Genomic DNA, 52597 nt, shown 5'->3' with positions numbered 1-52597 from the left:
GGTCACGCGGCACCAGCCGCACCACGGCCGAATCGCTTCGGGGTAGCCCCGCACCTTGCACCAGCGCGGTGCAGCCGCTATCATCAGCGGCCTAGCAGTACCCCTGAAGGTGGCCTCCCCAGCGGGAGTCCAGACCCGGAAGGAGGGCCGCAACCGGCAGGCAATGCGGGTTGCAACCGGAATCCAGTCACCGGAGTCTTTCCGGAAAAAGGGGCCCAGCGGGCCCTTTGTCGTTTCCGGGGCGTCATGTTTTCACGCCGGCCAAGGCCGGCACCCAACCAAGAGATCAAGGCAGGCTGTGAGCGACAAGGCAACCGACATCGCGAATCTGCTCGCCCCGACCGTTGTGTCGCTGGGCCTGGAGCTGCTGGGCGTTGAGTATCTGCCGGCCCCCGGCGGTGCGACCCTGCGCCTTTACATCGACGTGCCGCTGGCTGAACAGCCCGAGCGCATCATCAATGTCGACGACTGCGAGCGGGTCAGCCGCGAAGTGTCGGCGCAGCTGGACGTCGAAGACCCGATCAGCGGCAATTACACGCTGGAAGTGTCCTCGCCGGGCGTGGATCGCCCGCTGTTCAACCTGGAGCAGTTCGCCCGCCACCAGGGTGAATCGGCCAAGGTCACGCTGAAGCTGCCGCAGGACAACCGTCGTCGCCTGCAGGGCCGTATCGAGGCGACCGACGAGGCCGCTGGCACCATCACCTTCATCGTCGACAAGACCGAAGTGGTGGTGTCGGCCGACAACATCGACAAGGCACGGATCATGCCCGACTGGGTGGCGCTGGGGCTGGCCCCGAGCAAGCCGACCGGTCCGGCACCGAAGCGTCCGAAGCCGAACACGAATTCTTCTTCCAACGAGCCGGCGGCAAAGAAGCCGCGCGCGGAGTGAGCCAATGAGCAAGGAACTGTTGCTGGTAGTCGACGCAGTCGCCAACGAGAAGGGCGTGCCGCGTGAAGTGATCTTCGATGCCATCGAGGCCGCCCTGGCCTCGGCAGCGAAGAAGCGCTATCCCGACGAGGAAGTGCTGACCCGCGTGGTCATCGACCACAAGGATGGCAGCTACGAAACCTACCGCCGCTGGGAAGTGGTGGCCGATGACGTGGTCATGGAATCGCCGGATCGCCAGATCCGCCTGATGGACGCGGTCGATGAAGCCGAAGGCGTGGACGTCGGCGACTACATCGAAGAGCAGATCGAGAACCCGGATTTCGGCCGCATCGCTGCCCAGGCCGCCAAGCAGGTCATCGTCCAGCGCGTGCGCGAAGCCGAGCGCCAGCAGGTCGTGGATGCATGGAAGGATCGCGTGGGTGAGCTGATCACCGGTGTGGTCAAGCGCGCCGAGCGCGGCAACATCTACGTCGACCTCGGTGGCAACGCCGAAGGCTTCATCCCGAAGGACAAGGGCATTCCGCGCGACGTGCTGCGCGCCGGCGACCGCGTGCGCGGCTACCTGGCCGAAGTCCGTTCGGAACCGCGTGGCCCGCAGCTGTTCATCAGCCGTGCCGCCCCGGAATTCATGATCGAGCTGTTCAAGCTGGAAGTGCCGGAAGTCGGCCAGGGCCTGGTGGAAATCAAGGCCTGTGCCCGCGATCCGGGCGACCGCGCCAAGATCGCCGTGCTGGCCCACGACCAGCGCACCGATCCGATCGGTGCCTGCATCGGCATGCGCGGTTCGCGCGTGCAGGCCGTGTCCAACGAGCTCAATGGCGAGCGCGTGGACATCGTGCTGTGGAACGACAACCCGGCCAACTTCGTCATCAACGCGATGGCGCCGGCCGAAGTGCAGTCGATCATCGTTGATGAAGACAAGCACTCGATGGACCTGGCTGTCGCTGAAGACCGCCTGGCCCAGGCGATCGGCAAGGGCGGGCAGAACGTGCGCCTGGCCAGCCGCCTGACCGGCTGGCAGCTCAACGTGATGACCCAGGACCAGGTCACCGCCAAGTCGGAAGCCGAGCAGGCGTCGGCCCGCCAGCTGTTCATGGACAAGCTGGAAGTGGACGAAGAGATCGCCGGCATCCTGGTCAGCGAAGGCTTCGGTACCGTCGAGGAAATCGCTTATGTCCCGGTCGGCGAACTGCTGGCCGTGGAAGGTTTCGACGAAGACATCGTCGAAGAGCTGCGCGCTCGTGCCCGCGATGCGCTGCTCAATGAGGCCCTGGCAGTCGAAGAAGGCCTTGAAGACGGCCAGCCGGCGCAGGACCTGCTGTCCCTGAAGGGCATGGACGAAGCCACCGCATATGCGCTGGCCGGCCACGGCGTGCGTACCAGCGAGGACCTGTCCGACCTGGCCGCCGACGAGGTCATGGACTTCGGTATCGAAGGACTGGATCAGGCGCGCGCCGCTGCGCTGATCCTGGCCGCCCGTGCCGAAGAGATCGCCCGACTGGAACGCGGCGAATGAGCCGGCAATGAACAGGGCCCTGAGCCGCTCAGGGCGTAGAATCCGCGCCACCTCCAGATGCGGGGGGGCGCCCACAAGATCATAGGATCCGAATGTCGCAGCAAACCACCATCCGCAAGCTTGCCGAACTGGTCAACACGCCGGTCGAAAAACTGCTGGAACAGCTGGCCGGTGCCGGCATGAAGTTCAGCGGTCCCGACCAGGTCGTGACCAGCTCCGAGAAGGTTAAGCTCCTGGGCTTCCTTCGTCGTTCGCACGGCAAGCCCGAGCAGGCCCCGGAAGAGACCGATCAGTCTGCAAAGAAGATCACGCTCAACCGCCGGAAGCAGCAGGAAGTGACGGTCAATTCCGGTCGCAGCAAGACGACCGTGAATGTCGAGGTGCGCCAGAAGCGCACCTACGTCAAGGATGGTGCGCGCGCCATGACGCCGGACGAAGAGCGCGCCGACATCCTGCGCAAGCTGGAAGAGTCGCGTGCCCGCAACCTCGCCGAACAGCAGGCCTTGGCCGAGAAGGATCGTCTGCGCGACGAAGCCATCGTCCGCGCCCGTGAGGAAGAGATTGCGGCCAAGGAACGCGCAGAGGCCGAGAAGAAGGCTGCCGAAGAGGCTGCGGCTGCCGCCAAGGCTGCCGAGGCACTGGCCGCCACCAAGCCCAAGCGCGCTCCGATCGATGAAACCGCGCCGCGGCCGCCACGCACGCCGGCCGCCGCTCCGGCTGCGCCGCGCAGTGCGCCGCCGCCGCCGCGCAACGACGACCGCAACAACCGCAGCGCGCCGCGCAACGAGCGTGGCCCGGGCGATCGTTTCGCCGGCCAGATGCACCTGTCGGCTGCCGACCGCGCGCGTCGTGGCAACAGCAACAACAGCAACACCCGTGGTCGTCCGGGCGGGCGCAACCAGGCGGGTGGCCGTCGCGACATGCCGCGCGGTGGCAACAATGCCGGTCCGCACGCCTTCGAGCGTCCGACCGCGCCGGTGGTGCGTGAAGTGGCGATCGGCGACACGATCACCGTGGCCGACCTGGCGCAGAAGCTCGCGCTGAAGGGTGGTGAGGTGGTCAAGGCGCTGTTCAAGATGGGCGTGATGGCCACCATCACCCAGTCCATCGACCATGACACCGCCGCGCTGGTGACCGAAGAACTCGGTCACAAGGCAATCCGTGCCAATGACAACGATGCCGAAGACGCACTGCTGGCCTCGACCGGTGAAAACCAGGGCGAAGCCACCCAGCGTCCGCCGGTGGTCACCATCATGGGCCACGTCGACCACGGCAAGACCTCGCTGCTGGATTACATCCGCCGTACCAAGGTCGCCACCGGCGAAGCCGGCGGCATCACCCAGCACATCGGTGCCTACCACGTGGATACGCCGAAGGGCGTGATCAGCTTCCTGGATACCCCGGGCCATGCTGCCTTCACCTCGATGCGTGCCCGCGGCGCCAAGTTGACCGATATCGTGGTGCTGGTCGTGGCCGCCGATGACGGCGTCATGCCGCAGACCAAGGAAGCGATCCAGCACGCCCGTTCGGCGGGTGTGCCGCTGATCGTGGCGATCAACAAGATCGACAAGTCCGACGCCGACCCGATGCGGGTCAAGAACGAACTGCTGTCCGAGCAGGTCGTGGCCGAAGACTTCGGTGGTGATACCCAGATGGTGGAGATCTCGGCCAAGACCGGCCTGGGCATCGACGACCTGCTGGACGCCATCTCGATCCAGGCCGAGCTGCTGGAGCTGAAGGCCGTCGACGAAGGCCGCGCCTCGGGCGTGGTGATCGAATCGTCGCTGGACAAGGGCCGCGGCCCGGTCGCGACCGTGCTGGTGCAGCAGGGCCGCCTGAAGAAGGGCGACTACCTGGTGTGCGGCATCCAGTACGGCCGCGTGCGTGCGCTGTTCGACGAAACCGGCAAGCAGCCGGAGTTCGCCGGCCCGTCCATCCCGGTGCAGGTCCTGGGCCTGTCCGGCGTGCCGGAAGCCGGTGACGACTTCGTGGTCGTCGAGGATGAGCGCCTGGCCAAGGACGTTGCCCAGCAGCGTGAGACCAAGCGCCGTGAATCGCGCCTGGTGGCCACCGCTGGCAGCCGCATGGAAGACATCATGGCGACCCTGGGCAAGGGCGAGGGCCAGCAGGTCCTCAACCTGGTCATCAAGGCCGACGTGCAGGGTTCGGTGCAGGCCTTGAGCCAGGCACTGGTCGCGCTGTCCAACGACGACATCCGCATCAACGTGATCCACTCCGGCGTGGGCGGCATCACCGAATCGGACGCCAACTCGGCGGCTGCTTCGAAGGCCACCGTCATCGGCTTCAACGTGCGTGCGGATGCTTCGGCCCGTCGCATCATCGAATCCAACGGCGTCGACTTGCGTTACTTCTCGATCATCTATGACGTGATCGATCAGGTGAAGCAGGTGGCTTCCGGCCTGCTGGGCGTGGAGATCCGCGAAGAGATCATCGGTATCGCCGAGGTCCGCGACGTGTTCCGCAGTTCCAAGCTGGGCGCCGTCGCCGGTTCGATGGTCATCGAGGGCGTGGTCAAGCGCAACAAGCCGATCCGCGTGCTGCGCGACAGCGTGGTGATCTTCGAAGGCGAACTGGAATCGCTGCGCCGCTTCAAGGAAAACGTCGAGGAAGTCCGCAACGGTACCGAATGCGGTATCGCGGTGAAGGCCTACAACGACGTCAAGCCGGGTGACCAGATCGAGTGCTTCGAGCGTATCGAAGTGCCGCGCACCCTGTAATGCTGCAAGGTGGCCCGACCAACGGTCGGGCCCTACCATGTACCTGTAGCGCGCGACCGTTGGTCGGGCGACAACTGAACCAAGAGCTCCTCGTGCCCAAGACTTTCCATCGAACCGACCGTGTCTCCGCCCAGCTGCGCCGTGAACTCGGCACCCTGGTGCACAACGCCGTGCGCGAGCACGGGTTGCCCTCGGTGAGCGTGTCCGACGTGGAAATCACCCGCGACATGGCCCATGCCAAGGTGTTCGTCACCGCGCTGATGCCGGAACGTTCGGCTGAAGCCGTGGCCGGCCTGAAGGAGCTGGGCTACCGCCTGCGCATGGACCTGGCCCGCGCGATGAAGCTGCGCCACGTGCCGGAGCTGCATTTCCACTACGACGACTCGGTCGACCGTGGTGAGCACATCGACAACATCCTGCGCGACCTGCCCGATACGCTGGCCGCGGAGAAGCGTCGCGAGAGCGACGAAGAATAAGCCAGCGCCGGGCCCATGCCCGGCGTCTTTTCATTCCGGCAACGCGACGCCTGTGCGGGCCGCGTTGCGGCAGCCGGGCATGGCTCGGCTCTACAACGTCCTGTCATGACCCGAATTCAGTTCCGCCGCCTGGATGGCATCCTGCTGCTCGACAAGTCGACCGGCATGAGTTCCAACGCCGCCCTGCAGGTGGCTCGTCGCCTGTTCCGTGCCGAAAAGGGCGGCCATACCGGCAGTCTCGACCCGCTGGCCACCGGCCTGTTGCCGCTGTGCTTCGGCGAGGCGACCAAGATTGCCGGCCTGCTGCTCGGCTCGGCCAAGGCCTACGACGCCGAGATCATGCTGGGCCAGACCACCGACACCGACGATGCCGAAGGCCAGGTGCTGCTGCAGCGCCCGGTGCCTTCGATCAGTGCCGAGACCCTGCAGGCGGCGCTGGCGCCGCTGACCGGCAGCATCCGCCAGCGCGCCCCGATCTATTCGGCGCTGAAGCAGGGCGGGGAGCCGCTGTATGTGAAGGCCCGCCGCGGTGACGTCATTGAAGCGCCGGAGCGCGAGGTGCAGGTGCACGCCATCGAGGTGCTCGAGCAGCAGCCGGAGCGGTTGCGGCTGCGTGTGACCTGCGGCTCGGGCACCTATATCCGCAGCCTGGCCCGCGATCTGGGCGAGGCGCTGGGCTGTGGCGCGCATATCAGTGCGCTGCGCCGGCTCTGGGTCGAGCCGTTCCGTGAACCGGCGATGGTCACGCTGGATCAGCTGCGGGCGATGGTCGAGGCGGGTGACGAGGCGGGCATGGACGCGCTGCTGCTGCCGCTGGCGGCCGGCCTGGCTGAATACCCGCGGGTTGACCTCGATGCCGACCAGGCCCACCGCTTCTGCGTCGGCCAGCGCCAGCGCGATCTGTCGTGGCCCCGTGGTCTGGTGGCCGTGTTCGGTCCGGACGATGCTGTCCAGGGGTTGGGGCAGGTCGATGACAGTGGCCTGCTGGCTCCGCAGCGTCGTTTCAACCTCTGACCGGGCCCGGACGGTTCAGCCCCGGACCTTGTTCCGAGGCCCCCCGACCGTTACAATTTCGCGGCCGTTTTCCGGCAGCCTGCCTCGCGCAGGTTTCATCCTCGTAGTCCACGGCGAGCCTGGCGGTGCGCGAAGCGCGTTCCTGCCGGCCACGCATCACAGAGAAAAAAGAAATGTCGATCGACACCCAGAAGGTCATTGAAGACAACAAGCGCAGCTCGGCTGACACCGGCTCCCCGGAAGTCCAGGTTGCACTGCTGACCGCCCGCATCGAACTGCTGACCGGCCACTTCAAGACCCACAAGAAGGACCACCACAGCCGCCGCGGCCTGCTGCAGATGGTCAACCGCCGTCGCAGCCTGCTCGACTACCTGAAGAAGAAGGACGTCGAGCGTTACAAGGCCCTGATCGAAAAGCTTGGCCTGCGTCGCTAAGCAACGAATCCCCCGCGGCGCAGCGATGCGCCGCGGTTTTGTTTTGTAGCACCGCAATCCCCGATTCAGGCCGGAACGATCCGGCCACCCGCTGGCGGCAAGGGTCGCCGACGGTCCAAATTCGCAGACAGCATCCCCAAGGACACCCTCCGTGGCAAAAATCACCAAAACCTTCCAGTACGGCAAGCACACCGTCACGCTCGAGACCGGCGAAGTCGCCCGTCAGGCCAGCGGTGCCGTCATCGTCAAGATGGACGACACCGTACTGCTGGTCACCGCCGTCGCCGCCAAGAGCGCGCGCGAAGGCCAGGACTTCTTCCCGCTGACCGTCGATTATCAGGAAAAGTTCTACGCCGGCGGCCGTATCCCGGGTGGTTTCTTCAAGCGTGAAGGCCGTGCGACCGAGAAGGAAACCCTGATCTCGCGTCTGATCGACCGTCCGATCCGCCCGCTGTTCCCCGAAGACTACAAGAACGAAGTGCAGATCATCGCCACGGTCATGTCGCTGAACCCGGACGTGGACGGTGACATCCCGGCCCTGATCGGCGCCTCGGCTGCCCTGGCCCTGGCCGGCACCCCGTTCATGGGTCCGATCGGCGCTGCCAAGGTCGGTTACAAGAACGGCGAGTACATCCTGAACCCGACCGTCAGCGAACTGGCTGACTCGCAGCTGGAACTGGTCGTCGCCGGCACCTCCAACGCCGTGCTGATGGTTGAATCCGAAGCCGCGCTGCTGTCCGAAGAAGTGATGCTGGGCGCCGTGACCTTCGGTCACCGCGAGATGCAGAAGGTCATCAACGCGATCAACGAGCTGACCGTCGAAGCCGGTACCAAGCCGTCGACCTGGGAAGCCCCGGCCAAGAACGACGCGCTGATCGCCGCCCTGAAGGAAGCCATCGGCCCGCGCCTGGGCGAAGCCTTCCAGGTGCGCGACAAGCTGCAGCGCCGCGACGCCATCTCGGCAATCAAGAAGGACGTGGTCGAAGCCCTGGCAGGCCGCGTGGCCGCAGAAGGCTGGAACCCGGCCGAGCTGTCGAAGGAATTCGGCGAGCTGGAATACCGCACCATGCGTGACTCGGTGCTGGACACCAAGGTGCGCATCGACGGCCGTGCGCTGGACACCGTCCGCCCGATCACCGTGAAGACCGGCGTGCTGCCGCGTACCCACGGCTCCTCGCTGTTCACCCGCGGCGAAACCCAGGCCATTGTGACCATCACCCTGGGCACCGCCCGTGACGGCCAGGTCATCGACGCCGTTGCCGGTGAGTACAAGGAAAACTTCCTGTTCCACTACAACTTCCCTCCGTTCTCGGTGGGTGAGTGCGGCCGTATGATGGGCCCGAAGCGCCGCGAAATCGGCCACGGTCGCCTGGCCAAGCGCGGCGTGCTGGCTGTCATGCCGTCGCTGGAAGCCTTCCCGTACACCATCCGCGTCGTCTCGGAAATCACCGAGTCGAACGGTTCCTCGTCGATGGCCTCGGTCTGCGGTTCCTCGCTGGCCCTGATGGACGCCGGCGTGCCGGTGAAGGCACCGGTTGCCGGTATCGCCATGGGTCTGGTCAAGGAAGGCGAGCGCTTCGTCGTCCTGTCCGACATCCTGGGTGACGAAGATCACCTGGGCGACATGGACTTCAAGGTGGCCGGTACCGCTGAGGGCATCTCCGCCCTGCAGATGGACATCAAGATCGAAGGCATCACCGAAGAGATCATGAAGCAGGCCCTGCAGCAGGCCAAGGCTGGCCGTCTGCACATCCTGGGCGAAATGGCCCACGGCCTGACCGCTCCGCGTGAAGAGCTGTCGGACTACGCGCCGCGCCTGCTGACCATCAAGATCCACCCGGACAAGATCCGCGAAGTGATCGGCAAGGGTGGTTCGACCATCCAGGCCATCACCAAGGAAACCGGCACCCAGATCGACATCCAGGACGACGGCACCATCGTCATCGCATCGGTCAACGCCATCGCTGCCCAGGCCGCCAAGGCCCGCATCGAGCAGATCACCTCGGACGTCGAGCCGGGCCGCATCTACGAAGGCAAGGTCGCCAAGATCATGGACTTCGGTGCGTTCGTCACGATCCTGCCGGGCAAGGACGGTCTGGTCCACGTGTCGCAGATCTCCAGCGATCGCGTCGAGAAGGTCGGCGACGTGCTGAAGGAAGGCGATGTGGTCAAGGTCAAGGTGCTGGAAGTCGACAAGCAGGGCCGTATCCGCCTGTCGATGAAGGCCGTGGAAGAAGGCGACGCCGTCAGCGCCGAATAATCGGCGGTGGGTGTCAACCTTGCTTGGTTGACACGCTCCTGGAATCGCTGAAATGAAAAAGCGGGCTTCGGCCCGCTTTTTCTTTGCCTCGAAGTTGCGAACAACCGCTCACCCAGGTCGCCGCATGTCCTGCTGCGGTGCATGAGAGGCGCTACGCAGCCATTGTTCTGTCACCGTTGCACGGATCGCGCCTGTCCATCGGACGACATGCCACGACATCGGTCCCACAGCCCCATCGGTTTGCTAACGTGGCGGCGCCTTCGAACCGGGAGATTCCATGTTCCGCCAGACTGTGGCCGTCCTTGCCGGACTGATTGCCGGCGCCCTGCCCATTGCCGCGCACGCTGCGCCCGCACAGCCGCCGATCTTCGGTGCCTACTACCCCGGTGGTTCCGCCGAGCGCTATCCGGTGTCGAGCATTCCGGCCGAGCGCCTGACCCACCTGTTCTACGCGTTCTCGACCATCGAGGACGGGCGCTGCACGATCGGTGCGGAAGCGCCGAAGAATTTCGCCGCACTGGCCGAACTCAAGAAGGCGCATCCGCACCTGCGCACGCTGATTTCGATCGGCGGCTGGGGCGCAGGCGGGTTCTCCGATGCGGCACTGACCGAAACCAGCCGCAAGCGCCTGGTCGACTCATGCATGACGCTGTTCTTCGAGCGCCATGCAGGCAGCTTCGATGGTGTGGACATCGACTGGGAATTCCCGGTCAGTGGTGGGCCGAAGGAACTGGCGCACCGCCCGCAGGATCGCGCCAACCTGACCCGGCTCGCGCAGGCGTTCCGCGTGGCACTTGATGCGCGCGGTCGCAAGGCGGGGCAGCCGATGCTGCTGACCGCCGCGCTGGCCGCCGGTCGCCTGCAGACGGATGGCCCCTACGATCCGGCGGCGAGCTACGACCTGCCGGCGCTGGCCAAGGTGTTCGATTTCATCAACCTGATGAGCTACGACATGGGCACCGGCTTCTCGGCGGTGTCGACCTTCAACGCACCGCTGCTTGAGGTGGCGGCCGATCCACTGGCGCCGGAGCTGCGCCGTTGGAACAACGTGGCCGGTGCCGTGCAGTTTTACCGCGACCACGGCGTACCGGCCCACAAGCTGGTGCTGGGCGTGCCGTTCTACGGGCGCGGCTTCAAGGTTACAGGTGATGCCCCGGATGGGTTGTACCAGCCCTACAGCGCACCGGCCGATGCAGGCGACTGGCGGGTGATCAAGGCGCGCTATCTCGACCAGCCGGGCTGGACGAAGCACTGGCAGCCGCAGGCGCAGAGCCCGTGGCTGTACAACGCCGAACAGAAGGTCTTCATCAGCTATGAAGACCCGCGCTCGATCGGGCTGCGTGCGCAGTTCGCCCGCGAGCAGGGCCTGGCCGGTGTATTCATGTGGGAGCTGACCGGCGACGACGAGCAGGCCAGCCTGCTCAACGCCATGCTGGGCCCCTGGCAGAAGGCGCGCATCGGCGATTGAGCTGCATCAGGCGATGCCCGGCGCAATGCCGCAACGCCATCGGCCCAACCCCGCACAGCATGTCCACGCCCGCAGCGTTACGCTGCGGGCATGATCCATCTCGAACGCCTGGACCATCTGGTCCTCACCGTCGCCGACATCGACCGCAGCTGTGATTTCTACCAGCGCGTGCTCGGCATGCAGGTCGTGCGCTTCGGCGCGGGACGTACCGCGCTGCAGTTCGGCCAGCAGAAGATCAATCTGCATCCGGCCAGTGCCCCGCTGCAGCCGCATGCGTTACGACCCACGCCGGGCAGTGCCGACCTGTGCCTGGTCACGCTTACGGCGACAATCGATGTGCTGGCACACCTGCAGGCGCAGGCCGTCGCGGTGGAGGAGGGGCCGGTGGCCCGCACCGGCGCACTGGGTCCAATCGAATCGGTGTACTTCCGCGACCCGGATGGCAACCTGATCGAAGTCAGCCGCTACCTGGACCCAGCGCACCTGCTCCGGTAGCGCCGGGCCATGCCCGGCGAAGGCTCAGTTGGCCCAGACGCTGTTCGGATCGCCGTTGCGGGCGCGGCGTTGACTGGCCACTGCCAGGCGGGCGAAGCCGAAGGCCATGGCCAGCGCGATGGCATCGACCCAGAACAGCGGCCAGTGGCCACGCGCGGCCGCACGCCACAGCCAGTCACCATTGAGTGCGCCGTGCAGGATCGGCACCAGCGCGGTACTGATTGCCGCCGCCCACAGCAGCTCGCGTGCGGCCTGTGCCGGGCGGCGCAGCGCGGCCCACAGCGCACAGGCCGCCCAGCTGCCGAAGCAGGCCCAGCGGATGCCGTGGTCGACCGCCGCCGGCGCCAGCCGTTCCAGCACCAGCGCGGTGAGGAACGCGACCGAGATCGCCACGCACAGGCCGATGCACACGCCGACCGTGGCCCGTGCCATGTTCACTCCGGCGCGCGGCTGCTGCGGCTGGCGACGCTTGCGCCGCGACTCGATCCACAGCAGGTTGCCCGAGTAGAACAGGAACGCACCGCCCAGGCCGAGCAGGAAGTACAGCCAGACCACCACCCCGTTGCCGAACTCGCCGAAGTGCAGCGCATAGGCGGCGCTGAGCGTGGCGTGGTTGGCGTCGCGCTGGCCTGGCAGCTGGGTGGCCAGTACCTGGCCGGTGGCGACATCCAGCGCCACGGCGCCGAGCGGGCCGAGGGTGCCGGTGGATTCGCCGGTGATCTCGATGGTGGCGTTGGTGTCGCCTGCGTTGGCCAGCTTCAGGTAGGCCGGCTCGAAGCTGGTCACGCTCTGTGCGCGCGCCACCTCCAGCGCCCGCGCCTGCAGCACGCGCAGGCTGCCCGGCGGCGAGGGGATGCCGGTCGCTTCACGCACCGGTGCGGTGTCCATCGCTGTTGGCACGGCCTGCAGGGCCTTGCCGTCGAAGATCAGGGGGTTGAGCAGGGCCATCTGCACGAACACCAGGCAGAGCAGGGCGCCGGTCACCGCGAACATCAGGTGGAAGGGCAGGCTCAGTACGCCGATCACGTTGTGCGCGTCCTGCCACAGCTGTTTCAGGTTGCGCCCCGGACGCAGCGCGAACAGGTCGCCGAGCAGCTTCGGCAGATGGATCACCAGGCCGCTGAGCAGCGCCATGCCGTACAGCAGGCTGACAATGCCCATCACGTAGATGCCGGCCACGGGCAGGCCCAGGCTGTAGTGCAGCTCGTTGACCAGCTCGGCCAGCCCGGTCTGCGGCGGCGTCGGGCTGCCGCCAATCTGCCCCGGCCAGGCATAACGCCAGCTGCCATCATCGGCCTGCCAGTACGCAAGTGGCTGCGGGTGGTCGGCGCCGGGGAAGGTCATGCCGACGTGGCGGCGGGCTTCCGGGTGTGTCGCCAGTACGTCTTCCAGCAGGTACTGCGCATCGTCCAGCCCGGCTGGCAGTGCGGTGGCCGCGCCCGGGGTCTGCCACAGCGGCAGGTCGTGATGGAACAGGGTCAGCGCACCGGCGTAGAAGGCCACGAACAGGCCGAACCCGGCGACCAGGCCGACCCAGGTGTGCAGGGTGGTGAACGTGCGCAGCGTCTGCGAACTGAACTTCATGGGAGAGGTCTCATTGCACCGCGCCGGTCAGGCGCAGCAGCCCGAGCACGGCGAAGCCGGCGGCGGTGCTGCCGCCCAGCACGAGCCAGGCACGCAGCGCGCTGCGGAAACTGAACGCCCACAGGGCGGCCAGCATCCACAGCGGGATGAAAGCGATCAGGGTCGGCACCAGCGCCCGCTGCCAGGGGCCGGGCGGCAGCCATGCCAGCAGGCCGGTCGCGGCCGCGGCCAGGAAGAAGCCGGCGACGATGCCGGCGAAGGCGCGCGGCCACATCAGGGCGACTCCGTGCCCGGGCGATGCCAGGCAGCCAGTGCCGGCAGCAGCATCGCCGCCAGCATCCAGGTGCACAGCATGGCCACCAGGCCGGCGGCAAAGCCGAGCTCGGCCATCCACAGCCACAGCGCGGCGGCGGCCGCGACCAGGCCGATCTGGCGGCCCAGGCGGCCGGCCCGACGCAGGCGCGGCCAGCGGCAGTGCGGCGAGGCGGCATAGAAGGCCAGCGCGGAGAACATCGCCGCCAGCATGCCCAGGCTGCAGAAGCCCAGGGTGGAAAGGCCGACGGTGATCATTGCGGGCGGCCGCCGTGGCAGCGGGCCAGCGAACGCGGGGCACGGGCGGGGCCGGCGGGAGCCGGTCGGAGCGGGTGGCGCATCACGAGGTCCTGGGGGGAAGCGGGCAGGCTGGCACGGGGCGGGCTGCGCGGACATGGTAATCATTGCGTTTTCACGCCGCCAGCGAGGGCCATTCAGCGTACCGTACGGTAGCCCTTGGGCTTTCCGGTGCGCTGGTTTAAGATCATCACACTCCCTGACTGGAACAAGGTGGCCCGCGCCCAGCGCCGGCCGAGCGTGCGACATGAGCACTACCACCGCCCACTGTTGACCTGCCCCCGAAGGCCCTGTGTCCCTGGCGCCCTCGTGGCGCTTTTTTATTGCCCGGGCGCCGCCCCCGGGAGCGCTTTCCAGCCCGCCCAGCGGGCCCCGCACGAAGCCACTCCGATGATCAACATTACCCTCCCCGACGGCAGCCGCCGCGAGTTTGAAAACCCCGTCAGCGTCATGGACGTCGCCCAGTCGATCGGTGCCGGCCTGGCCAAGGCCACCATCGCCGGTGCCGTGGATGGCGTGCTGGTCGATGCCAGCGACGTCATCGACCACGATGCCAGCCTGCGCATCATCACCGCCAAGGACGAGGAGGGCGTGGAGATCATCCGCCACTCCTGCGCCCACCTGGTCGGCCACGCGGTCAAGCAGCTGTACCCGGATGTGAAGATGGTGATCGGCCCGGTGATCGCCGAGGGCTTCTACTACGACATCTACTCCGAGCGCCCGTTCACCCCGGACGACATGGCCGCGATCGAGAAGCGCATGGGTGAACTGATCGCCCAGGACTACGACGTCATCAAGAAGATGACGCCGCGCGCCGAAGTGATCGAGATCTTCAAGGCCCGTGGTGAGGACTACAAGCTGCGCCTGATCGAGGACATGTCCGACGACATCCAGGCGATGGGCATGTACTACCATCAGGAATACGTGGACATGTGCCGCGGCCCGCACGTGCCGAACACGCGCTTCCTGAAGGCCTTCAAGCTGACCCGCATCTCCGGCGCCTACTGGCGTGGCGACGCGCAGAACGAACAGCTGCAGCGCATCTACGGCACCGCCTGGGCGGACAAGAAGCAGCTTGAGGCGTACATCAAGCGCATCGAGGAAGCCGAGATGCGCGACCACCGCCGCATCGGCAAGCAGCAGGACCTGTTCCACCTGCAGGAAGAAGCGCCGGGCCTGGTGTTCTGGCACCCGAAGGGCTGGGCGCTGTGGCAGGTGGTCGAGCAGTACATGCGCAAGGTCTACCGCAACAGCGGCTACGGCGAAGTGCGCTGCCCGCAGATCCTGGACGTGAGCCTGTGGAAGAAGTCCGGCCACTGGGACAACTACCAGGACAACATGTTCTTCACCGAATCGGAGAAGCGCACCTACGCGGTCAAGCCGATGAACTGCCCGGGCCACATCCAGGTGTTCAACCAGGGCCTGCACAGTTACCGCGACCTGCCGATCCGCTACGGTGAGTTCGGTTCCTGCCACCGCAACGAGCCGTCCGGCGCGCTGCACGGCATCCTGCGCGTGCGTGGCTTCACCCAGGACGACGGCCACGTGTTCTGCACGGAAAACCAGATCGAGTCGGAAGTGACGGCCTTCCATCAGCAGGCGCTGGCGGTCTACCAGCACTTCGGCTTCGACGACATCCAGATCAAGATCGCCCTGCGCCCGGAATCGCGCCTGGGTGACGATGCGACCTGGGACAAAGCGGAGGGCGCGCTGCGCTCGGCGCTGACCGCCTGTGGCGTGGAATGGCAGGAGCTGCCGGGCGAGGGTGCCTTCTATGGCCCGAAGATCGAGTACCACCTGAAGGACGCCATCGGCCGTACCTGGCAGCTGGGCACCATGCAGGTCGACTTCATGATGCCGGGCCGCCTGGGCGCCGAGTACGTGGACGAGAACAGCCAGAAGAAGCACCCGGTCATGCTGCACCGGGCCATCGTCGGCTCGATGGAGCGCTTCCTGGGCATCCTGATCGAGCACCATGCCGGCCAGTTCCCGGCCTGGCTGGCCCCGACCCAGGTGGTGGTGGCCAACATCACCGACGCCCAGGCCGACTACGTCTCGGGCGTGACCAAAACCCTTGCGGAGCAAGGCTTCCGCGTCAGCTCGGATTTGCGTAACGAGAAGATCGGCTATAAAATCCGCGAGCATACGTTGCAGCGCGTGCCCTACCTGCTGGTCATTGGTGACCGCGAGAAGGAAAATGGGGCTGTGGCGGTGCGTACGCGTTCTGGCGAAGATCTGGGCAGCATGAGCCTGCAGGCCTTCATCGAGCGGCTCCACGCCGAGGGCGCGTAAGCAAAGGTCCGGTCCGGGCGCACAGGCACCCGGACCGGTTCGATACCCTTGGGAGAACGTAATATCAGCACCCCTGACAACAAACAGAACCGCAAGAATCAGGAAATCCGTGTGCCGCGCGTCCGCGTGATCGGCAGTGACGGAGAAATGATCGGCGTGTTGTCGCGCGACGAAGCGCTGTCCATGGCCGAAGATGAAGGCCTGGACCTGGTCGAAATCCAGCCGCAGGCCGATCCGCCGGTCTGCAAGATCATGGACTTCGGCAAGTTCAAGTTCGAAGCGCAGAAGAAGGCCAGCGAGGCCAAGAAGAAGACCAAACAGGTCGAGATCAAGGAAGTGAAGTTCCGTCCGGTCACGGACGAGGGCGACTACCAGATCAAGCTGCGCAAGATGCGCGGGTTCCTTGAGGATGGTGACAAGATCAAGGTCAACATCCGCTTCCGTGGCCGTGAAATGAGCCACCAGGAACTGGGCCGCGAAATGGCCAACCGGATCGAGACCGATCTGGGCGAGGACATCGTCATTGAATCCCGTCCGCGCCTGGAAGGGCGTCAGATGGTCATGATGATCGCGCCGAAGAAGAAGACCTGAGGCCTGACGGGCCGCCCTCCGGGGCGCCTGGCTGAACGGTTCAGGGTGAAGGGGCGCCATCGGCGCCCCTTCGCTTTTGCGGCATGCCGGTGAATTGCCGTGAAAGGGTTGCAGGGGCTGGTGGCAGGGCGGTTTTGCCTGTATCATGCCCGGCTCGACCCACCCAGGACGGGTCGTACGCCGATCATGGCAGGACGGAAAGAGCGGCCCAGGCCGCCGCCAGATCAGTCAGAAACCAGGGTCATATCCCATCAAGGACATTGCAATGCCCAAGATCAAGACCAACCGGGCAGCGGCCAAGCGTTTCCGCAAGACCGCCTCGGGCAAGTACAAGTGCGGCCACGCCAACCGTAGCCACATCCTCACGAAGAAAGCGACCAAGCGTAAGCGTAATCTGCGTCAGACGGGCCATGTCCGTGCAGAAGACGCAGGCCGTCTGGACCGCATGCTCCCTTACCTCTGAGGAACTGAAAAATGGCACGAGTTAAGCGTGGCGTACAGGCGCATCGCCGCCACAAGAAGATTCTGGATCTCGCCAAGGGCTATTACAACGCCCGTCGCAAGGTCTTCCGCGTCGCCAAGCAGGCGGTCATCAAGGCTCAGCAGTACGCCTACATCGGCCGTAAGCAGAAGAAGCGCAACTTCCGTTCGCTGTGGATCACCCGTATCAATGCGGCTGCCCGCATCAACGGCCTGAGCTACAGCCGCTTCATGAACGGTCTGCTGAAGGCCGGCATCACCCTGGATCGCAAGGTCCTGGCTGACATCGCCGTGCACGACGCAGCCGGTTTTGCTGCGCTGGCCGAAAAGGCCAAGGGCGCGCTGGCGGCATAAGTCCTTCCCGATGCCGTAACCGTTCACTCGGAACGGTGTCAGGTCAAGGCAATGCATGGGGAAGGGCGCAAGTCCTTCCCCATTCTTTTTTGGGTCCCGGCGAGGCCACGATGGCAGCGCGGGGACGGCGGTGGCGACAGGGGTCGGCCCTTCGCGCATCGCGATGGCAGATCGACTGGAGTTCCGGCCCCCCATGAGCGACATCCAATCCCTCACCACCCAGGCGCTGGCCGATGTGGCCGCCGCACAGAGCCCCGACGTGCTGGAACAGCTGCGCGTGGCCCTGCTTGGCAAGAGTGGCAGCATCACCTCGCAGCTCAAGCAGCTCGGCGCGCTGCCGGCCGACGAGCGCAAGGCCGCCGGTGAAGCGATCAACCAGGCCCGTGACGCGCTGACCCGCGCGCTGGGTGAGCGCAAGGCGCTGCTGGAAGACGCGGCACTGGATGCGCGCCTGGCCGCCGAAGCCATCGACATCACCCTGCCGGGTCGCAACGGCGACCGTGCCGGCCTGCACCCGATCACCCGCACCCTGGAGCGCATCACCGGCATCTTCGGTCGGCTGGGCTACGAGCTGTCGGAAGGGCCGGAGATCGAGGATGACTGGCACAACTTCGAGGCGCTGAACTTCCCGCCGCACCACCCGGCGCGCGCCATGCACGACACCTTCTACTTCGGCGACGGACGCCTGCTGCGCACGCATACCTCCGGTGTGCAGGTGCGCTACATGGGCGACCACGCGCCGCCGCTGCGCATGATCGCCGCCGGCAAGGTGTACCGCAGCGACAGCGACCAGACCCACTCGCCGATGTTCCACCAGGTCGAAGGCCTGCTGGTGGACGAGCATTCGACCTTCGCCGACCTGAAGGGCACGCTGGCCGAGTTCGTGCGCGCGTTCTTCGAGCGCGACTTCGAGATGCGTTTCCGTCCCAGCTACTTCCCGTTCGTTGAACCGGGTGCGGAAGTGGACATCGCCTGGCAGCAGCCCGATGGCAGCACCCGCTGGCTGGAAGTGCTCGGCTGCGGCATGGTCCATCCGAACGTGCTGCGCAATGTCGGCATCGATCCGGAGCGCTACACCGGCTTTGCCTTCGGCATGGGCGTGGAGCGTTTCGCGATGCTGCGCTACGGCGTCAACGACCTGCGCGCGTTCTTCGAGAACGACGTGCGGTTCCTGAAGCAGTTCGCGTAAGCCGCAACCGTGTAGAGCCGAGCCATGCTCGGCTGCTTTTCTGCATGGACGCCTCCTTGCGCATGCGCTGGGCGACCACAAAAACCGCAACGGGAGGCACACCTCCCACCAGGGTGACACCATGAAATTCTCCGAAAACTGGCTGCGCAGCCACGTCCCGACCTCCGCCTCGCGCGATGAGCTCAGCGCGGTGCTGACCGCCATCGGCCTGGAAGTGGAAGAGGTGACCGCGCTTGGCAAAGGCCTCGAGCACGTGGTCGTGGCGCGCATCGTCGAAGCGGTGCGCCATCCCGAAGCCGATCGCCTGCAGGTGTGCAAGGTCGATGCCGGGCAGGGCGAGCTGCTGCAGATCGTGTGCGGCGCGCCGAACGCGCGCCCGGGCCTGGTCGCGCCGCTGGCGATGGTCGGCGCGCAGATCGGCGAGCTGAAGATCAAGCCGGCCAAGCTGCGCGGCGTCGAGTCCAACGGCATGCTGTGCTCGGCCAAGGAGCTGGGCCTGGACAACGATGCCTCCGGCCTGCTGGAACTGCCGGACGACGCACCGGTCGGCCAGTCCCTGGTCGAGTATCTGGGGCTGCCGGACGCCAGCATCGAGATCAAGCTGACCCCGAACCGTGCCGACTGCTTCAGCCTGCGCGGCATCGCCTACGACGTCGCCGCCGCCACCCGCAGTGAAGTGCTGGACTTCGCGGCCGACGCCATTGCGCCGGTCGGCAGCCGCGAACTGTCGATCCAGCTCGACGCCGGCGCCGAAGCACCGCGTTACCTGGGCCGCGTCATCGAAGGCGTCAACGCCGCTGCCAAGACCCCGCTGTGGATGGCTGAGCGCCTGCGCCGCAGCGGTGTGCGTCCGGTCTCGCTGCTGGTCGACATCACCCAGTACGTGATGCTGGAGCTGGGCCAGCCGATGCATGCCTACGACCTCGGTACCCTGCAGGGCAGCATCGCCGTTCGCCGTTCGCGCGCGGGCGAGAGCCTGAAGCTGCTGGACGGCCGCGATGCCGCACTGGACGACAGCTTCCTGGTGGTTGCCGATGCTGACCGTGCGGTCGGTCTGGCCGGCCTGATGGGCGGCTTCGATACCCGCGTCACCGACGCGACCACCGCCGTGTTCCTGGAAGCTGCGCACTTCGCGCCGGCCGCGATCATGGGCCGTGGCCGCAAGCTCGGCCTGCACACCGATGCCGGCCACCGCTTCGAGCGTGGCGTCGACCCGGCATTGCCGCGCACCGCCATCGAATACGCCACCCGCCTGGTGCTGGACCTCGCCGGCGGTACCCCGGCGCCGGTCACCGAGGCCGTGCGTGCCGATGACCTGCCGCAGCCGGCGACGATCGTACTGCGCCGTGCTCGCATCAGCCGCGTGCTGGGCATCACCATCGACGACGCCGAAGTCGAGCGCATCCTGCGCGCGCTGGGCATGGACGTGGCTGCGACGGCCGAGGGCTGGCAGGTCGCCGCGCCGAGCCGTCGCTTCGACATCGCCATCGAAGAAGACCTGATCGAAGAACTGGCCCGCATCCACGGTTACGAGCAGATCCCGACCACGCTGCCGGGCGGTGCCTCGCGCGTGGCGATGCCGAGCGAGACCCAGCTGGACGCGCTGAGCGTTCGTCGCCAGCTGATCGCCCGCGACCAGCAGGAAACCGTCAACTTTGCCTTCGTCGACGACGCGCTGCTGACCCAGTGGCAGCTGCGCGATGGCCTGGTACCGCTGGCCAACCCACTGTCGGCCGAACTGGCGGTGATGCGCCCGTCGCTGCTGCCGGGCCTGGTCGCCACGCTGGGTCGCAATGCCGCGCGCCAGTTGGGTCGCGTGCGCCTGTTCGAGCTCGGCCGGGTGTTCACCCAGCAGGCAGGAGATGGCCAGCCGGCGCCGCTGGAAACCCCGCGCGTGGCCGCTGCGGTCTGCGGTGATGCGCAGGCGGTGCAGTGGGGCCTGCCGACCCGCAAGGTCGACTTCCACGATCTGAAGGGCGACCTGGAATCGCTGGCCGCTGCCAGTGGCGCGCAGCTGGAGTTCCGCCCGTCGGCCCGTCCTTACGGCCACCCGGCGCGCTCGGCCGAGGTGTTCCGCGATGGCGTGGCGATGGGCTGGATCGGCCAGGTCCATCCGCGCCTGGTCAAGGCGATGGACATCGAATCCGACGTCTACGCCTTCGAACTGGATCTGGAACCGCTGACCGCCCGCCGCCTGCCGCGTGCCGGCGAGCTGTCGCGCTTCCCAGCGGTGCGTCGCGACCTGGCGTTCCTGGTGCCTGAACAGGTGGCCTGGGCCGATCTGGCGGCGACCGTCCGCCAGGCCGCCGGCCCGCTGCTGCGCGACCTGAACCTGTTCGACCGCTACGTCGGCCAGGGCGTCGAGCCGGGATTCAAGAGTCTCGCTATGGGCTTGATTTTGCAGGACAAGTCGCGCACTCTGACGGACCGCGACGTGGATGCGGTGGTGGCCGAGGCGGTCACTGCCATCGAGCGTGAACACCACGCCCGGATCCGCGGCTGAGCGGGCAGCACTCGGGGGTAGCAGGCAATGGCATTGACCAAGGCGGAGATGGCGGAAAAGCTGTTCGACGAAGTCGGTCTGAACAAGCGGGAAGCCAAGGAATTCGTCGACGCGTTTTTCGATGTGCTGCGTGAAGCATTGGAACAGGGACGTCAGGTGAAGCTGTCGGGCTTCGGTAATTTCGATCTGCGGCGCAAGAACCAGCGCCCGGGTCGCAACCCCAAGACCGGCGAGGAAATTCCGATTTCCGCCCGTACGGTGGTCACCTTCCGTCCGGGCCAGAAGCTCAAGGAGAGGGTGGAAGCTTATGCTGGATCCGGGCAGTAACCGCGAACTACCGCCGATCCCGGCCAAGCGCTACTTCACCATCGGTGAAGTCAGCGAGCTGTGCGACGTCAAGCCGCACGTCCTGCGCTACTGGGAAACCGAGTTTCCCAGCCTTGAGCCGGCCAAGCGCCGAGGCAACCGCCGCTACTACCAGCGCCACGACGTGCTGATGGTGCGGCAGATCCGCAGCCTGCTGTACGAACAGGGCTACACCATCGGTGGCGCACGCCTGCGTCTGGATGGGCCCGATGCCCGCGAGGAATCGGCGCTGAGCAACCAGATCATCAAGCAGGTGCGCATGGAGCTGGAAGAAGTGCTGCAGTTGTTGCGCCGCTGATCCCATTTCCATCGTAATCCGCTATACTTCACGGCCCGCCGCACTGGCGGGCACATCGCAGCATCAGTCGGGGCGTAGCGCAGCCTGGTAGCGCATCTGCCTGGGGGGCAGAGGGTCGTCGGTTCGAATCCGGCCGTCCCGACCACTGTGATGAATCAAGAAGCCTGCGCAGCAATGCGTGGGCTTTTTTGTGCGCGCTGCTGATGCCGATGATCAGTCTTCAGCGAAGCGGTAGATCAGCTCCGGGTCGCCGTCATCCAATCCGTGCACGATGCCGCTGTCGATGAAGCCCGACGCAACGAGCAGGCGCTGCATGCCGATGTTGGAGGCATTGGTCGAGGTGAACAGCTTGCCGCGACCGCGCCGTGCGATCGCGTGTCGCAGCAGTGCGGTACCAATGCCGTGGCCGCGGCGTTCGCGCGCCACCATCAGCATCTCGACGAAGGCCTCGCCGAAGAAGTGGTGATGCATGACCAGGTAGCCGACGACCCTGCCGTCCTGCTCGGCGACATACACGCCGCCGTGTGCCAGCCAGTTGCCAATCTGCATGATCCGCTCTGGATCAATGGCTGCCACGCTGTCGAGCGCGATCAAGGCATCCGCGTCCTGGGGGCTGCCGTTACGCAGGCGCGGAGAACGGGACGTCCGGCTCATCGCGGGCGGAGCTGCAGCAACAGACCGCCACCCGATACAAAACAGGCGAGCAGGACGATGATCGACAGCGGCAGGTGGAATTCATTGCGACCGAGCAGGGCAAACGCCAGGTGGATCAGCGCCGTGCCAATGCCGAGCGCGCCACAAACCAGTGCATAGCCGCGCGCCGTGGATGTACCCAGCAGGGCATGGCGATAACCCCAAAGCACGGCGCCGACTGCGAACAGGTTGAACAGCAGGAAGCCCTGGATGCCGCCGGGCACATGGAACATGGTCCATTCCTGCCAGAACGCAGCGTCGATCTGATGCAGGATCAACGCCAGCAGCGTCGCCAGATACCATCGTTCCATGTCGTGCTCCCTGCCATGCAGGCCATAGTCTATCGACTCCGCCTTGCACGCACGCCTACGCGTTGCAGCCAGCGCGTGGCAGGCAGTCAATACACCCGGAACTCGGCACGGCAGCCGTCGCTGACCCACACGCCGCGACGGTCCCAGCCCCAGTTGCGGTCCTCGATGCAGGTCGTCACCGATTTCTGCTTGACCAGCCGTACCTCGTGACGAACGCGAATCCGACACTCCTTGTCCTTGTTCTCGTAGGACTCGCAGACCAGGCGTTCACCCTCGTTGTCGCGGTCACGGCCGCGGCCACGTCCCGGCCAGCGCCCGTATCCATCGGCGACGAACTCGGCGCGGCAGCCGTCGGTCACCCATAACGTGCGGCGGCTCTGGCCCCAGTTCTGGTTCTCCACGCAGCGGGTGACCGACAGTTGCCTGGCCAGGCGCATCGGGCCCTCGATGGGGCATTGCTCGGTCTTGTTGAACTGGGATTCGCAGCGCAGCGCTGGAATGTGATCAGTGTCGTAGTCCTGGGCGGCCACGGCGGTGGCGGCCAGCAGCAGGACAAGGGCGGCGCCGGTGATCGGCAGCAGCGGGCGAAGGGTCATAGGGAGCCTCGAGCGTGGATTCGGGCGGCAAGAATGACCCAGCACGGGGCCGTCGGAACGCATCGTTCCGGATGTGGCTCAGTAAGGATTTAGTAGTGCGCACGGGCCCATGCAGAGGCTTACATCCCGTATCATCGCTGCACATCCGATCGCATCGGTTTACACCTTCTTACATGTCTTCCACGCCTGTCGGCGCAGCCTGTGGCTGCCGTCACTGGTGTGCGGGCGGCCTGTGGGGGAGGATGCGCGGACCACGACGACCACAGGGGGTTGCGTTGATCAGCAGTACCGTCATTCATCGCTCGGCCGACGCAGGCGGCGCCGAGGTGCGGGTCCTGGACACCACGTTCAAGGGCAAGCATGTGTTCATTGCCTGGGGCCTGCGCGGGCCGGAACTGACCCGCAGCGCGGACCCGGCTGCGACCGTGGCCGCACGCAAGGCGCTGCACGCGGTTGCCGGCCACAGCGAAGGGCCGCGCAGCCCGGAAGTGTTCATCGCCAACCAGTCGGCGGTGGCGATCACGGTCTATCGCCTGCTTACCGAAGCGCGCTCCGGCGATGCCATCTTCTTCCTGTGCGATTCCCAGGCGGTGGTCGAGTGGCTGATCACCGCGCTGGAAGTGCAGGGCGCGGACTGATTCCGCGCTGCACCGAAGGCAGGATCAGGCCAGTGCTGCGTCCACGGCAGCCCGCGCATGCAGGGCAGTGGTATCGAACAACGGCACTGCACTGTCCTCCGGGCGTACCAGCAGCATGATCTCGGTGCAGCCAAGAATGATCGCTTCGGCACCGCGCGCCACCAGTCGCGCGATCACGCCGGCATAGACCTGCCGTGAGTGCTCGCTGACCACGCCGGCAATCAGCTCCTGGTAGATGATGTCGTGCACGCTGCGCCGGTCATCGGCATCGGGCACCAGCACTTCCAGATCGAAGCGATCCTGCAGCCGGCCGCGGTAGAAGTCCTGCTCCATGGTGAAGGCGGTGCCGAGCAGGCCCACCTTGCGTGCGCCTGCCTGCACGATGGCCTGGGCGGTGGGGTCGACGATATGCAGCAGCGGCAGTGGGCAGGCCGCCTCGATGCGGTCGGCCAGCGTGTGCATGGTGTTGGTGCAGACCAGCAGCAGATCGGCACCACCGGCCTGCAGGCGTCGTGCGGCGTCGACCATGTGGTCGCCCAGTGCATCCCAGTCGCCGTCGTGCTGCAGCTGCTTGATCGGGGCGAAGTCCACCGACCACAGCAGCAGCTGCGCGGAGTGCGCGCCACCGAGGCGCTGCCGTACGTCCTCGTTGATGAGCCGGTAGTACTGGGCCGAGCTTTCCCAGCTCATGCCGCCGATCAGGCCAAGGGTCTTCATGCATTGCTCCAGGGAAGAGGCTGTCATTGCAGCACAGCAGATCGGAGGGTTGCATTAAACATTAGTGGACACTAATGTATTGATCATGATCGAGAACGCCCTGTTCAAGGCGCTGGCCGACCCCACCCGCCGCCATATCTTCGAAAAGCTGGCCGAGGGCGGGCAGCATGCCAGCGCGCTGCGCGAGGGCATGGCGATCAGCCAGTCTGCGATGTCCCAGCACCTGGCAGTGCTGCGCGATGCCGGACTGGTGCATGAGCAGCGCCAAGGCCGCTTCGTCCACTACGAGGTCGATCCGCGCGGGCTGGCCCACATCGGCCGCTGGTTGCAGCGCTACCGGGCCTACTGGCCGGCGCGGATGTCCGCACTGCAGAACCTGCTGGAGGAGATGGACTGATGGACGACGTTCTGAACGAAGCGGCTCCCGCCTTGGTGATGGAGCAACGGCTGCCAGCGCCACCGGGACGGGTCTGGCGCGCACTGTGCGATCCAGCGCTGCGTGAGCGCTGGTTGCCTGCAGCCGATCTTGCCGACCCGCAGCCCTGCCTGTGCGAGGAAGGACGGGAGCTGGGGTTCCACTTGCGCGATGCGCAGCCCCCACATCTGCACAGCCTGGTGTGTTTCCAGCTGCGCGCGGATGACAGTGGGGGGACGGTGCTGACCATCGTGCATCGGCTCACCGACCTGCGCACGCCGCTGCCGTTGGCCGCCAACGACGATCATCGCACCATGATGCGCGCGGCCTGAGGTGGCGCCTCAATCCCACCGGACAAGGAGCAGGCACATGCCGGACAGAATGCAGCTGGTACCGATGGTGGTGGAGCGCAGCGAGCGGGGCGAGCGCTCCTATGACATCTACTCGCGGCTCCTGCGCGAGCGCATCATCTTTCTCAACGGCGAAGTCGATGACGCCGTGTCGGCGCTGGTCTGCGCGCAGTTGTTGTTCCTGGAATCGGAAAACCCGGAGAAGCCGATCCATCTGTACATCAACTCGCCGGGTGGGGCGATCTCCAGCGGCCTGGCGATGTACGACACGATGCAATACATCTCGGCCCCGGTGCATACGCTGTGCATGGGCACCGCACGGTCGATGGGTTCGTTCCTGCTGATGGCCGGCGAGCCCGGTCACCGCGCGGCGTTGGCCAATGCCAGCCTGCACGTGCACCAGCCGCTGGGCGGGGTGCAGGGCCAAGCTTCGGACATCTTCATCCACGCCGAGGAGATGCAGCGCACCAAGCAGCGCATCACCCGACTGTATGCGCAGCATTGCGGACGCAGTGTCGAGGACGTCGAGCAGACCTTGGACCGCGATCGTTTCATGAGTGCCGAGCAGGCATGCGAATGGGGCCTGATCGACCAGGTACTGGTACGGCGCGACGCGCTCGCTGCCTGAGCCGGCCTCTGTAACCACCACATCCACGCTGTGCTGTATGTGCCGCGCGCTGCAGGCGCGTTCTATGCTGGTTGCGTCTTCTGAAGTGGATGTGCGCTATGGCCCTGCATACCTGGTGGTGGTTCCTGGCCACGGTGTTTGTTCTGTGTGGCACGCCGGGGCCGAACATGCTGCATATCCTCGGCCGCAGCGTCGGACTCGGCTTCCGCGGCAGTGTGCCGGCGATGGCCGGCTGCCTGCTGGCGATGCTGCTGGTGCTGGCCGCGTCCGCTGCTGGCCTGAGCGCATTGCTTCATTCCTCGCCGATGCTGTTCGAAGTGCTGCGCTATCTGGGTGTGGCCTACCTGGCCTGGCTGGGCCTGAAGGCATGGCGCGATAGTTGCCGTCCCGCGCCTGCGGTGACGGTGGATGCCGCACTGCCGATGACGCCGACGCTTGGTGCCTGGACCGTGTTCCGTGGTGGCCTTCTGGTGGGCCTGAGCAATCCCAAGCTGCTGCTGTTCGCGGCGGCGTTCCTGCCGCAGTTCGTCGATCCGTCACGCGGCCAGGCACTGCAGTACAGCGTGCTGGTGGCCACCTTCGCCGCCTGCGAACTGTTCTGGTACGTGATGTATGCAGCCGGTGGCCATGGCCTGCGCCGCTGGCTGGCCAAGCCGTTTGCACGACGCTGGTTCGAGCGGCTGGTGGGCAGCGTGTTCCTGGCGTTTGCCGTCGCGCTGCTGCGCTTCCGTCCGCGCTGATTCACGCCGCGCACGCGGCCTGTTCACGACTGCCGCATCGGCCACGGCCTAGCCTGATCATCCAGTACGCAGTCCCTGCGGGGAAAGGTTTGACATGATCAAGTGGGCCATCATCTTCGCCATCATCGGCGTCATTGCGGGCGTGCTCGGCTTCGGTGGCATTGCCGGTGCCGCGGTCGGCATCGCCAAGTTCCTGTTCTGGGCCGGCATCATCATCGCCGTGGTGCTGTTCCTGCTCGGCATGACCGTAGCGAAGAAGGTCAGCTAGCGTTGATCGCGCAGCAGCGTGCTCAATGTGCGCTGCTGCGCGAGAACAGATTGATCACCAGTACACCGGCGCAGATCAGGCCGATGCCGATCAACGCGGGTGCATCCAGGCGCTGCTTGAACACTACCAGCCCGATCAGCGAGATCAGCACGATGCCGACGCCGGACCAGATCGCGTAGGCGATGCCGGTCGGAATCGACTTCATGGTCATCGACAACAGGTAGAAGCACAGCCCGTAGCCGACCAGCGCGCCCAGCGTCGGCGCCAGCCGGCTCATGCCGTCGGACGCCTTCAGCAGTGATGTGGCAATCACTTCCAGCACGATGGCGGCAGCAAGGTACAGGTAGGGATTCATTGCGCGCTCCAGCTCACTGCGGGTCGCACAGTTTCAGGGCCTGCTCGGCCATGGCCAATGCGTTGGCACGTTCCTCCTCGTCCAGTGGACGCCCATAGGCCGTGGCCCAGTAGCCATCGGCAGCGCAGCGCGCCGCGTACAGCCGGGGATCGTTGGCTTCGCCGGCGAATTCGGCCAGCATCGCACGCTTCCAGGTGCGCCAATGCGCGAGCAGGGGCGGTTCCATCAGGTTGCCGAGGGTCAGGCCGATGTCGTTGTCCTGCTCCTGCTGCAGCAGATGCTCGAAATTGGCCTGCACATAGGCGCGGCTGAAACGGCCATGGCCTTCGGGATTTTCCTGCAGCAGGGCGCGTACCCGCGCTTCGAACTCGCCGATGAGCGCTCCGACCGCTTCATCCACCAGTGCCTGCTTGCTGCTGAAATGATGGAACAACGCACCCTTGCTGACACCAGCGGCCTGCGCGACGTCCTGCACGGTCAGCGCGGCCAGGCCGTTACGGCCGATCACTTCAATGGTGGCCTGCAGCAGTGACTGGCGCACGCTGTCGGGCGCCTTGCGGCGCGAACGGGAGGGGGATGCAGACATGGTGGGAAGAAACCGACTGGACGGTACGATTGTAGCGCAGGCCCGCTGTGTTGCCGCGCGCTGCCGGCCTGGACCGGCAGCGGAACCGTCATGCGTCGACGCGGGCGAAACGTGGTTGCAGTCCGTGCTCGCCGGGCACCTGCTCGACGAACATGGCGTACGGGCGTACCCAAAGGCCGCCTTCGCCATACAACGCGCGGTACAGCACCATCGGCTGCAGGGTCTCGCTGCTGCGGACGATGTCCAGCACTTCGTACTCGCCGCCCTTGAAGTGGCGGTAGCGGCCCGGGGCCAGGGGGGGGAGCGGACTCAGCTCAGCCATGGTGGGCGCGACTCACTTGCGCGCCGGGCTGGCCGGCTTTGCGCAATAGGCGTTGATGGCTTCGGCGGTGTTGGCCAGGCCCTGTGCCTGCGCCAGTTCCCACGGGCGTTCGCAACGCTGGCTGTGCTCGCACCACTGGTAGCCGGCCGAACCGATGCAGCCATGCGCATCGCGATCACCGCCGACCACCGGCGTGGCTGTCGCTTGGGCGTGCGTGGGTGCCTTGTCGGGGCTGGCGCAGGCGACCAGGACCAGTAGCGCGGGAATCAGAAGAAGGGATTTCATCGGCGGAGCTCCGTGCCTAAAGCAACAGTGTCGGCCGCAGGAAAAACGGCAGCAAGTGCTCAGTGCAGGGCGGCGCGGATCAGTTCCTCGATCAGCACCAGATAGCTGGCCACGAAGTAGAACTTCAGCAACGTCCAACGCTGCTGCGAGAAGAAGGTGCGCATGTGGAAGGGGCCCCTGTTGGTGACGGTAGTGTGAAGCTCTGTCAACTCCGTGACAAGGGTCACGAAAGGGATTCACTAAACGGCCTCAGGGATGTGAGGGCGGGGCGGTCTGACAGTCCGGCGCGGCATTTTCGTACAAATCTGATAGGCCATCCCGGAGGTGCTCGCTAGCCTGATGGTGTACCGGCGCTCAGGGCCTTCCGCTGCCGGCATGCCTTCATTCCGCAGGAGTCTTCCAATGGTCATTACCGTTCAATGCAACGCCCGGCACTGGTCCGTACTGGATCCGCAGGCGCATGACGCCACCCGTTATGCACGGGGCGCCGAGGCTTTCGATGTCGCTGCGGCGCGGGCCCTGGAGCACCACCGCCGTACCGGCCAGCGCAGCACGGTACGGGTCGAGGCGCTCGGCAATTCGGTGGACGCACTCCACGTCGGAAGTTGACACCACCGGCTGAGGCGCAGTCAGCCACGGTTGAGTTGTTTGAATGGGGAAAAAACCGCCGTGGGGCGCCCCCCTGTGCGCCGCGCCACGAATCCTCGATGCTTGCGCCATCGTATTCATCCGGAGATCCCGATGGGCAAGGCACTCACCTGGCGCACCCTGGCCTGCACCCTGCTGCCAATGCTGGCGGCCGCGGGCGGCGCGCAGGCGCAGAGCTATGGTTACGGTTATGACGACGATCGCTACGGCGGTCGTGATGGCGGCGGCATCGTACGCTGCGAATCGATCAAGAACCGCAGCAATGAATGCCGCCTGGAAGGCCGTGCCCGGATGATCCGCCAGTTGTCGGGCTCGCCGTGCGTGGAAGGCGAGACCTGGGGACAATCGCGCTATGGTGTCTGGGTTACCCAGGGCTGTCGTGCCGAGTTCGTTGGCGAGTACCGCCGCGGCGGTGGCTGGGGTGGTGGCCATGGCAACGGCTGGGGCAATGGTGGCAATGGCTGGGGTGGGGGTGAGGTGATCACCTGCCATTCCAACGGTCATCGCCAGGAGTACTGCGATGCGCGCATCCGTCGTGGTGTGCGCCTGGTCCGCCAGGATTCACGCAGCGCCTGCATCGAGGGCCAGACCTGGGGCTGGGACCGCCGTGGCATCTGGGTCAGCGACGGTTGCCGGGCGCAGTTCCAGGTGAATTGAGCACGCGCCTCGAAAATCAGAATAATCTGATACAGCTCACATTTTGAACGTCGTATCTTCTGCGATCAGGGCACCTCTGCGTGCCCCTGATCCGCCGCGATGAAGTCTGCCGTAACCGGCACGCCCATCCCGCCACCGTCGATACGCTGCCTCAAGGAGTGAGCTGCATGTTGATCCGCCTGCAATGCGAGCAACGCCAATGGCGCGTGCTGCACCCGGACCGGCCGGAACCGATCGAGTTCCGCGATGGTGCCCGGGCCTACGATTTCGCTGAAACCCTTGCACGCCTCCACTTCGTCGACACCGGGCAGCGCGCTGCGGTGCGGGTGGAGGCCAGCGGCGCGTTCGTGGAAGCGGTCAGCTACGGCTGAGGGCTGGGGCTCCCTGATCTGTCCCCACGCATGGCGTGGATCGACCCCTGTTCCGCAGTGGATCCACGCCATGCGTGGATCCACCGGGTGGTGACCGGTCTCAGCCTGCCGCGCTGAGCGGCGGGGTCCCGGCAGCCAGCTGCGGCCAGCGCTTGAGTACGGCCGCGCGGATGCCTGCGGCGTCGATGCCGGCTTCGGCCAGCAGGTCCTCGCGGCTGGCGTGGTGCTGGTAGCTGTCGGGCAGGCCCAGGTGCAGGATCGGGCGCAGCACGCCTTCGGCATTGAGCAGCTCACCGACGCCGGAGCCGGCGCCACCGGCCACCACGTTGTCTTCGATCGTCACCAGCCCCTCGTGCTGGGCGGCGACAGCCAGCACCAGCTCGCGGTCCAGCGGCTTGATGAAGCGCATGTTGACCACGCTCAGGCCCAGTTCGCGGCCAACCTGTTCGGCGGCGGCCACGGTGCTGCCGAAGGCGAGCAGGGCGATACGACTGCCCTGCAGGCGCAACTCGCCCTTGCCGATCGGCAGGGTGGACAGGTCGGTGCCGGCAGCCACGCCGGTGCCGGTGCCGCGCGGATAGCGCACGGCGGCTGGGCCCGGGTGCTGCAGGCCGGTGCTGAGCATCTGCCGGCACTCGGCCTCATTGGATGGCGCCATCACCACCATGTTCGGAACGCAGCGCAGGAAGCTCAGGTCGAGGTTGCCGGCATGGGTCGCACCGTCCGGGCCGACCACACCGGCGCGGTCAATGGCGAACAGAACATCCAGGTCCTGGATGGCCACGTCATGTACCAGCTGGTCGTACGCGCGCTGCAGGAAGGTCGAATAGATCGCCACCACCGGCTTGCCCCCCTGGGTCGCCATGCCGGCGGCCAGCGTGACCGCGTGCTGTTCGGCAATCGCCACGTCGAAGTAGCGCTGCGGGAATTCCTTGCTGAAACGCACCAGGCCGGAGCCTTCGCGCATCGCCGGGGTGATGCCGTACAGGCGCGGCTCGGCGGCGGCGGCATCGCACAGCCAGTCGCTGAACACGTCGGTATAGGTGGGCTTCTTGGCGCCAGCCTTGGCCACCAGGCCCTTGTCCGGATCAAACGGACCCACCGCGTGGTAGCCGATCTGATCGCCTTCGGCCGGCTCGTAGCCCTTGCCCTTTGTCGTCATCACGTGCAGCAGCTTCGGGCCCTTGGAGGCGCGCAGCGTCTTCAGCGTGGACAGCAGGGCGGGCATGTCGTGGCCGTCGATCGGGCCGGTGTAGTGGAAACCCATTTCCTCGAACATCGTGGACGGCACGAACATGCCCTTCCAGTGTTCTTCCCAGCGCTTCACGAAGCGCGCCGGGTTGTTCTTCTTGTCGCCGAGGATCTTCTTGCCGCCTTCGCGCAGTGCATTGAGCGTGCGGCTGCCGGTAGCACGGCCGAGCATCTTGGTCAGGCCGCCGACCGCCTCGGAGATCGACATGTTGTTGTCGTTGAGGATCACCAGCAGATTCGGTTCCGGCTCCATGCCGCCGGCGTGCATCAGCGCTTCGAAGGCCATGCCGGCGGTCATCGCACCGTCACCGATCACCGCAACGACCTGGCGGTTGTCGCCTTCGGACTGGCGAGCGATGGCCATGCCGAGCGCGGCCGAGATCGAGGTCGACGAATGGCCGACGCCGAAGGTGTCGTACTCGCTCTCTTCACGCTTCGGGAACGGTGCCACGCCGTCCTTCTGCTTGACGGTGTGGATCTCGTCGCGGCGACCGGTCAGGATCTTGTGTGGGTAGGTCTGGTGACCGACGTCCCAGACCAGCTGGTCCTGCGGGGTCTGGTACAGGTAGTGCAGGGCCACGGTGAGTTCGATCACGCCCAGACCGGCGGCGAAGTGGCCGCCGCTCTTGCCCACCGACTCGATGAGGTAGGCACGCAGTTCGTCGGCGACCGCCCTCAATTCGGATTCGTCGAACGTGCGCAGGTCATCCGGTGTCTGGATGCGCGCGAGGCGGGGATAGCGGGCAGAGTCGATCATCATGTTCGCACTTGTTCTGAACGCCCATTTTCGCCCTCAAACGGGGGTGGGGCAAGCAAACGCCGCCGCCCGTGACAGGACGGTGAGGGTTGCATTTTCGGCGATTCAGGTGCTCAGTTTTGAGCGCTTCGGCAATTGCGCCTTCAGGAAGGCCATCTGGTCGGCCAGGATGTTGCGGTTGGACAGGATCAGATGCTCGATCCAGCTGGGCCGGTAGGGCACCGCCAGCAGTGGCATTCCGGCCTGCTGCGGGGTGCGGTCGCTCTTGCGCGAGTTGCAGTGGAAGCAGGCGGTGACCACGTTTTCCCAGCAGTCCAGGCCGCCCTTGGACAGCGGCATGACGTGGTCGCGGGTGAGCGTGGGGCGGTTGAACTGCTGGCCGCAGTACATGCACAGGTGGGCGTCGCGGGCGAACAGGGCCGGGTTGGTCAGGTTCGGCGTCGGGTCGATCGCGCGGGAGCGGGCGTGGCCGCGCGCGGCGATGATCGGGTGCAGGTCCATCCCGCTCTGCAGGCCGCTGAAGCGGTTTGTGCCGCCGTGGATGTGCAGGCAGGGATCGCCGAGTGTCCAGGCGACGGCTTCGCGGGCGTAGAGGCACGCCGCATCCTGCCAGGTGATCCAGTCCAGTACGCGTCCGTGGGCATCAAGCGAGAGCAGCCGGACCGAACCGGGGCGATGCAGCGTCGTGGCGTTGGGCGATGCTTCGGCGCCCGGAGCAGAAAACGGAGCTCCGGCTTCGATCAGACCCAAGCGTGTAGTGTCTGTCTCCATCGGGAGAACAGCTTATACCTGAATCATTGCGATTTGGGTATCGCCCTGTGGGCGAAACCCAAATCGCAAGATTCAGGTCCGCGCATTCCTCCTATCCCCCGCACCTGTCGGTGCGCCCCCCTTAACAAAGGGGGGCTCTTCTCCAGAGGGATTTCGGTGGTTTTCATCCACGCGTGGCGTGGATCTACGCAGATCGCGGGGAACTGTCAGAGGCGGGGCGGTGTGGGTTGGCAGGACCGTCGGCGCCATGGGCCCGAGGCATGCCTCGGGCGGGTTGGGCAGGACGCCCCAACCCCGGTCTTGCCGTGTGCGCAGGACAGCGCACACGAGCAAGGCGCCATCGAGCCCCCAAGGGTGAGGGTGCTTTGCTTGCGAAGCACTGCTTCGCAAGCGCCCGAACGCACAGCCGCCAGCGGCTGGGCCGGACCGCGGAGCGGGGTTTACGGCGTGTCCTGCCAGCCCACACCGCCCCGCCATCCACCGGGATCCAGCTGTTGCTTTTGCGGTTGCCGGCCAGCGGCCGGCACTACCGCGGCAGCCCGGCTCAGGCGCCGAAGCGCTCGTCGTCCATCGCCATCAGCGGGGCGGCGCCGGCCTGGATGGCGGCGGCATGGCCGAGCGTGCGCGGCAGCACGCGGGCGAAGTAGAACCGCGCGGTCTCGCGCTTGCCCTGGGCGAAGGCGGCGCCATGCGCGCTGGCATCGGCGGCGGCCACGCTGCGGGCCCACCAGTAGGCCAGAACCACGTACCCCGAATAGAACAGGTAGTCGTAGCTGGCCGCACCCAGTTCGTCCGGGTTGGCGGCCGCGCGCTGCAGCACGTCCAGGGTCAGCTTGCCCCATTCGGTGGCCTTTGCGCGCAGCGGGCCGATGAACTCGGCCAGCGCTTCGTTGCCCTCGTGTTCCTTGGCGAAGGCTTCGATCTCGGCCAGCATCAGCTTCAGGCCGGCGCCCTGGCTGGACGCGGTCTTGCGGCCGATCAGGTCCAGTGCCTGGATGCCGGTGGTGCCTTCATAGAGCGTGGTGATGCGGGCGTCGCGCGCCAGCTGCTCCATGCCGTGCTCGCGGATGTAGCCGTGGCCACCGAAGCACTGCAGGGCGTTGTAGGTGTTCTCGATACCCCACTCGGTCTGGCAGGCCTTGGAGATCGGGGTGAGGAAGCTCACCAGGGTGTCGGCGCGCTCGCGCTCGGCGGCGTCCTCGGCATGGTGTGCGACATCGATCAGGGTGGCAGCGTGCAGGGCCAGCAGGCGGCTGCCCTCGACCAGCGACTTCACCGTCAGCAGCATGCGACGCACATCCGGGTGGACCAGGATCGGGTCGGCCGGCTTGTCCGGGAACTTGGCGCCGCTGAGGGCGCGCGACTGCAGGCGCTCACGGCTGTACTTCAGCGCGTTCTGGTAGGCGCGCTCGGACAGGCCAATGCCCTGCAGGCCCACACCCAGACGCGCGGTGTTCATCATGGTGAACATCGCCTGCAGGCCCTTGTGCGGCTGGCCGACCAGGTAACCCTGCGCACCATCGAAGTTCATCACGCAGGTGACCGAACCCTTGATGCCCATCTTGTGCTCGATCGAGCCGCAGCGCAGTGCATTGCGCTCGCCGACGTTGCCATCGCGGTCAACCTTGAACTTGGGGGTGACGAACAGCGAGATGCCCTTGGCGCCCGGAGGGGCGTCAGGCAGCTTGGCCAGCACCAGGTGCACGATGTTGCCGGTCAGGTCGTGCTCGCCAGCGGTGATGAAGATCTTGGTGCCGGTGATCGCGTAGCTGCCATCGGCATTCGGCTCGGCCTTGGTCTTGAGCAGGCCCAGGTCGGTGCCGCAGTGCGGCTCGGTCAGGCACATCGTGCCGGTCCAGCGGCCTTCGATCAGCGGCTTGAGGAAGGCTTCGTGCTGCCAGGCTTCGCCGTGCTGCTTCAGCGCTTCGATGGCGCCGTGCGAGAGCAGCGGGAAGTTGCCCCACGCCAGGTTGGCGGCGTTGATCATTTCGTTGAGCGGCACGCCCAGGGTGTGCGGCAGGCCCTGGCCGCCCAGCTCCGGCGAGGCGGTCAGGCCGGTCCAGCCGCCATCGACGAACTGGTCGTAGGCCTGCTTGAAGCCGGGCGGGGTGGTCACTTCACCGGTGGCCTGGTCGAGCGCGCAGCCGATCTCGTCGCCGACGCTGTTGAGCGGGGCCAGCACGGTGGCGCTGAAGCGGCCGGCTTCTTCCAGCACGGCATCGACCACGTCGGCGGTGGCGTCGGTGAAGCCCAGGCGGGCGAACAGGGGTTCGACCTTGAGCACGTCGTGCAGGGCGAAACGGAGGTCGGAAAGCGGGGCGGTGTAGCTGCTCATCGGTACGTCTCGATTTGATCAGGGACAGGGGGAGCGGCGCCGGGCGCCGCGGCGGAAAGCGGGAGTCAGCGCAGCACGCCCGGCAGGCCCGGGGCCTGGTTGAGGGTGCTGCGGCTGCTGATGTCGAAGCTGCGCTGCTTCTTTTCCTGCGGCGTGGCCGCCACCGTTCCCTTCAGGCCGTAAGCCAGGGTGCGGTTGCTGGCCAATGCGTCGGCCACCACCAGGCGTGCGGCCGAGCTGGGCACCAGGTCGACATTGATGACATCGGCCGAGGTGCCGCCGATGGAGATGCCCGGCTTGGCCTGCAGGGTGCCGGCGTCGCTGTCGCCGACGGTCAGCGCCAGCGCGACGTCATCGAAGGTCATGGGCATGGAGCTGTAGTTCTGCAGGCGCAGGGCCACGGTCCAGTTGCCGTCGGCGCGCACGGTCAGCTGCTGCAGGCTGGCCGCCGGTTCCGAAACACGCTTGACGATGCCGTTGTTGCAGGCAACAAGGGCGAGGGTGCACAGGACGATCAAGGCGATACGGAAGCGGTGGAGCATGGGCGCAGGTCCTCTGGAGGGGTGCGTTGGATAAGCATACTACGGCGTATGGTCGTTTGGATCGCCTGTGGCGACCCGTCGCAGAGGGTAGCGCGTGAAGATGGCGGCCGGGCGTGCGCAGCGCCGGATGGCGCACGCGTGGTGCGCTGGATGCCGGGCGGTTCAGTCGGCGGGCGTATCGCGAATCGGGGCCATCAGGCGCAGTGGGCCGAGGTCGTAGCCCATGGCTTCGGCTTTTTCTTTCAGCTGTTCGAACCGGGCGCGATCCATTTCCGGCAGGCGCGAGAGAATCCACAGGTACTTGCGGTCCGGTTCACCGACCAACGCCCACTGATAGTCCGGATCCAGTGCCAGGACCCAGTAGTCGGCCCAGACCAGCGGCACCCAGCTCAGCCAGTCCGGCACGAAGCGCACCTGCAACTGGCCGGGATGGCCGGCGACCGGGCGTGCTACGCCTTCAGCAACCACACGTTCTCCGTCGCCGTTGCGGCAGGCGTTGGTGACACTGATGCGGCCATCGCGGCGCAGCCCGTAGTTGGCGGTGATTTCGCCGACGCACTGCTTCTGGAATGACACCGGAAGATGCGCGATCTCGTGCCACTGGCCGGCATAGCGATCGATGTCCAGCGTGTCGACCGCGCGCACCGGCTCGGCGGCGATCACCGGCAGGGCGGCCAGCAGCAGGCAGGCGAGCAGGGCGGGGCGCAGATGCATCGACAGGCTCCAGGCAGGAGTCTGGAGCGTAGGTGCCGCGGCGCGCGGCGGTGTAAATGTTTCGTCAACCGGACGGCGGTGGGCTGGCATGTATCGAGGCCAGGAGGGGGATCGCAGATCGCAGACAAAAAAAGACCTGCATTTCTGCAGGTCTCTGAAGATGGTGGCCGAAGACGGAATCGAACCGCCGACACGGGGATTTTCAATCCCCTGCTCTACCAACTGAGCTACTCGGCCAAATTGTGTGGCAACCGTCATCAAACCCGGTTTCCGGAAAAAAAAGACCCGCATTTCTGCAGGCCTTCGAAAGTGGTGGCCGAAGACGGAATCGAACCGCCGACACGGGGATTTTCAATCCCCTGCTCTACCAACTGAGCTACTCGGCCACATGTTTCGTTGCAGCGAGGTCGCTGCCAAGGACGCGTATATTACGGAGGTCGGGTGCCTTCGGCAAGCGTTTTGCCAAGATTTCTTCACATTGCCGTCTGCGCGCTCGCAAGTGCTTGATCCTCCGTCGTGGGGCGGGGCGTGGTCAGTCGATCATCGTCTGCGGTGGAAATCAGCAGATCGCCGCGATCGTCAAAGCTGCAAGGGCAAGGGCTGCGCCGGACCCGTGCCGCGCCGGTCCATGGAACGCTGTTTTCGTGGCCGCCATCGGGGATGGCTGCGGCGTAGTGTCGGCACTCCTTTCCTGATGCTGGCAGCAGCAGAGACCTGGCCATGTCCGATTCCTCGACCACCTCCCGCATCGTGCTTGCGTCGCGTCCGCAGGGGGCGCCAAGTGCAGCCAATTTCCGCCTGGAACAAGTTGCGTTGCCGACATTGGCCGCTGGCGAGGTGCTGCTGCGCAACCGCTATCTGTCGCTGGACCCGTACATGCGGGGACGCATGGACGAGGGCCCGTCGTACGCCGCGCCGGTGGCGGTGGGCGCGGTGATGGAAGGGCAGACCGTGGCCGAGGTGTTGCAGTCGAACGCCGAGGGCGTAGCCACAGGTGAGCTGGTGCTGGCACCGGGTGGCTGGCAGACCCACGCGGTGCTGCCGGCCAAGGCACTGGGGCGCCGGCTGGATCCGGCCGGGCTGCCGCTGAGTACGGCGCTGGGGGTATATGGCATGCCCGGCTTCACCGCCTATTCCAGCCTGCATGAAATCGCCCGTTTGAAAGCGGGCGAGACGTTGGTGGTGGCTGCCGCGACCGGGCCGGTGGGTGCGACCGTGGCGCAGCTGGCCAAGCTGCAGGGCGCGCGCGTGGTCGCCATCGCCGGTGGCGAAGCCAAGCGCGCTTACCTGCAGACGTTGGGGGTGGACGTGGCGCTGGATCATCGCGCCGCTGATTTCGCTGCGCAGCTGCGCGCAGCGGTTCCTGCGGGTATCGACGTGTATTTCGAGAACGTGGGTGGGCACGTTCTGAATGCAGTGCTGCCGCTGCTCAACGACTTCGCACGCGTTCCGGTGTGCGGCACCATCGCCACCTACAACGAGCGCGGCGTCGAGCAGCCCGGTCCGGACCGGTTGCCCGCACTGTTCAGCCAGATTCTGCGCCAGCGCCTGACCGTGCGCGGTTTCATCGTGCACGACTTCAACCACCTGTGGCCGGACTTCGAACGCGAGATGCCGCAGTGGCTGCGCGATGGCCGCATCCAGTACCGCGAGGATGTGGTGGAAGGGCTGGAGAATGCGCCGGAGGCGTTCTTCGGGCTGCTGAAGGGGCACAACTTCGGCAAGCTGGTGGTGAAGCTGGATTGAGGGCTTGGCGGTGTGCCGACCAAGGTCGGCACCTACCGGAAGCTGGGCGTGCCGACCAAGGTCGGCACCCACGTCAGACAGTCGAGGCCTTTTCCCGGCGCAGCAGTTCGCGCTTGCGCGCTACACCCCACGCATAGCCGGACAGGTCCCCATCGCGACGTACGACGCGGTGGCAGGGAACTGCCACCGCCAGCGGGTTGCTTGCGCATGCACGTGCTACGGCACGGCTCGAGCGGGGCGCGCCGATGCGTGCGGCGACATCCGCATACGACGCGGTCTGCCCGCGCGGAATCTGCTGCAGCGCCTGCCATACCCGTTGCTGGAACGCGGTGCCGCGGATGTCCAGCGGCAGCGTGGCGCCCCGCGTGGGATCCTCGACCAGGCCCACCACCTGTGCCACCAGTTGTTCATAGCCCTGGTCGGCGCCGACCAGTTCGGCCTGGCGGAAGCGTTGCTGCAATGACTGCAGCAGCGTCTCCGGATCGTCGCCGAGCAGGATCGCGACCACGCCGGTGGCACTGCTGGCCACCAGCACGCTGCCCAGTGAACTTTCGGCAAGCGCGAAATGGATGACTTCGCCACGCCCCCCTGCGCGCCATTGCTTGGGAGTCATGCCCAGCAACTTCGGTGCGTTCTCGTAGAAGCGTCCGCTGGAGCCGAAGCCGGCATCGTGGAAAGCGTCGGTGATGCGTTCCTGTTGTTCCAGCCCGGTGCGCAGGCGGTCGGCGCGCAGCGCGGCAGCGTACTGCTTCGGGGTCAACCCGGTTGCTTCCTTGAAAAGGCGATGCAGGCGGGTTGGGCTGCAACCCGCGATCCCGGCCAGTTCCTGCAGCGAGGGTTCGTCGTGGCTGGCCTGAAGGTGGCGGCAGACCCGTTCGACGCGGGCATCGAGGGCGGTGGTGGCGGTACTGTCCATGGCCGGATTCTGGCACGCGCCGGTGCTGCGGAAACTCCGTTTCCTGCACCGATGGGCCAGGCCCGGAAACGGAGTGTTGGCAGGGGAGAGGCGCGGCATCGTGGCGGCCACTTCACAACCGGTACCACGACCATGCGCCTGAACAACAAGATCGCTCTCATCACCGGTGCCAGCGCCGGCATCGGCCGCGCCAGCGCCCTGCGCTTCGCTGCCGAAGGGGCAAAGCTGGTGCTCAACGCACGGCGGCCGGAGCCGCTGCAGGCGCTGGCCGAGCAGATTCGCGCCGCCGGTGGCGAAGCCGTGGTACATGCCGCCGACGTGGCCGACCCGGGTACGGCGCAGGCGCTGGTCGATCTGGCCCAGCAGTCATTCGGCGGCCTGGATATCGCCCTCAACAATGCCGGCATGCTTGGCCCGGGCGTGCCGGCGGCGGAGTTCCCGGTGGACGCCTGGCGCGAAGTGATGGCGACCAATCTGGATGCCGCCTTCCATGCGGCACGCGCGCAGTTGCCGGCACTGCTGGCGCGCGGCGGCGGCTCGCTGGTGTTCGTCGGTACCTTCGTCGGCCACACCGTGGGATTCCCGGGCATGGCGGCCTATGCGTCGAGCAAGGCCGGGTTGATCGGCCTGAGCCAGGTGATCGCTGCCGAATACGGCGCGCGCGGCGTGCGCAGCAACGTGCTGCTGCCCGGTGGCACCGATACCGAGATGGGGCGGCAGGCCGCACCCACCGGCGATGCCCGCGACTTCGTGCGCTCGCTGCACGCACTGAAGCGCATGGCCGAGCCGGAGGAGATCGCCAACGCGGCGCTGTTCCTGGCCAGCGATGAAAGCAGTTTCGTTACCGGAACCGCGATGCGTGTGGAAGGTGGGGTGTCGATCACACGTACCTGAGCGGGGTCAGGAGCGTGGCGCGTAGCGGATACCGCTGCTGGCCATGAAGCCTTTCGGATCGAAACGGGCCCAGGCTTCGCCCCAGCCGAACCGGGCGTGGCCGCCGGCCAGCTTGCGACCCAGCGCCGCACCCAGGGTGCGGCGCATGAAGGCGACTTCGGCATCGATCGCGGCCTGGGTCGGCCAGCCATCTTCCAACGTTGCACCGGGTAGATCGACGCCCATTGTCACCATGTCGAGCTGTTGCCCGTGGAAGCACAGGCTGATGCCAGCGGGCGCACCGCCCAGGCTGAGCTGGTGCAGGCTGAGCCAGTGATAGCCGGTGCCGACATCGCGCTCTCCTCGCATCAGCGTGGCAAAGGCGACACGCGCCTCATCCCGTGGCAGGGTGGGGCCGATCAGTGTCGGCAGGTTGCCGAGCTGGATGCTGCCGTCTGTCGCATTGAGGAGCATCGGCAACGCGTGGGCTGCGTGCTGGGCAGGAGAGGGCATGGCATACCGGTGGGCGTGATGCCCCGGATTCTGGCTGCGCGGGGGCCGTGGCGGCAAGCCCGTGCCTGCACATGACGTTGGCACAGGACTGACCTGCGGCTTACCCGGCAACCTCTAGCGTGGTGGGCAACGTGGGCCCGCCGCCGGCGTGGGAGATTTCAATGAACGAGCGAGACAAGGATCAGGACCCGAAGCAGGGCATCCAGGAAAGCCGCCAGGACAGGAAGCAGGACGATGTGGCCAAGCAGCGGCCGGGGCAGCGCGATCAACAGGTGCGCGATAGGCACTCGCGCAGTCCACATCGCAAGGATGGCGGTGAGGAGCCGGCCTGAGCCCCGGGTGCTGAAAAGAAAAAACCCGCAGATCGCGGAGATCTACGGGTTCTTTCCGAATAGTGGTGGAGCCAAGGAGGATCGAACTCCTGACCTCGTCATTGCGAACGACGCGCTCTCCCAGCTGAGCTATGGCCCCACGGCAGGCTTTCAGTGTAGCGCCGCCCGGCGGGCTTGCCAAGCGCCGGGCCGGAACGGAACAGCGGCAGCCGTGCAGCCGTGCAGCCGTGCAGCCGTGCAGCCACCACCGTCCCACACTGATTCAGGCCAGGGCCTGGCGTAGCAGGGCGCCCGCGCGCTGTACCGCCACGCCGGTAGAAACAGCCCCCCCCTGCAGGTGGATGCAGGCATGGATCATCCCGGGCAGTTGCTCCAGCGTGCAGGCGATACCCTCGGCCTGCAGGCGATGCGCGTACTGCTCGGCCTCGTCGCGCAGCGGGTCGTGCTCGCAGCTGAGTACGGAGGCTGGCGCCAGCCCCTGCAGGTCTGTTGCGTGCGCGGGCGAGGCCAGTGACGGCGGCTGATCCAGATTACCCAGATAGGCCTGCCAGCAGCGCTGCATCAGTTCGGCGCTGAGGTAGTAGCCCGTGGCGTAGTCGCGGTAGGAATCGCTGCCCATGCCGGCATCCAGCGCCGGGTACAGCAGCAACTGGTGGCACGGTTGCGGCAGGCCGAGATCGCGCAGCAGCAGGCAGCAGGCGGCGGCCAGATTGCCACCGGCGCTGTCGCCGCCGATCGCCAATCGCTGCGGGTCCAGCCCGAGGCGCTCGGCGTTGTCCTGCAGCCACGACCAGGCATCGGCAACGTCGTGCAGCGGCACCGGGAACGGGTGTTCCGGCGCCAACCGATAGCCCACGGCCACAATCACGCAGCCACTGGCATTGGCCAGCGCACGGCAGGGACCGTCATAGACCGCCAGCGAGCACTGGAACCAGCCGCCGCCGTGGGCGAACAGCAGGGCCGGCGCTGGTCCGTCGGGCAAACCTTCCGGTGTGTAGAGGCGGACGTCCAGCGCCTGCCCGTCGCGTGCGATCACCGTGTGTTCGATCACATGCGCAACCGGCTGCGGCGCACCCTGCAACTGTGGCAGCGCGCTCTCGCTGATCGCCCGCAGTTCGCGCAGCTCCTCCGGCAGCGGATGCGCCGCGACGGCGTCGACAAACTGCTGCAGCGCCGGTTCAAGCTGCATGGCGCACCTCCTGCAGGAACGGCAGCAGCTGCGCCAGGAACGCCTGCGGCGCTTCTTCCATGATGAAGTGGCCGCAGCCCGGCACGATGCTGCCGCGCACGTTGTCGGCGTGCGGTTGCAGGGTCAGCATCGGCGCATCGGCGGTGGCGTGCTCGGCGCCGATGGCCAGCACCGGCATCGCCAGCCGGCGCTGTGCACGTTCCTTGTTCTGGCGGATGGTTTCCGGGATCGCGCGGTACCAGGCGAAGCCGGCCCGCAGCGCGCCGGGGCGGCTGTAGGCGGCGATGTAGGTGTCGGCAGCCACCGCGTCACGGCGGTACGACCAGCGGTCGAACATGAACTCCAGGTAGGCGCGTTCGCGGCCACTGATCAGTGCTTCGGGCAGGTCCGCGACCTGGTTGAACATGAAGTGCCAGAGGAAGATGTTGTCGGCCGGGGCAGCGAAGATGCCCGGTTCCGGCGCCAGGCCGGGAATCACCGCTTCGGTAACCGCCAGCTGGCGCACCGCCTGCGGCTGGTCGCTGGCCAGTGCATAGGCAATCCACATACCGATGTCATGTCCGACTACCTGGTAGCGCTCGTGGCCCAGCGCCTGCATGGTCTGGTGCAGGACGGCGGCGGCACTGCCGGTGTCGTAGCCGTGGCTGGGGCGATCGGATTCGCCGATGCCCGGCGGATCGACCGCGATGGCTTCGAAGCCGGCTTCGGCCAGGGCGTGCAGCACATGGCGCCAGGCGTACCAGGTCTGCGGCCAGCCGGGAATCAGCAATACGGGTTCACCGTGACCCGCGGACACGCAATGCACGCGCTGGCCGTCGATGCGCAGGTAATGGTGGCGCAGGGGAGCGTCGCCGGCAGCGCCAGCGGAAAGAGAAGTGGTCATGAGGGAGTGCTCCGTTGGGGCTCAGGCGATGCCGAGCATCTGCTGCATCTGCGCGGTGCTGATCGGTGCACCGGCGAAGTCGTCGAAGATCTTGTCGGTGACCGGAATGATGTGGTCGTGGATGAATGCAGCGCCTTCGCGCGCGCCGGCTTCCTGGTCCTTCAGGCAGCACTCCCATTCCAGCGTTGCCCAGCCCTGGTAGTCGTACTGGGCCAGCTTGGAGAAGATCGACTTGAAGTCGACCTGGCCGTCGCCCAGCGAGCGGAAGCGGCCGGCGCGCTCGGTCCAGACGGCGTAGCCGCCATAGATGCCCTGGCGGCCGCTGGGGCGGAACTCCGCATCCTTGACGTGGAACATGCGGATCAGCGGGTGGTAGATGTCGAGGTACTGCAGGTAGTCGAGCTGCTGCAGCACGAAGTGGCTGGGATCAAACAGGATGCGGCAGCGCTCGTGCTGGCCGACGCGCTCGAAGAAGCGCTCGAAGCTGGTGCCGTCGTGCAGGTCTTCGCTGGGATGGATCTCGTAGCAGAGGTTGATGCCATTGTCCTCGCAGCTGTCGAGAATCGGCCGCCAGCGGCGGGCCAGTTCATCGAAGGCGGCATCGATCAGGCCCGGCGGGCGCTGCGGGAACGGGAACAGGTAGGGCCAGGCGAACGAGCCGGAGAAGGTGCCCATGTCCTGCAACCCAAGACGGCGCGAGGCGCGAGCGGCCAGGTGCAGCTGCTGCTGTGCCCATTCCGTGCGGGCCTGCGGATTGCCGCGCAGTGCTTCCGGCGCGAAGCCATCGCAGAGTTCATCGTAGGCCGGATGCACGGCCACCAGCTGGCCGAGGATGTGGGTGGTCAGCTCACTGACCTGCAGGCCGTGCTCGGCCAGGGTGCCACGGATGTCGTCGCAGTAGTCCTGGCTGTCGGCGGCGGTGGCCAGGTCGAACAGGCGTGCATCCCACGCGGGAATCTGCAGCGCCTTGAAACCGTGGCCGGCGGCCCACGCGGCAATGCTGGCAAGTGAGTTGAACGGGGCCTGGTCGCCGGCGAACTGCGCCAGGTGCAGGCTGGGGCCCTTGAGGGTCTGCATGTGTTGCTCCAATTATTTGTCGATCGACAAAGAATAGGCGCGACTCTCGCGATGGTCAACACCCGCGTTACACTGCGCGCCTCACTGGAGCAGGCAGGCAGATGGCAGGGCGACCGCGCGAATTCGACAGGGACCAGGCGTTGCGCAAGGCGATGCTGCTGTTCTGGCAGCACGGCTATGAAGGCACGTCGATGTCGGCACTGGTCGAAGCACTGGGCATTGCCTCTGCACGCATCTACGCCGCGTTCGGCAGCAAGGAGCAGTTGTTCCGCGAAGCCGTGGCGCTGTACGAAGAAGGCGAGGGCGGTTTCGCGCCGCGCGCGCTGGAGCAGGCAACATTGCGTGAGGCGATCGGTTCGATGCTGCGCGAGGCGGTGATGGCCTACACCCGTCGCGGGCGCCCGCATGGTTGCCTGGTGGTGTCCTCGGCCAGCAGCGTGTCGCCCGATGGCGAAGGCGTGCGGGACTGGCTGGCCAGTCATCGTCGCCAGCGCACGGCGGCGATCATCGCGCGGCTGCAGCAGGCGCAGGCCGAGGGGGAGCTGGCCGACGACGCGGCGGTGCAGGCGCTGGGCGACCACTTCGCCACGGTGCTGCATGGCATCTCGGTGCAGGCGCGTGACGGCATCAGCCGCGAGCGCCTGCTGGCGATGGTCGATGTCGCGTTGACCCCGCTGCCCTGAGTCAAGCCTTCAGGGCGTGCGGAATGCCCTGTAACTGTGCCGAAAGCGCTTGTTTCGCCGGGTTTGGGTGCTGCGCAACGAAATCGTAACAATTTGGGGGATAATGGCCGCTTGCGCAGTTTTCCTCCTTTTTGCCGCCCGGCCCGCGCAGGCCGCTCGGACGCCTCCTCAGAGCATTGCATGCCCTCCCATACCGATTCCCGCCGCCTGTCGGGTCTGTCGTCTTCCCTTGTTTCCTTCCGCCGCCACCCGCTGGCACTGGCCTGTGCCGGTCTGGCCCTGGTCGGCAGCTTCGGTGCCGCCGCGCAGGACAGCGCGCCGACCCCGACCGGCCTGGACACGATCACCGTGACCGCCGAACACCGTGAGCAGAACCTGCAGGAAGTGCCGGTCTCGGTGGGTGTGGTACAGGGCGAGCGCATGCGCGACTTCACCGCCGGCGGCGACGACACCCTGCTGGCACTGTCCGGCCGCGTGCCGAGCCTGTATGCGGAAACCACCACCGGCCGCATCTTCCCGCGCTTCTATATCCGTGGCCTCGGCAATATCGACTTCTACCTGGGTGCCTCGCAGCCGGTGTCGATCATCCAGGACGATGTGGTGCTGGAGCACGTGGTGCTGAAGTCCAACCCGGTCTATGACGTGGACCAGGTGGAAGTGCTGCGTGGCCCGCAGGGCTCGCTGTTCGGCCGCAACACCACCGCCGGCATCGTCAAGTTCGACACCCTGAAGCCGACCCAGGACTACACCGGCCGGGTCAGCGCCAGCTACGCGACCTACAACAGCGTGTCGATCGACGGCGGCTTCGGCGGTCCGATCAATGACATCGCCTCGTTCCGCGTGTCGGCGCTGTACCAGCACCGCGATGACTACGTCGACAACACCTACAAGGGCCCGAGTGCCGACGGCACGGTCAGCCCGAAGAAGAACGCGATGGGCGGCTTCGATGACCGCAACGTACGCGCGCAGCTGCTGCTGACCCCGAGCGACCAGTTCTCGATCCTGGCCTCGGCCCACGCCCGTGACTACGAAGGCACCTCGACCCTGTTCCTGCGCGGTGCGCTGACCAAGGGCTCGAACAAGACCGACGTGCCGCGCGACAAGGTTGCCTACGACGAAGCCGACAACAACCCGCAGGCCTACAAGACCTACGGCGGCTCGGTGAAGGCGCGCTACGACTTCGGCGCGATCGACTTCACCTCAATCACCGCCTACGAAACCACCTCCGGCTACAGCCGTGGCGACACCGACGGCGGCGCTGCGGTGAACTTCCCGGTGAACGGCGTGCCGAACGGCTACGGCCAGTCGATGGGCCGCATCCGTGACCTGGACCAGTGGACCCAGGAATTCCGCCTGGCCAGCCATGACGACAGCGCGCTGCAGTGGCAGGCCGGTGCCTTCTACTTCAACGGCAGCGACACCACCGACTTCTACCAGCGCGCCTGGTTCCTGCAGGGCGCGGCCCGCAACCCGAACAACTGGGTGCGCCTGCGCAACAAGAACACCTCGTGGGCCGGTTTCGGCCAGCTGAGCTATGCCTTCACCGACAAGTTCACCGTCACGGCCGGCCTGCGCCAGACCCGGGACGAGAAGCACACCCGCCTGCTGAAGACGGCTGACACTGCCGCTGGCGTGGTCACCTACAAGGGCCGCACCGACGTCAAGATGTCCGACACCACCCCGAGCTGGGATCTGAGCGCGATGTATCAGATCACGCCTGACGTGAGCGTCTATGCCAAGGTCGCCCGCGGCTTCCGCGGCCCGACCATCCAGGGCCGCTCGGCCGTGTTCAATGCCGACTTCACCACCGCCGATTCCGAGACCATCCTGTCCTGGGAAGCGGGCGTGAAGAGCAGCCTGTGGGACAACCGCCTGCGCTTGAACGCCACCGCGTTCACCTACACCGTCAACGACATCCAGCTCAACGGCAACGATTCGGACGGCAACGGCGTGCTGTTCAACGCCGACAAGGCCAAGGCCTATGGTTTCGAAGCGGACATGGAGCTGCGCCCGATCCCGAACCTGACCCTGAGCGCCGGCCTGAGCCTGCTGCACAGCGAGATCAAGGACAAGCGCGTCTACGCGCAGGTCTGCGGCCTCAACGGCCAGGTGGTGTGCACGGTGAATGACCCGACCATCAAGGTCGGTGCCAACACCTTCGCGCAGATCGACGGCAACCCGCTGCCGAACGCGCCGAAGTACAACGTCAACCTGGCCGCCCGTTACGACTTCCCGGTCAGCGACGCGGGCACCATGTTCGTGTCCACCGACTGGAACAAGCAGGGCTACACCAGCTTCGTGCTGTACGACAGCAAGGAGTTCAACTCCAAGGGTGATTTCGAAGGCGGCCTGAAGATCGGCTACTCGGGCAACTACGGTGCCTACGAAGTGGCGCTGTTCGCGCGCAACATCACCAACGAGAAGAACCTCAAGGGTGTGATCGAGAACTATATGGCTGCGGTCTACAACGAACCGCGCACCGTCGGTGTCTCGCTGAACATGAACTGGTAAGCCTTACCCGTTCGTTTAACGGAAACGGCGCTCATCGAGCGCCGTTTTTCGTTGTTGGGCATGTCTCATCCGTGCTCAGGGTGTGGCGCTGACGCCCTTGCCCAGCGCCGCATCGGACGGCGCACTGGGGCCCAGCACCTGCAGCTGCATCGCCTCCATCCGCTCCAGTACCTTGCGCTGCGTGCCGTTGAGGCCGCGCGAGGTGATTGCGATGTGCTTGCGTGCAGCCTCCAACGGCGCGGGTTGGTAGTGCACCCTGAAGCGGCGCAGGGCGCAGCCCGTCAGCTTGTCGACCGGTGCGCAGTCGTTCGCGTTGAAATCGATATCGCCGTCGGCGGCAACAATGAAGGGGCTGAGCAGGATCTGCCCTTCGCGGGCAGTGAAGGCCAGTGGCGCGTGGGCCTTGGCGATGACCGCCTGGATGCGTACGGCAGGAATGTCTTCAGGGACGATCCTGTCATCCCAGTAGCCTTCGGTCGGGCGCGAGGTTTCGTAGTTCTGGGTGCCCCATGCCACGCAGTTGCCGGAGGCCACATGCACCGAGATGCAGACCTGCTGGGAGTGCTGATCGGTCAGGACGCCGGGTGGTACCCAGACCTTCTTCCAGGAATAGAAACGGTAATCGACGTCGGCCAGGCGGGTGGCGCCGATGTCCTTCGATACTTCGTCCGTGGTCCCCAGCGGCTTCAGCTTGGCCACGCGGGTGTTCAGGCGGTAGTTCTCCGCACCGTTCAGCAGATAGGTGCCCGGCGGAATCAGATGCACCTCGAACACGTCCATCAACACCGTCCGCTGCGGGCCGGTTTCCAGTTCGTTGGTGTTGAACAGCTGCACATAGCCCTGGGAGGGAATATCCTTGTGCTGGAAGGACACCCGCGTCGAGAACCCGGGTAGGTCGGTCGAGCGGTTGCCCAGATGAAAGCCGGGGACCGGAGAGCCGACACCTGGCCCGCCGTTGTGCACGACATACGGGGCCGGCACCAGCACGGCAACCAGACCGTCGCGGGTGGCACCGTCAATGATGTCCACCAGCTTGGCTGTGTTCTCCTTTTCCTGTGCATAGGAAAGCGGTGCGGCCTGCCCAGAGCATGCCAGGCCCAACGTGGTTAGCAGCAGTGCGCAGGCGGTCGCGATCTTGAGGGTCTGCATCGACGTCTCCTTGTCAGTACCGACAAACCCTAGCACGGCCCCTGCAGGCTTGAGGTGCACGGCGCCGGCGTGGTCCGGCGCCTTGTGCCATCAACGTGCGGGCAGCAGCGCCTGCAGCCGCGACTCCAGTTCCTGCTGGCGCCAGCCGGCCAGTGCGGCTGGCCATTGGCGGCGTTCCAGATAGCTTTCCAGATGCTTGCGCGATGCCAGCACGCCATCCGGCAGGCCCAGCTCGCGGCTGCGTTCGGCCACCGCGTCCTGCAGCTTCTTCACTACCTGCTTGTTGCTGTCGTTGGCGGGCAGTGCCAGCGGTGCCTCGGCCTCATCGGCCAGCGGCGTGGACAGTGCCTGCCAGACCGCGCCTGCAAGCTTGCGCGGCGCCTTCGGGAACTGCTCGAACAGCCTGCCCAGTGCAGTCTCGTCGGCCGGTGGCGTGCGCGCCAGGGTGGCGGCCAGTTCGTTGTCCAGGATCCAGCTTCGCGGGCGGTCGCTGCTGCGTGCCTGCACATCACGCCAGCGCAGCAGGCGCAGCAGGCGGTGCTGTGCGGCTGCGTCGAGGAACTGCGCCGAGCGCATCGCCAGATGCGGCCAGCGGTCCTCGTCGTTGGCGACGCTGGCCAGCAGGCGCTCGCCATCGTCGTGCAGCCACTGCTGGCGGCCGAACGCCTGCAGCTTGGCATCAATGGCGTCATGCAGCGCGAACAGGTGCTCGACATCGTCGGCGGCATACTGCAGCTGCGACTCCGAAAGCGGGCGGCGCATCCAGTCCGAACGGGTTTCGCCCTTGGCCAGCGCCACGCCGGTGATCTCCGCCACCAGCTTCTGGTAGCCCATGCCGCCACCGATGCCGGCCAGCGCGGCGCCGATCTGGGTGTCGAACAGTGGTCGCGGCAGCACGCCGCACGCCCACTTGAAGGCGACCAGGTCTTCGCTGGCGCTGTGCATCACCTTGGTGATGGATTCATCGGCCAGCCACGGTGCCAGCGCCTCGGTCATGCCGGGAATCAGCGGGTCGATCAGCAGGATGTCCTGCCCGACCGCCATCTGCACCAGGGCCAGCTGCGGCCAGAAGGTGCGTTCACGGATGAATTCGGTGTCCAGGCCGATGCGGGTCGGGCGCTGCTGGAAGTACGCATCCAGCTCGGCGGGGGTGGTGATCCAGGTTGCCACGGTTCAGGGCCTACTACTCGGGTTTGCTCAGGCAGGGGAGAATAGCCTAACGTCGGTGCGCGTCCGTGCCGAAGGAGGCTCCGCTTGCGTTTTCCGTTGTCGTCCGCGCTGTGCACCGCCCTGGCCATGGTTTTGGCAGGCTGCACGCCGTCGCCCCCCACGGCAGCGGACCGGAGTGCCGGGGAGGAGGCGCGCCCGTCCACGAACGCAGACAGCGACGAGCGCCCGCAGGCCGGGCAGGGCAGCGTGACCATCGCCGGTGAGGATGCCGCCGAGGATGTACAGCAGTGGACGCCGCCGCGGGTGGACCGCCAGGGCCGCAGCCTGGCCCAGTTGCGCCGCGCGGCCGGGCAGGCCTTCACTGAGGGCCGGCTGTATGAGGATGCCGATGCCGCCATTCCGCTGTGGCTGGCAGTACAGGAAGAGGACCCGGATGACCGCCAGGCCCGCCAGGGCCTGCAGCGTGCCCGCCAGCGCCTGCAGCAGCAGGCGGATGCGTTGCTGGTGCGGCCGCTGAAGCAGCGCGAGGCGCTGGCCGAGGCCAGCCGCCAGGCGCTGGTGCTGCTGACCCTGGCGCCCAAGGACGAGAAGGTACGCGCACTGCAGGGTCGGGTGGAGCTTGCCCAGCGGGTGGTCGCTTACAACCGCGCCGGTGAAGAGGACCTGCGCGCGGACCGGATCGGCGAGGACGGGGATGGCGCCATCGGCAACTTCCGCGAGGCGCTGGCACTGGACGAGAACAACAGCCGTGCACGGCAGGGACTGGCCGCGGCCGAAAGCGGGTTGATCCGTCGTGCCGAGGACGCTGCTCGCACGCGCGATTTCGCCAGCGCGGGCACCTGGCTGGCCGAAGCCAGCAAGGTGCGCGACTCGTCGCCGACCATTGCCGACGCGTTCGAGCGCATTGAGCAGATCCGTGCGGCGGCATTGCTGCAGTTGCGCGATGACGGCCTGCGCGACCTGTCCACGCCGCAGGGCCTGAAGCCGGCACGCGAGAAACTGGCCGAGGCCCTGCGCATCGCCCTGCCGGGAGACGCGGTGGTGGCCCAGCTGCGTGAGCGCATCGACCTGGCCACCCACTACGGCAGCTTCCGCCCGGGACAGGTGTTCAGCGACGCCATGCGTGATGGCGGACGCGGTCCGCAGATGGTGGTGGTGCCGCATGGCGGTTTCCAGATGGGCGCCGGTGATGCCGAACCGGGTTCGAGCGATGCTGAGCGACCATCGCACTATGTGCGCTTTGATCGAGGCTTCGCGATGGCGATCACCGAGGTCACGGTCAGCGATTTCCAGCGCTACGTGAAGGCGACCAACGCGCGCCCCCGGGCGACGCGGCGTGGCCATTCGGTGGTCTATGACGAACGCAGCGGCAATTTCATCCGCCGCAGCGGCGTGGACTGGCGCTCGGATTACGACGGTGGCCGCGCGATGGCCAATTCGCCGGTGATGCACGTCAGCATCCGCGATGCCGAAAACTATGCGGCGTGGTTGTCCGAGCAGACCGGGCGCAGCTACCGGTTGCCCAGTGAAGCAGAGTTCGAGTACGCGTTGCGCGGCGGCAACAGTGGTCGCTACCCCTGGGGCGATGCGGGCACGCCGCCGCCGGGCAGCGGCAATTTCACCGGCAGCAAGGATGTGTCGCCGTCCGGGCGGCATTGGCACAACGCCTTCATCGGCTATGGCGATGGCTGGTGGGGGCCGGCACCGGTAGGGAGTTTCCAGGCCAATGCCTTCGGCCTGCACGATATGGGCGGCAATCTCAGCGAATGGGTGGCCGATTGCTGGCATGCCAGCTACCGGCGCGCGCCCTCCGATGGCGCCGCCTGGTTCAACCCGGGCTGTCGCGCACGGGTGATCCGGGGGGGCAACTGGGCCAATGCGCCGGAGCAGACCCGCGCCGCCTGGCGGCAATCCCAGGACTCGGATACCACCAACGCGCGCATCGGCTTCCGCCTGGTACGCGGTATCTGATCGGCAGCCGGCTTCACCCGTTGCTGGCATCGGCGCACTAAGATTGCGCCGTGCCCGCCGGCCGGCGGGGCCTGCTGGAAGCCGACCCGATGCGCAACGATCCCTTTTCCCGCCCGCCACAAGGCCCGCAGCGCCGCGGCCTGTTCGGCAACATCCGCTGGTGGGTGCTGCTGCTGGCCGCCGGCTACGCGGTCTTCTACTGGTTTTCCAACCGCACGGTGGATCCCTATACCGGTGAGAAGGTGATGATCGACAGCAGCCTGGACGCGCGCCAGGAGACTGCTTTGGGGCTGCAGGCCTACCAGCAGATCCTGTCGCAGGAACGGCCGATGGACCCCAATGCACCGATCGCGCGTGATGTGCGTGACATCGCCCAGCGCCTGATCGCCAAGGTCGATGTGGTGGAGACCGCGCTGGCCCAGGAGCATGGCGTGCAGCCGGCGCACTTCGCGCGGGACTTCCAGTGGGAAGTGAATGTGATCCCCTCCGACCAGGCCAATGCGTTCTGCCTGCCGGGCGGCAAGATGGCGGTCTACACCGGGCTGGTGCCGGTGGCGCGCACCCGCGATGCGATGGCGGTGGTGATGGGGCATGAGATCGCGCATGCGCTGCTGCGCCATGGTGCGCAGCGCATGGCCCAGCAGAAGCTGACCCAGATCGGGCAGGTGGCCGGCGCCGCCAGCGGCATGGATGCGCAGCAGCAACAGATGATGATGTCAGCGATGGGCTACGGTTACCTGTTGCCGTATGCACGCAGCCACGAGACACAGGCCGACGAAGTGGGCCTGATGCTGGCGGCGGCGGCGTGCTTCGACCCACGCGAGGCGGTGCCGCTGTGGCAGCGCATGGGCCAGGCCAGTGGTGGCCAGTCACCACCGGAGTTTTCCTCGACCCACCCGAACCCGGGCACCCGCATCCAGAACCTGCAGGCGCTGATGCCGAAGGCACTCGAGTACCGGCAGAAGTTCTGCGAGCAGGCAAAGTAGAGGGTGTTCGGCAGGGCTTGCAGCCCTGCACCTGCCGAAGCCAGAGCAACAGCAACCGCCGAAGCAAAGGCTGGCTATCCGTGGGATGGCGG

The 52597-nt window shown here is 66.4% G+C and carries 56 protein-coding genes and 4 tRNA genes; 34 read left to right on the top strand and 26 right to left on the bottom strand.

The genetic code is table 11. From position 1 onward, the window contains the following. Positions 1 to 298: 298 nt before the first annotated feature. From rimP to N5D45_RS17600, 9 genes are all read left to right on the top strand, one after another. Positions 299 to 889 (top strand): ribosome maturation factor RimP, encoded by a 591-nt coding sequence (gene rimP, locus N5D45_RS17640; protein ID WP_005410450.1) that lies wholly within the window; start codon positions 299 to 301, stop codon positions 887 to 889. Between the two features lie 4 nt (positions 890 to 893). Next, positions 894 to 2405 carry a transcription termination factor NusA gene (gene nusA / locus N5D45_RS17635; protein WP_006458580.1) on the top strand — a complete coding sequence of 504 codons (1512 nt, stop codon included), beginning with the start codon at positions 894 to 896 and terminating at the stop codon, positions 2403 to 2405. 92 nt (positions 2406 to 2497) lie between these two features. Continuing rightward, positions 2498 to 5143: a translation initiation factor IF-2 gene (infB, locus tag N5D45_RS17630; protein ID WP_164192689.1), complete on the top strand. Its 2646-nt coding sequence runs from the start codon at positions 2498 to 2500 to the stop codon at positions 5141 to 5143. A gap of 92 nt (positions 5144 to 5235) precedes the next feature. Beyond that, entirely contained in the window at positions 5236 to 5619 is a 384-nt protein-coding gene (gene rbfA / locus N5D45_RS17625) for a 30S ribosome-binding factor RbfA (RefSeq protein ID WP_005410447.1), read from the top strand. Between the two features lie 105 nt (positions 5620 to 5724). Further along, positions 5725 to 6633, top strand: a complete 909-nt coding sequence (gene truB / locus N5D45_RS17620) for a tRNA pseudouridine(55) synthase TruB (RefSeq protein WP_010486453.1) — start codon at positions 5725 to 5727, stop codon at positions 6631 to 6633. A gap of 173 nt (positions 6634 to 6806) precedes the next feature. Further along, the gene (gene rpsO / locus N5D45_RS17615) at positions 6807 to 7067 is read left to right on the top strand and encodes a 30S ribosomal protein S15 (RefSeq protein ID WP_005410445.1); all 261 of its coding nucleotides are present in this window, start codon (positions 6807 to 6809) and stop codon (positions 7065 to 7067) included. A 151-nt stretch (positions 7068 to 7218) separates the two neighbouring features. Next, the gene (gene pnp / locus N5D45_RS17610) at positions 7219 to 9327 is read left to right on the top strand and encodes a polyribonucleotide nucleotidyltransferase (protein WP_019336892.1); all 2109 of its coding nucleotides are present in this window, start codon (positions 7219 to 7221) and stop codon (positions 9325 to 9327) included. A gap of 277 nt (positions 9328 to 9604) precedes the next feature. After that, complete coding sequence (locus N5D45_RS17605; RefSeq protein WP_164192692.1) at positions 9605 to 10795, top strand: glycoside hydrolase family 18 protein; 1191 nt, start codon at positions 9605 to 9607, stop codon at positions 10793 to 10795. Between the two features lie 90 nt (positions 10796 to 10885). Continuing rightward, positions 10886 to 11290, top strand: a complete 405-nt coding sequence (locus N5D45_RS17600) for a VOC family protein (RefSeq protein WP_010486459.1) — start codon at positions 10886 to 10888, stop codon at positions 11288 to 11290. Positions 11291 to 11314: 24 nt separating this feature from the next. Here the strand turns inward: N5D45_RS17600 and N5D45_RS17595 are convergent, their stop codons facing one another. The 3 genes from N5D45_RS17595 to N5D45_RS17585 are packed head-to-tail and all read right to left on the bottom strand — an operon-like array spanning position 11315 to position 13444. Continuing rightward, complete coding sequence (locus N5D45_RS17595; protein ID WP_164192695.1) at positions 11315 to 12874, bottom strand: PepSY-associated TM helix domain-containing protein; 1560 nt, start codon at positions 12872 to 12874, stop codon at positions 11315 to 11317. Positions 12875 to 12884: 10 nt separating this feature from the next. Continuing rightward, entirely contained in the window at positions 12885 to 13148 is a 264-nt protein-coding gene (locus tag N5D45_RS17590; protein WP_164192698.1) for a hypothetical protein, read from the bottom strand. Further along, complete coding sequence (locus N5D45_RS17585; protein WP_005410439.1) at positions 13148 to 13444, bottom strand: hypothetical protein; 297 nt, start codon at positions 13442 to 13444, stop codon at positions 13148 to 13150. Before N5D45_RS17585 ends, N5D45_RS17590 begins: the two co-directional genes overlap by 1 nt. Before the next feature lie 429 nt (positions 13445 to 13873). Between N5D45_RS17585 and thrS the strand changes: the two genes are divergently transcribed. The 9 genes from thrS (at position 13874) to N5D45_RS17540 (ending at position 21701) form a co-directional block, all read left to right on the top strand. Continuing rightward, entirely contained in the window at positions 13874 to 15775 is a 1902-nt protein-coding gene (thrS, locus tag N5D45_RS17580; protein ID WP_010486466.1) for a threonine--tRNA ligase, read from the top strand. A 63-nt stretch (positions 15776 to 15838) separates the two neighbouring features. Continuing rightward, complete coding sequence (infC, locus tag N5D45_RS17575; RefSeq protein ID WP_074725076.1) at positions 15839 to 16366, top strand: translation initiation factor IF-3; 528 nt, start codon at positions 15839 to 15841, stop codon at positions 16364 to 16366. A gap of 265 nt (positions 16367 to 16631) precedes the next feature. Beyond that, positions 16632 to 16829, top strand: a complete 198-nt coding sequence (gene rpmI / locus N5D45_RS17570; RefSeq protein ID WP_005410436.1) for a 50S ribosomal protein L35 — start codon at positions 16632 to 16634, stop codon at positions 16827 to 16829. A gap of 11 nt (positions 16830 to 16840) precedes the next feature. After that, positions 16841 to 17200: a 50S ribosomal protein L20 gene (gene rplT / locus N5D45_RS17565; RefSeq protein WP_279939369.1), complete on the top strand. Its 360-nt coding sequence runs from the start codon at positions 16841 to 16843 to the stop codon at positions 17198 to 17200. A 193-nt stretch (positions 17201 to 17393) separates the two neighbouring features. Further along, positions 17394 to 18389 (top strand): phenylalanine--tRNA ligase subunit alpha, encoded by a 996-nt coding sequence (locus tag N5D45_RS17560; RefSeq protein WP_005417865.1) that lies wholly within the window; start codon positions 17394 to 17396, stop codon positions 18387 to 18389. 121 nt (positions 18390 to 18510) lie between these two features. Next, the gene (pheT, locus tag N5D45_RS17555) at positions 18511 to 20892 is read left to right on the top strand and encodes a phenylalanine--tRNA ligase subunit beta (RefSeq protein ID WP_279939368.1); all 2382 of its coding nucleotides are present in this window, start codon (positions 18511 to 18513) and stop codon (positions 20890 to 20892) included. A 27-nt stretch (positions 20893 to 20919) separates the two neighbouring features. Beyond that, positions 20920 to 21219: an integration host factor subunit alpha gene (locus N5D45_RS17550; RefSeq protein WP_005410432.1), complete on the top strand. Its 300-nt coding sequence runs from the start codon at positions 20920 to 20922 to the stop codon at positions 21217 to 21219. After that, complete coding sequence (locus N5D45_RS17545) at positions 21200 to 21556, top strand: MerR family transcriptional regulator (protein WP_005410431.1); 357 nt, start codon at positions 21200 to 21202, stop codon at positions 21554 to 21556. The genes N5D45_RS17550 and N5D45_RS17545 overlap by 20 nt, the downstream gene beginning before the upstream one ends. 68 nt (positions 21557 to 21624) lie before the next feature. Then, a tRNA-Pro gene (locus N5D45_RS17540) sits at positions 21625 to 21701 on the top strand. Positions 21702 to 21769: 68 nt separating this feature from the next. Here the strand turns inward: N5D45_RS17540 and N5D45_RS17535 are convergent. From N5D45_RS17535 to N5D45_RS17525, 3 genes are all read right to left on the bottom strand, one after another. Further along, positions 21770 to 22210, bottom strand: a complete 441-nt coding sequence (locus tag N5D45_RS17535) for a GNAT family N-acetyltransferase (protein WP_019336887.1) — start codon at positions 22208 to 22210, stop codon at positions 21770 to 21772. After that, positions 22207 to 22560, bottom strand: a complete 354-nt coding sequence (locus N5D45_RS17530) for a DUF6713 family protein (RefSeq protein WP_010486477.1) — start codon at positions 22558 to 22560, stop codon at positions 22207 to 22209. The genes N5D45_RS17535 and N5D45_RS17530 overlap by 4 nt, the downstream gene beginning before the upstream one ends. 86 nt (positions 22561 to 22646) lie before the next feature. Next, the gene (locus N5D45_RS17525; RefSeq protein WP_010486479.1) at positions 22647 to 23156 is read right to left on the bottom strand and encodes a DUF3011 domain-containing protein; all 510 of its coding nucleotides are present in this window, start codon (positions 23154 to 23156) and stop codon (positions 22647 to 22649) included. A gap of 242 nt (positions 23157 to 23398) precedes the next feature. On the opposite strand from N5D45_RS17525, the gene N5D45_RS17520 reads away from it, so the two are divergent. Then, positions 23399 to 23794 (top strand): hypothetical protein, encoded by a 396-nt coding sequence (locus N5D45_RS17520; RefSeq protein ID WP_012511691.1) that lies wholly within the window; start codon positions 23399 to 23401, stop codon positions 23792 to 23794. Between the two features lie 24 nt (positions 23795 to 23818). Here N5D45_RS17520 and N5D45_RS17515 read toward each other — a convergent pair whose 3' ends face one another. Further along, positions 23819 to 24511, bottom strand: coding sequence for an aspartate/glutamate racemase family protein (locus N5D45_RS17515; protein ID WP_049434133.1), 693 nt, complete (start codon positions 24509 to 24511; stop codon positions 23819 to 23821). 85 nt (positions 24512 to 24596) lie between these two features. Between N5D45_RS17515 and N5D45_RS17510 the strand changes: the two genes are divergently transcribed. The 5 genes from N5D45_RS17510 to N5D45_RS17490 all read left to right on the top strand — a co-directional run bounded on the left by N5D45_RS17510 (position 24597) and on the right by N5D45_RS17490 (position 26912). Then, positions 24597 to 24908 (top strand): metalloregulator ArsR/SmtB family transcription factor, encoded by a 312-nt coding sequence (locus N5D45_RS17510; RefSeq protein ID WP_010486485.1) that lies wholly within the window; start codon positions 24597 to 24599, stop codon positions 24906 to 24908. Further along, the gene (locus N5D45_RS17505; protein ID WP_197656535.1) at positions 24908 to 25258 is read left to right on the top strand and encodes a polyketide cyclase; all 351 of its coding nucleotides are present in this window, start codon (positions 24908 to 24910) and stop codon (positions 25256 to 25258) included. The genes N5D45_RS17510 and N5D45_RS17505 overlap by 1 nt, the downstream gene beginning before the upstream one ends. A 37-nt stretch (positions 25259 to 25295) precedes the next feature. After that, positions 25296 to 25904 (top strand): ATP-dependent Clp protease proteolytic subunit, encoded by a 609-nt coding sequence (locus tag N5D45_RS17500; RefSeq protein ID WP_197656536.1) that lies wholly within the window; start codon positions 25296 to 25298, stop codon positions 25902 to 25904. Between the two features lie 98 nt (positions 25905 to 26002). After that, positions 26003 to 26644 (top strand): LysE family transporter, encoded by a 642-nt coding sequence (locus N5D45_RS17495; RefSeq protein ID WP_019336882.1) that lies wholly within the window; start codon positions 26003 to 26005, stop codon positions 26642 to 26644. A gap of 94 nt (positions 26645 to 26738) precedes the next feature. Beyond that, on the top strand, positions 26739 to 26912 hold the full coding sequence (locus N5D45_RS17490) for a DUF1328 domain-containing protein (protein WP_006380555.1): 174 nt from the start codon (positions 26739 to 26741) through the stop codon (positions 26910 to 26912). Positions 26913 to 26934: 22 nt separating this feature from the next. On the opposite strand, the gene N5D45_RS17485 is transcribed toward N5D45_RS17490, so the two are convergent. From N5D45_RS17485 to N5D45_RS17470, 4 genes are all read right to left on the bottom strand, one after another. Continuing rightward, positions 26935 to 27267, bottom strand: a complete 333-nt coding sequence (locus tag N5D45_RS17485; protein ID WP_005410423.1) for an SMR family transporter — start codon at positions 27265 to 27267, stop codon at positions 26935 to 26937. Positions 27268 to 27280: 13 nt separating this feature from the next. After that, on the bottom strand, positions 27281 to 27853 hold the full coding sequence (locus N5D45_RS17480; protein WP_279939365.1) for a TetR/AcrR family transcriptional regulator: 573 nt from the start codon (positions 27851 to 27853) through the stop codon (positions 27281 to 27283). An 88-nt stretch (positions 27854 to 27941) separates the two neighbouring features. Next, complete coding sequence (locus N5D45_RS17475) at positions 27942 to 28175, bottom strand: DUF1653 domain-containing protein (protein ID WP_197656538.1); 234 nt, start codon at positions 28173 to 28175, stop codon at positions 27942 to 27944. A gap of 12 nt (positions 28176 to 28187) precedes the next feature. After that, the gene (locus N5D45_RS17470; protein WP_043401896.1) at positions 28188 to 28460 is read right to left on the bottom strand and encodes a hypothetical protein; all 273 of its coding nucleotides are present in this window, start codon (positions 28458 to 28460) and stop codon (positions 28188 to 28190) included. 402 nt (positions 28461 to 28862) lie between these two features. Between N5D45_RS17470 and N5D45_RS17465 the strand changes: the two genes are divergently transcribed. The 3 genes from N5D45_RS17465 (at position 28863) to N5D45_RS17455 (ending at position 30136) form a co-directional block, all read left to right on the top strand. Next, the gene (locus N5D45_RS17465; protein ID WP_010486505.1) at positions 28863 to 29069 is read left to right on the top strand and encodes a hypothetical protein; all 207 of its coding nucleotides are present in this window, start codon (positions 28863 to 28865) and stop codon (positions 29067 to 29069) included. Positions 29070 to 29201: 132 nt separating this feature from the next. After that, positions 29202 to 29765, top strand: a complete 564-nt coding sequence (locus N5D45_RS17460; RefSeq protein WP_010486507.1) for a DUF3011 domain-containing protein — start codon at positions 29202 to 29204, stop codon at positions 29763 to 29765. A gap of 167 nt (positions 29766 to 29932) precedes the next feature. Continuing rightward, a complete protein-coding gene (locus N5D45_RS17455; RefSeq protein ID WP_005417823.1) occupies positions 29933 to 30136 on the top strand; it encodes a hypothetical protein in 204 nt (67 codons plus the stop codon). A gap of 100 nt (positions 30137 to 30236) precedes the next feature. Here the strand turns inward: N5D45_RS17455 and dxs are convergent, their stop codons facing one another. The 7 genes from dxs to N5D45_RS17420 all read right to left on the bottom strand — a co-directional run bounded on the left by dxs (position 30237) and on the right by N5D45_RS17420 (position 36892). Further along, positions 30237 to 32144: a 1-deoxy-D-xylulose-5-phosphate synthase gene (dxs, locus tag N5D45_RS17450; RefSeq protein ID WP_057504371.1), complete on the bottom strand. Its 1908-nt coding sequence runs from the start codon at positions 32142 to 32144 to the stop codon at positions 30237 to 30239. Positions 32145 to 32249: 105 nt separating this feature from the next. Continuing rightward, entirely contained in the window at positions 32250 to 32915 is a 666-nt protein-coding gene (locus N5D45_RS17445) for an HNH endonuclease (RefSeq protein WP_019336875.1), read from the bottom strand. A 544-nt stretch (positions 32916 to 33459) separates the two neighbouring features. Next, positions 33460 to 35250: an acyl-CoA dehydrogenase C-terminal domain-containing protein gene (locus tag N5D45_RS17440; protein ID WP_197656539.1), complete on the bottom strand. Its 1791-nt coding sequence runs from the start codon at positions 35248 to 35250 to the stop codon at positions 33460 to 33462. Positions 35251 to 35315: 65 nt separating this feature from the next. Continuing rightward, a complete protein-coding gene (locus N5D45_RS17435) occupies positions 35316 to 35792 on the bottom strand; it encodes an LEA type 2 family protein (protein WP_010486516.1) in 477 nt (158 codons plus the stop codon). A gap of 162 nt (positions 35793 to 35954) precedes the next feature. Further along, on the bottom strand, positions 35955 to 36506 hold the full coding sequence (locus N5D45_RS17430; protein ID WP_053443327.1) for a lipocalin family protein: 552 nt from the start codon (positions 36504 to 36506) through the stop codon (positions 35955 to 35957). A gap of 161 nt (positions 36507 to 36667) precedes the next feature. After that, positions 36668 to 36743: transfer RNA gene (locus N5D45_RS17425), tRNA-Phe, on the bottom strand. Between the two features lie 73 nt (positions 36744 to 36816). After that, positions 36817 to 36892: transfer RNA gene (locus N5D45_RS17420), tRNA-Phe, on the bottom strand. Positions 36893 to 37226: 334 nt separating this feature from the next. On the opposite strand from N5D45_RS17420, the gene N5D45_RS17415 reads away from it, so the two are divergent. Continuing rightward, on the top strand, positions 37227 to 38252 hold the full coding sequence (locus N5D45_RS17415; RefSeq protein ID WP_279939364.1) for an NADP-dependent oxidoreductase: 1026 nt from the start codon (positions 37227 to 37229) through the stop codon (positions 38250 to 38252). A 73-nt stretch (positions 38253 to 38325) separates the two neighbouring features. Here N5D45_RS17415 and N5D45_RS17410 read toward each other — a convergent pair whose 3' ends face one another. Next, a complete protein-coding gene (locus N5D45_RS17410; RefSeq protein ID WP_134958398.1) occupies positions 38326 to 39168 on the bottom strand; it encodes a methylated-DNA--[protein]-cysteine S-methyltransferase in 843 nt (280 codons plus the stop codon). Positions 39169 to 39300: 132 nt separating this feature from the next. Here N5D45_RS17410 and N5D45_RS17405 point away from each other — a divergent pair, with 132 nt between their 5' ends. After that, positions 39301 to 40062 carry an SDR family oxidoreductase gene (locus tag N5D45_RS17405; RefSeq protein ID WP_043400854.1) on the top strand — a complete coding sequence of 254 codons (762 nt, stop codon included), beginning with the start codon at positions 39301 to 39303 and terminating at the stop codon, positions 40060 to 40062. A 6-nt stretch (positions 40063 to 40068) separates the two neighbouring features. On the opposite strand, the gene N5D45_RS17400 is transcribed toward N5D45_RS17405, so the two are convergent. Continuing rightward, the gene (locus tag N5D45_RS17400; RefSeq protein WP_134958397.1) at positions 40069 to 40554 is read right to left on the bottom strand and encodes a hypothetical protein; all 486 of its coding nucleotides are present in this window, start codon (positions 40552 to 40554) and stop codon (positions 40069 to 40071) included. A 161-nt stretch (positions 40555 to 40715) separates the two neighbouring features. Between N5D45_RS17400 and N5D45_RS17395 the strand changes: the two genes are divergently transcribed. Beyond that, the gene (locus tag N5D45_RS17395) at positions 40716 to 40886 is read left to right on the top strand and encodes a hypothetical protein (RefSeq protein WP_167345310.1); all 171 of its coding nucleotides are present in this window, start codon (positions 40716 to 40718) and stop codon (positions 40884 to 40886) included. Positions 40887 to 40949: 63 nt separating this feature from the next. Here N5D45_RS17395 and N5D45_RS17390 read toward each other — a convergent pair. From N5D45_RS17390 to N5D45_RS17375, 4 genes are all read right to left on the bottom strand, one after another. After that, positions 40950 to 41025, bottom strand: a tRNA-Ala gene (locus N5D45_RS17390). Between the two features lie 123 nt (positions 41026 to 41148). Further along, positions 41149 to 42075 carry an alpha/beta hydrolase gene (locus N5D45_RS17385; RefSeq protein WP_279939363.1) on the bottom strand — a complete coding sequence of 309 codons (927 nt, stop codon included), beginning with the start codon at positions 42073 to 42075 and terminating at the stop codon, positions 41149 to 41151. Next, positions 42065 to 42958, bottom strand: coding sequence for an alpha/beta hydrolase (locus N5D45_RS17380; RefSeq protein WP_010486561.1), 894 nt, complete (start codon positions 42956 to 42958; stop codon positions 42065 to 42067). Before N5D45_RS17380 ends, N5D45_RS17385 begins: the two co-directional genes overlap by 11 nt. A 21-nt stretch (positions 42959 to 42979) precedes the next feature. Next, entirely contained in the window at positions 42980 to 44035 is a 1056-nt protein-coding gene (locus tag N5D45_RS17375; RefSeq protein ID WP_197656603.1) for a sugar phosphate isomerase/epimerase family protein, read from the bottom strand. Positions 44036 to 44136: 101 nt separating this feature from the next. On the opposite strand from N5D45_RS17375, the gene N5D45_RS17370 reads away from it, so the two are divergent. Together N5D45_RS17370 and N5D45_RS17365 are read left to right on the top strand one after the other, a co-directional pair. After that, entirely contained in the window at positions 44137 to 44718 is a 582-nt protein-coding gene (locus N5D45_RS17370; protein WP_134958394.1) for a TetR/AcrR family transcriptional regulator, read from the top strand. A gap of 180 nt (positions 44719 to 44898) precedes the next feature. Then, the gene (locus tag N5D45_RS17365) at positions 44899 to 47229 is read left to right on the top strand and encodes a TonB-dependent receptor (RefSeq protein ID WP_279939360.1); all 2331 of its coding nucleotides are present in this window, start codon (positions 44899 to 44901) and stop codon (positions 47227 to 47229) included. Between the two features lie 75 nt (positions 47230 to 47304). Here N5D45_RS17365 and N5D45_RS17360 read toward each other — a convergent pair whose 3' ends face one another. Together N5D45_RS17360 and rnd are read right to left on the bottom strand one after the other, a co-directional pair. After that, positions 47305 to 48378 carry a hypothetical protein gene (locus tag N5D45_RS17360; RefSeq protein WP_279939359.1) on the bottom strand — a complete coding sequence of 358 codons (1074 nt, stop codon included), beginning with the start codon at positions 48376 to 48378 and terminating at the stop codon, positions 47305 to 47307. Positions 48379 to 48468: 90 nt separating this feature from the next. Then, positions 48469 to 49548 (bottom strand): ribonuclease D, encoded by a 1080-nt coding sequence (rnd, locus tag N5D45_RS17355; RefSeq protein WP_164192790.1) that lies wholly within the window; start codon positions 49546 to 49548, stop codon positions 48469 to 48471. 84 nt (positions 49549 to 49632) lie between these two features. Between rnd and N5D45_RS17350 the strand changes: the two genes are divergently transcribed. Beyond that, the gene (locus N5D45_RS17350) at positions 49633 to 51519 is read left to right on the top strand and encodes a formylglycine-generating enzyme family protein (protein WP_057504368.1); all 1887 of its coding nucleotides are present in this window, start codon (positions 49633 to 49635) and stop codon (positions 51517 to 51519) included. Between the two features lie 89 nt (positions 51520 to 51608). After that, a complete protein-coding gene (locus N5D45_RS17345) occupies positions 51609 to 52505 on the top strand; it encodes a M48 family metallopeptidase (RefSeq protein ID WP_057504369.1) in 897 nt (298 codons plus the stop codon). The last annotated feature ends 92 nt before the right edge of the window (positions 52506 to 52597 follow it).

The sequence above is a fragment of the Stenotrophomonas sp. GD03819 genome, from assembly GCF_029841665.1.
GTDB lineage: Bacteria > Pseudomonadota > Gammaproteobacteria > Xanthomonadales > Xanthomonadaceae > Stenotrophomonas > Stenotrophomonas geniculata.
Note: the sequence above shows the minus strand (reverse complement) of the source record. Positions and strands in the feature narration are given on the sequence as shown.

What these genes read in the sequence shown, in the direction of transcription:
- N5D45_RS17600 (WP_010486459.1), top strand. Translation starts at nt 10,886, where the DNA reads ATGATCCATCTCGAACGCCTGGACCATCTGGTCCTCACCGTCGCCGAC.
- N5D45_RS17535 (WP_019336887.1), bottom strand. Translation starts at nt 22,210, where the DNA reads ATGAGCCGGACGTCCCGTTCTCCGCGCCTGCGTAACGGCAGCCCCCAG.
- N5D45_RS17595 (WP_164192695.1), bottom strand. Translation starts at nt 12,874, where the DNA reads ATGAAGTTCAGTTCGCAGACGCTGCGCACGTTCACCACCCTGCACACC.
- N5D45_RS17465 (WP_010486505.1), top strand. Translation starts at nt 28,863, where the DNA reads ATGGTCATTACCGTTCAATGCAACGCCCGGCACTGGTCCGTACTGGAT.
- N5D45_RS17440 (WP_197656539.1), bottom strand. Translation starts at nt 35,250, where the DNA reads ATGAGCAGCTACACCGCCCCGCTTTCCGACCTCCGTTTCGCCCTGCAC.
- N5D45_RS17365 (WP_279939360.1), top strand. Translation starts at nt 44,899, where the DNA reads ATGCCCTCCCATACCGATTCCCGCCGCCTGTCGGGTCTGTCGTCTTCC.
- N5D45_RS17495 (WP_019336882.1), top strand. Translation starts at nt 26,003, where the DNA reads ATGGCCCTGCATACCTGGTGGTGGTTCCTGGCCACGGTGTTTGTTCTG.
- N5D45_RS17470 (WP_043401896.1), bottom strand. Translation starts at nt 28,460, where the DNA reads ATGAAATCCCTTCTTCTGATTCCCGCGCTACTGGTCCTGGTCGCCTGC.
- truB (WP_010486453.1), top strand. Translation starts at nt 5,725, where the DNA reads ATGACCCGAATTCAGTTCCGCCGCCTGGATGGCATCCTGCTGCTCGAC.
- infB (WP_164192689.1), top strand. Translation starts at nt 2,498, where the DNA reads ATGTCGCAGCAAACCACCATCCGCAAGCTTGCCGAACTGGTCAACACG.
- N5D45_RS17370 (WP_134958394.1), top strand. Translation starts at nt 44,137, where the DNA reads ATGGCAGGGCGACCGCGCGAATTCGACAGGGACCAGGCGTTGCGCAAG.
- N5D45_RS17590 (WP_164192698.1), bottom strand. Translation starts at nt 13,148, where the DNA reads ATGTGGCCGCGCGCCTTCGCCGGCATCGTCGCCGGCTTCTTCCTGGCC.
- N5D45_RS17400 (WP_134958397.1), bottom strand. Translation starts at nt 40,554, where the DNA reads ATGCCCTCTCCTGCCCAGCACGCAGCCCACGCGTTGCCGATGCTCCTC.
- N5D45_RS17345 (WP_057504369.1), top strand. Translation starts at nt 51,609, where the DNA reads ATGCGCAACGATCCCTTTTCCCGCCCGCCACAAGGCCCGCAGCGCCGC.
- N5D45_RS17520 (WP_012511691.1), top strand. Translation starts at nt 23,399, where the DNA reads ATGCGCGGACCACGACGACCACAGGGGGTTGCGTTGATCAGCAGTACC.
- rpsO (WP_005410445.1), top strand. Translation starts at nt 6,807, where the DNA reads ATGTCGATCGACACCCAGAAGGTCATTGAAGACAACAAGCGCAGCTCG.
- N5D45_RS17430 (WP_053443327.1), bottom strand. Translation starts at nt 36,506, where the DNA reads ATGCATCTGCGCCCCGCCCTGCTCGCCTGCCTGCTGCTGGCCGCCCTG.
- N5D45_RS17480 (WP_279939365.1), bottom strand. Translation starts at nt 27,853, where the DNA reads ATGTCTGCATCCCCCTCCCGTTCGCGCCGCAAGGCGCCCGACAGCGTG.
- N5D45_RS17505 (WP_197656535.1), top strand. Translation starts at nt 24,908, where the DNA reads ATGGACGACGTTCTGAACGAAGCGGCTCCCGCCTTGGTGATGGAGCAA.
- rplT (WP_279939369.1), top strand. Translation starts at nt 16,841, where the DNA reads ATGGCACGAGTTAAGCGTGGCGTACAGGCGCATCGCCGCCACAAGAAG.
- N5D45_RS17515 (WP_049434133.1), bottom strand. Translation starts at nt 24,511, where the DNA reads ATGAAGACCCTTGGCCTGATCGGCGGCATGAGCTGGGAAAGCTCGGCC.
- nusA (WP_006458580.1), top strand. Translation starts at nt 894, where the DNA reads ATGAGCAAGGAACTGTTGCTGGTAGTCGACGCAGTCGCCAACGAGAAG.
- N5D45_RS17410 (WP_134958398.1), bottom strand. Translation starts at nt 39,168, where the DNA reads ATGGACAGTACCGCCACCACCGCCCTCGATGCCCGCGTCGAACGGGTC.
- N5D45_RS17385 (WP_279939363.1), bottom strand. Translation starts at nt 42,075, where the DNA reads ATGCAGCTTGAACCGGCGCTGCAGCAGTTTGTCGACGCCGTCGCGGCG.
- rpmI (WP_005410436.1), top strand. Translation starts at nt 16,632, where the DNA reads ATGCCCAAGATCAAGACCAACCGGGCAGCGGCCAAGCGTTTCCGCAAG.
- pheT (WP_279939368.1), top strand. Translation starts at nt 18,511, where the DNA reads ATGAAATTCTCCGAAAACTGGCTGCGCAGCCACGTCCCGACCTCCGCC.
- N5D45_RS17530 (WP_010486477.1), bottom strand. Translation starts at nt 22,560, where the DNA reads ATGGAACGATGGTATCTGGCGACGCTGCTGGCGTTGATCCTGCATCAG.
- N5D45_RS17380 (WP_010486561.1), bottom strand. Translation starts at nt 42,958, where the DNA reads ATGACCACTTCTCTTTCCGCTGGCGCTGCCGGCGACGCTCCCCTGCGC.
- N5D45_RS17605 (WP_164192692.1), top strand. Translation starts at nt 9,605, where the DNA reads ATGTTCCGCCAGACTGTGGCCGTCCTTGCCGGACTGATTGCCGGCGCC.
- N5D45_RS17560 (WP_005417865.1), top strand. Translation starts at nt 17,394, where the DNA reads ATGAGCGACATCCAATCCCTCACCACCCAGGCGCTGGCCGATGTGGCC.
- N5D45_RS17490 (WP_006380555.1), top strand. Translation starts at nt 26,739, where the DNA reads ATGATCAAGTGGGCCATCATCTTCGCCATCATCGGCGTCATTGCGGGC.
- N5D45_RS17485 (WP_005410423.1), bottom strand. Translation starts at nt 27,267, where the DNA reads ATGAATCCCTACCTGTACCTTGCTGCCGCCATCGTGCTGGAAGTGATT.
- N5D45_RS17445 (WP_019336875.1), bottom strand. Translation starts at nt 32,915, where the DNA reads ATGGAGACAGACACTACACGCTTGGGTCTGATCGAAGCCGGAGCTCCG.
- N5D45_RS17375 (WP_197656603.1), bottom strand. Translation starts at nt 44,035, where the DNA reads ATGCAGACCCTCAAGGGCCCCAGCCTGCACCTGGCGCAGTTCGCCGGC.
- N5D45_RS17550 (WP_005410432.1), top strand. Translation starts at nt 20,920, where the DNA reads ATGGCATTGACCAAGGCGGAGATGGCGGAAAAGCTGTTCGACGAAGTC.
- N5D45_RS17500 (WP_197656536.1), top strand. Translation starts at nt 25,296, where the DNA reads ATGCCGGACAGAATGCAGCTGGTACCGATGGTGGTGGAGCGCAGCGAG.
- N5D45_RS17415 (WP_279939364.1), top strand. Translation starts at nt 37,227, where the DNA reads ATGTCCGATTCCTCGACCACCTCCCGCATCGTGCTTGCGTCGCGTCCG.
- N5D45_RS17510 (WP_010486485.1), top strand. Translation starts at nt 24,597, where the DNA reads ATGATCGAGAACGCCCTGTTCAAGGCGCTGGCCGACCCCACCCGCCGC.
- dxs (WP_057504371.1), bottom strand. Translation starts at nt 32,144, where the DNA reads ATGATCGACTCTGCCCGCTATCCCCGCCTCGCGCGCATCCAGACACCG.
- N5D45_RS17395 (WP_167345310.1), top strand. Translation starts at nt 40,716, where the DNA reads ATGAACGAGCGAGACAAGGATCAGGACCCGAAGCAGGGCATCCAGGAA.
- N5D45_RS17585 (WP_005410439.1), bottom strand. Translation starts at nt 13,444, where the DNA reads ATGATCACCGTCGGCCTTTCCACCCTGGGCTTCTGCAGCCTGGGCATG.
- N5D45_RS17475 (WP_197656538.1), bottom strand. Translation starts at nt 28,175, where the DNA reads ATGGCTGAGCTGAGTCCGCTCCCCCCCCTGGCCCCGGGCCGCTACCGC.
- N5D45_RS17545 (WP_005410431.1), top strand. Translation starts at nt 21,200, where the DNA reads ATGCTGGATCCGGGCAGTAACCGCGAACTACCGCCGATCCCGGCCAAG.
- N5D45_RS17455 (WP_005417823.1), top strand. Translation starts at nt 29,933, where the DNA reads ATGTTGATCCGCCTGCAATGCGAGCAACGCCAATGGCGCGTGCTGCAC.
- N5D45_RS17525 (WP_010486479.1), bottom strand. Translation starts at nt 23,156, where the DNA reads ATGACCCTTCGCCCGCTGCTGCCGATCACCGGCGCCGCCCTTGTCCTG.
- N5D45_RS17405 (WP_043400854.1), top strand. Translation starts at nt 39,301, where the DNA reads ATGCGCCTGAACAACAAGATCGCTCTCATCACCGGTGCCAGCGCCGGC.
- N5D45_RS17435 (WP_010486516.1), bottom strand. Translation starts at nt 35,792, where the DNA reads ATGCTCCACCGCTTCCGTATCGCCTTGATCGTCCTGTGCACCCTCGCC.
- N5D45_RS17360 (WP_279939359.1), bottom strand. Translation starts at nt 48,378, where the DNA reads ATGCAGACCCTCAAGATCGCGACCGCCTGCGCACTGCTGCTAACCACG.
- N5D45_RS17460 (WP_010486507.1), top strand. Translation starts at nt 29,202, where the DNA reads ATGGGCAAGGCACTCACCTGGCGCACCCTGGCCTGCACCCTGCTGCCA.
- thrS (WP_010486466.1), top strand. Translation starts at nt 13,874, where the DNA reads ATGATCAACATTACCCTCCCCGACGGCAGCCGCCGCGAGTTTGAAAAC.